Annotated in this window: 50 protein-coding genes and 1 pseudogene (2 of these 51 only partly in view); 30 read left to right on the forward strand and 21 right to left on the reverse strand. The window is 51.7% G+C overall.

Annotated elements, in window-relative coordinates; all coding sequences use genetic code 11:
* Positions 1 to 3515, reverse strand: partial view of a VPA1269 family protein gene (locus AC51G0_RS00530; RefSeq protein ID WP_496300239.1) — the 5' portion only. The gene continues 586 nt to the left of window position 1, outside the view; only the first 3515 of its 4101 coding nucleotides appear in the window; it begins with the start codon at positions 3513 to 3515; its stop codon lies beyond the left edge, outside the window.
* Positions 3512 to 4993, reverse strand: coding sequence for a gamma-mobile-trio recombinase GmtY (gene gmtY / locus AC51G0_RS00535; protein ID WP_496300240.1), 1482 nt, complete (start codon positions 4991 to 4993; stop codon positions 3512 to 3514). Before gmtY ends, AC51G0_RS00530 begins: the two co-directional genes overlap by 4 nt.
* Before the next feature lie 136 nt (positions 4994 to 5129).
* On the opposite strand from gmtY, the pseudogene AC51G0_RS00540 reads away from it, so the two are divergent.
* A pseudogene (locus AC51G0_RS00540) lies at positions 5130 to 5483 on the forward strand (MarC family protein); the annotation flags it as partial.
* Between the two features lie 123 nt (positions 5484 to 5606).
* Here AC51G0_RS00540 and AC51G0_RS00545 read toward each other — a convergent pair.
* Both AC51G0_RS00545 and rsmD read right to left on the reverse strand, forming a co-directional pair.
* Positions 5607 to 5873: a DUF1145 domain-containing protein gene (locus AC51G0_RS00545; protein ID WP_496300241.1), complete on the reverse strand. Its 267-nt coding sequence runs from the start codon at positions 5871 to 5873 to the stop codon at positions 5607 to 5609.
* Positions 5870 to 6475 (reverse strand): 16S rRNA (guanine(966)-N(2))-methyltransferase RsmD, encoded by a 606-nt coding sequence (rsmD, locus tag AC51G0_RS00550; RefSeq protein WP_496300242.1) that lies wholly within the window; start codon positions 6473 to 6475, stop codon positions 5870 to 5872. The genes AC51G0_RS00545 and rsmD overlap by 4 nt, the downstream gene beginning before the upstream one ends.
* Positions 6476 to 6559: 84 nt before the next feature.
* Between rsmD and ftsY the strand changes: the two genes are divergently transcribed.
* From ftsY to glpD, 9 genes are all read left to right on the forward strand, one after another.
* A complete protein-coding gene (ftsY, locus tag AC51G0_RS00555) occupies positions 6560 to 7930 on the forward strand; it encodes a signal recognition particle-docking protein FtsY (RefSeq protein WP_496300243.1) in 1371 nt (456 codons plus the stop codon).
* Between the two features lie 3 nt (positions 7931 to 7933).
* Positions 7934 to 8605 (forward strand): cell division ATP-binding protein FtsE, encoded by a 672-nt coding sequence (gene ftsE, locus AC51G0_RS00560; RefSeq protein WP_496300244.1) that lies wholly within the window; start codon positions 7934 to 7936, stop codon positions 8603 to 8605.
* Positions 8595 to 9521: a permease-like cell division protein FtsX gene (ftsX, locus tag AC51G0_RS00565; RefSeq protein WP_496300245.1), complete on the forward strand. Its 927-nt coding sequence runs from the start codon at positions 8595 to 8597 to the stop codon at positions 9519 to 9521. The genes ftsE and ftsX overlap by 11 nt, the downstream gene beginning before the upstream one ends.
* 122 nt (positions 9522 to 9643) lie before the next feature.
* Positions 9644 to 10504: an RNA polymerase sigma factor RpoH gene (gene rpoH / locus AC51G0_RS00570; protein WP_496300246.1), complete on the forward strand. Its 861-nt coding sequence runs from the start codon at positions 9644 to 9646 to the stop codon at positions 10502 to 10504.
* A 520-nt stretch (positions 10505 to 11024) separates the two neighbouring features.
* Positions 11025 to 11354, forward strand: coding sequence for a thiosulfate sulfurtransferase GlpE (gene glpE / locus AC51G0_RS00575; protein ID WP_496300247.1), 330 nt, complete (start codon positions 11025 to 11027; stop codon positions 11352 to 11354).
* 18 nt (positions 11355 to 11372) lie between these two features.
* Complete coding sequence (gene glpG / locus AC51G0_RS00580) at positions 11373 to 12203, forward strand: rhomboid family intramembrane serine protease GlpG (protein ID WP_496300248.1); 831 nt, start codon at positions 11373 to 11375, stop codon at positions 12201 to 12203.
* A 277-nt stretch (positions 12204 to 12480) separates the two neighbouring features.
* Positions 12481 to 13851, forward strand: coding sequence for a glycerol-3-phosphate transporter (gene glpT, locus AC51G0_RS00585; protein WP_496300249.1), 1371 nt, complete (start codon positions 12481 to 12483; stop codon positions 13849 to 13851).
* A gap of 97 nt (positions 13852 to 13948) precedes the next feature.
* Positions 13949 to 14710 carry a DeoR/GlpR family transcriptional regulator gene (locus AC51G0_RS00590; RefSeq protein WP_496300250.1) on the forward strand — a complete coding sequence of 254 codons (762 nt, stop codon included), beginning with the start codon at positions 13949 to 13951 and terminating at the stop codon, positions 14708 to 14710.
* 226 nt (positions 14711 to 14936) lie between these two features.
* Positions 14937 to 16457, forward strand: coding sequence for a glycerol-3-phosphate dehydrogenase (gene glpD / locus AC51G0_RS00595; RefSeq protein WP_496300251.1), 1521 nt, complete (start codon positions 14937 to 14939; stop codon positions 16455 to 16457).
* A 58-nt stretch (positions 16458 to 16515) separates the two neighbouring features.
* Here the strand turns inward: glpD and AC51G0_RS00600 are convergent, their stop codons facing one another.
* Entirely contained in the window at positions 16516 to 16929 is a 414-nt protein-coding gene (locus tag AC51G0_RS00600; protein WP_496300252.1) for a flagellar basal body-associated protein FliL, read from the reverse strand.
* Positions 16930 to 17098: 169 nt separating this feature from the next.
* Here AC51G0_RS00600 and AC51G0_RS00605 point away from each other — a divergent pair, with 169 nt between their 5' ends.
* Positions 17099 to 17647, forward strand: coding sequence for a chorismate--pyruvate lyase family protein (locus tag AC51G0_RS00605; protein WP_496300253.1), 549 nt, complete (start codon positions 17099 to 17101; stop codon positions 17645 to 17647).
* Positions 17638 to 18498, forward strand: coding sequence for a 4-hydroxybenzoate octaprenyltransferase (gene ubiA / locus AC51G0_RS00610; protein WP_496300254.1), 861 nt, complete (start codon positions 17638 to 17640; stop codon positions 18496 to 18498). Before AC51G0_RS00605 ends, ubiA begins: the two co-directional genes overlap by 10 nt.
* Before the next feature lie 428 nt (positions 18499 to 18926).
* Here the strand turns inward: ubiA and plsB are convergent, their stop codons facing one another.
* Entirely contained in the window at positions 18927 to 21377 is a 2451-nt protein-coding gene (plsB, locus tag AC51G0_RS00615) for a glycerol-3-phosphate 1-O-acyltransferase PlsB (RefSeq protein ID WP_496300255.1), read from the reverse strand.
* Positions 21378 to 21723: 346 nt separating this feature from the next.
* Between plsB and lexA the strand changes: the two genes are divergently transcribed.
* The 6 genes from lexA (at position 21724) to AC51G0_RS00645 (ending at position 27811) form a co-directional block, all read left to right on the forward strand.
* Positions 21724 to 22341 carry a transcriptional repressor LexA gene (lexA, locus tag AC51G0_RS00620; RefSeq protein WP_496300256.1) on the forward strand — a complete coding sequence of 206 codons (618 nt, stop codon included), beginning with the start codon at positions 21724 to 21726 and terminating at the stop codon, positions 22339 to 22341.
* Positions 22342 to 22480: 139 nt separating this feature from the next.
* Complete coding sequence (locus tag AC51G0_RS00625; RefSeq protein WP_496300257.1) at positions 22481 to 23278, forward strand: class I SAM-dependent methyltransferase; 798 nt, start codon at positions 22481 to 22483, stop codon at positions 23276 to 23278.
* A gap of 236 nt (positions 23279 to 23514) precedes the next feature.
* Positions 23515 to 24666, forward strand: coding sequence for a cytochrome c oxidase subunit II (gene coxB, locus AC51G0_RS00630; protein ID WP_496300258.1), 1152 nt, complete (start codon positions 23515 to 23517; stop codon positions 24664 to 24666).
* Between the two features lie 14 nt (positions 24667 to 24680).
* Positions 24681 to 26324: a cytochrome c oxidase subunit I gene (ctaD, locus tag AC51G0_RS00635; protein WP_496300259.1), complete on the forward strand. Its 1644-nt coding sequence runs from the start codon at positions 24681 to 24683 to the stop codon at positions 26322 to 26324.
* 11 nt (positions 26325 to 26335) lie between these two features.
* Positions 26336 to 26899: a cytochrome c oxidase assembly protein gene (locus AC51G0_RS00640; protein ID WP_496300260.1), complete on the forward strand. Its 564-nt coding sequence runs from the start codon at positions 26336 to 26338 to the stop codon at positions 26897 to 26899.
* A 9-nt stretch (positions 26900 to 26908) separates the two neighbouring features.
* On the forward strand, positions 26909 to 27811 hold the full coding sequence (locus tag AC51G0_RS00645; protein WP_496300261.1) for a cytochrome c oxidase subunit 3: 903 nt from the start codon (positions 26909 to 26911) through the stop codon (positions 27809 to 27811).
* 82 nt (positions 27812 to 27893) lie between these two features.
* On the opposite strand, the gene AC51G0_RS00650 is transcribed toward AC51G0_RS00645, so the two are convergent.
* The gene (locus AC51G0_RS00650; protein ID WP_496300262.1) at positions 27894 to 28100 is read right to left on the reverse strand and encodes a DUF2909 domain-containing protein; all 207 of its coding nucleotides are present in this window, start codon (positions 28098 to 28100) and stop codon (positions 27894 to 27896) included.
* Between the two features lie 27 nt (positions 28101 to 28127).
* On the opposite strand from AC51G0_RS00650, the gene AC51G0_RS00655 reads away from it, so the two are divergent.
* From AC51G0_RS00655 to AC51G0_RS00680, 6 genes are all read left to right on the forward strand, one after another.
* Positions 28128 to 28805, forward strand: a complete 678-nt coding sequence (locus AC51G0_RS00655) for an SURF1 family protein (RefSeq protein ID WP_496300263.1) — start codon at positions 28128 to 28130, stop codon at positions 28803 to 28805.
* Positions 28802 to 29350 carry a redox-active disulfide-containing membrane protein gene (locus AC51G0_RS00660; RefSeq protein ID WP_496300264.1) on the forward strand — a complete coding sequence of 183 codons (549 nt, stop codon included), beginning with the start codon at positions 28802 to 28804 and terminating at the stop codon, positions 29348 to 29350. The genes AC51G0_RS00655 and AC51G0_RS00660 overlap by 4 nt, the downstream gene beginning before the upstream one ends.
* Before the next feature lie 9 nt (positions 29351 to 29359).
* Positions 29360 to 30403: a COX15/CtaA family protein gene (locus AC51G0_RS00665; protein ID WP_496300265.1), complete on the forward strand. Its 1044-nt coding sequence runs from the start codon at positions 29360 to 29362 to the stop codon at positions 30401 to 30403.
* Positions 30404 to 30407: 4 nt separating this feature from the next.
* Positions 30408 to 31328 carry a heme o synthase gene (gene cyoE, locus AC51G0_RS00670; protein ID WP_496300266.1) on the forward strand — a complete coding sequence of 307 codons (921 nt, stop codon included), beginning with the start codon at positions 30408 to 30410 and terminating at the stop codon, positions 31326 to 31328.
* Between the two features lie 149 nt (positions 31329 to 31477).
* Positions 31478 to 32827: an MATE family efflux transporter DinF gene (gene dinF, locus AC51G0_RS00675; RefSeq protein ID WP_496300267.1), complete on the forward strand. Its 1350-nt coding sequence runs from the start codon at positions 31478 to 31480 to the stop codon at positions 32825 to 32827.
* Positions 32828 to 32967: 140 nt separating this feature from the next.
* Positions 32968 to 33324: a 3D domain-containing protein gene (locus AC51G0_RS00680; protein ID WP_496301827.1), complete on the forward strand. Its 357-nt coding sequence runs from the start codon at positions 32968 to 32970 to the stop codon at positions 33322 to 33324.
* A gap of 305 nt (positions 33325 to 33629) precedes the next feature.
* Here AC51G0_RS00680 and nfuA read toward each other — a convergent pair whose 3' ends face one another.
* Both nfuA and AC51G0_RS00690 read right to left on the reverse strand, forming a co-directional pair.
* Complete coding sequence (gene nfuA, locus AC51G0_RS00685) at positions 33630 to 34208, reverse strand: Fe-S biogenesis protein NfuA (protein WP_496301828.1); 579 nt, start codon at positions 34206 to 34208, stop codon at positions 33630 to 33632.
* A 134-nt stretch (positions 34209 to 34342) separates the two neighbouring features.
* On the reverse strand, positions 34343 to 35038 hold the full coding sequence (locus AC51G0_RS00690; RefSeq protein ID WP_496300268.1) for a ComF family protein: 696 nt from the start codon (positions 35036 to 35038) through the stop codon (positions 34343 to 34345).
* 60 nt (positions 35039 to 35098) lie between these two features.
* On the opposite strand from AC51G0_RS00690, the gene bioH reads away from it, so the two are divergent.
* From bioH to AC51G0_RS00705, 3 genes are all read left to right on the forward strand, one after another.
* The gene (gene bioH, locus AC51G0_RS00695) at positions 35099 to 35869 is read left to right on the forward strand and encodes a pimeloyl-ACP methyl ester esterase BioH (RefSeq protein ID WP_496300269.1); all 771 of its coding nucleotides are present in this window, start codon (positions 35099 to 35101) and stop codon (positions 35867 to 35869) included.
* A gap of 106 nt (positions 35870 to 35975) precedes the next feature.
* Entirely contained in the window at positions 35976 to 36344 is a 369-nt protein-coding gene (locus AC51G0_RS00700) for a hypothetical protein (RefSeq protein ID WP_496300270.1), read from the forward strand.
* A gap of 38 nt (positions 36345 to 36382) precedes the next feature.
* Positions 36383 to 36844 carry an ATP-dependent Lon protease gene (locus tag AC51G0_RS00705; protein WP_496300271.1) on the forward strand — a complete coding sequence of 154 codons (462 nt, stop codon included), beginning with the start codon at positions 36383 to 36385 and terminating at the stop codon, positions 36842 to 36844.
* A gap of 479 nt (positions 36845 to 37323) precedes the next feature.
* On the opposite strand, the gene AC51G0_RS00710 is transcribed toward AC51G0_RS00705, so the two are convergent.
* The 7 genes from AC51G0_RS00710 to AC51G0_RS00740 all read right to left on the reverse strand — a co-directional run bounded on the left by AC51G0_RS00710 (position 37324) and on the right by AC51G0_RS00740 (position 46986).
* Positions 37324 to 39660 (reverse strand): Tex family protein, encoded by a 2337-nt coding sequence (locus AC51G0_RS00710; protein WP_496300272.1) that lies wholly within the window; start codon positions 39658 to 39660, stop codon positions 37324 to 37326.
* Between the two features lie 217 nt (positions 39661 to 39877).
* On the reverse strand, positions 39878 to 40618 hold the full coding sequence (locus AC51G0_RS00715) for a DUF3726 domain-containing protein (protein ID WP_496300273.1): 741 nt from the start codon (positions 40616 to 40618) through the stop codon (positions 39878 to 39880).
* On the reverse strand, positions 40615 to 42324 hold the full coding sequence (locus AC51G0_RS00720) for a hypothetical protein (protein WP_496300274.1): 1710 nt from the start codon (positions 42322 to 42324) through the stop codon (positions 40615 to 40617). The genes AC51G0_RS00715 and AC51G0_RS00720 overlap by 4 nt, the downstream gene beginning before the upstream one ends.
* Before the next feature lie 98 nt (positions 42325 to 42422).
* Positions 42423 to 43985, reverse strand: a complete 1563-nt coding sequence (locus AC51G0_RS00725; protein WP_496300275.1) for a BCCT family transporter — start codon at positions 43983 to 43985, stop codon at positions 42423 to 42425.
* Between the two features lie 89 nt (positions 43986 to 44074).
* Positions 44075 to 45064 (reverse strand): membrane dipeptidase, encoded by a 990-nt coding sequence (locus AC51G0_RS00730; RefSeq protein WP_496300276.1) that lies wholly within the window; start codon positions 45062 to 45064, stop codon positions 44075 to 44077.
* Between the two features lie 9 nt (positions 45065 to 45073).
* Entirely contained in the window at positions 45074 to 46522 is a 1449-nt protein-coding gene (locus AC51G0_RS00735; RefSeq protein ID WP_496300277.1) for an aldehyde dehydrogenase family protein, read from the reverse strand.
* 62 nt (positions 46523 to 46584) lie between these two features.
* Complete coding sequence (locus AC51G0_RS00740; protein WP_496300278.1) at positions 46585 to 46986, reverse strand: RidA family protein; 402 nt, start codon at positions 46984 to 46986, stop codon at positions 46585 to 46587.
* A 158-nt stretch (positions 46987 to 47144) separates the two neighbouring features.
* Here AC51G0_RS00740 and AC51G0_RS00745 point away from each other — a divergent pair, with 158 nt between their 5' ends.
* Positions 47145 to 48029 carry a LysR family transcriptional regulator gene (locus tag AC51G0_RS00745; protein WP_496300279.1) on the forward strand — a complete coding sequence of 295 codons (885 nt, stop codon included), beginning with the start codon at positions 47145 to 47147 and terminating at the stop codon, positions 48027 to 48029.
* A 16-nt stretch (positions 48030 to 48045) separates the two neighbouring features.
* Here the strand turns inward: AC51G0_RS00745 and greB are convergent, their stop codons facing one another.
* Positions 48046 to 48516: a transcription elongation factor GreB gene (gene greB, locus AC51G0_RS00750; RefSeq protein WP_496300280.1), complete on the reverse strand. Its 471-nt coding sequence runs from the start codon at positions 48514 to 48516 to the stop codon at positions 48046 to 48048.
* Positions 48517 to 48828: 312 nt separating this feature from the next.
* Here greB and ompR point away from each other — a divergent pair, with 312 nt between their 5' ends.
* Positions 48829 to 49548, forward strand: a complete 720-nt coding sequence (gene ompR / locus AC51G0_RS00755; protein WP_265697554.1) for an osmolarity response regulator transcription factor OmpR — start codon at positions 48829 to 48831, stop codon at positions 49546 to 49548.
* A 14-nt stretch (positions 49549 to 49562) separates the two neighbouring features.
* Positions 49563 to 50897: a two-component system sensor histidine kinase EnvZ gene (gene envZ, locus AC51G0_RS00760; protein ID WP_496301829.1), complete on the forward strand. Its 1335-nt coding sequence runs from the start codon at positions 49563 to 49565 to the stop codon at positions 50895 to 50897.
* 194 nt (positions 50898 to 51091) lie between these two features.
* Here the strand turns inward: envZ and AC51G0_RS00765 are convergent, their stop codons facing one another.
* From AC51G0_RS00765 to spoT, 4 genes are all read right to left on the reverse strand, one after another.
* Complete coding sequence (locus AC51G0_RS00765; RefSeq protein ID WP_496300281.1) at positions 51092 to 52462, reverse strand: uracil-xanthine permease family protein; 1371 nt, start codon at positions 52460 to 52462, stop codon at positions 51092 to 51094.
* 408 nt (positions 52463 to 52870) lie between these two features.
* A complete protein-coding gene (gene recG, locus AC51G0_RS00770) occupies positions 52871 to 54952 on the reverse strand; it encodes an ATP-dependent DNA helicase RecG (RefSeq protein ID WP_496300282.1) in 2082 nt (693 codons plus the stop codon).
* 18 nt (positions 54953 to 54970) lie between these two features.
* Positions 54971 to 55681: a tRNA (guanosine(18)-2'-O)-methyltransferase TrmH gene (gene trmH / locus AC51G0_RS00775; RefSeq protein WP_496300283.1), complete on the reverse strand. Its 711-nt coding sequence runs from the start codon at positions 55679 to 55681 to the stop codon at positions 54971 to 54973.
* 100 nt (positions 55682 to 55781) lie between these two features.
* On the reverse strand, positions 55782 to 57671 hold the 3' portion of the coding sequence (spoT, locus tag AC51G0_RS00780; RefSeq protein WP_496300284.1) for a bifunctional GTP diphosphokinase/guanosine-3',5'-bis pyrophosphate 3'-pyrophosphohydrolase. The gene runs 213 nt beyond the window's last position; 1890 of the gene's 2103 nt are visible here — the last part of the coding sequence; its start codon lies beyond the right edge, outside the window; its stop codon occupies positions 55782 to 55784.

Below are 57671 nucleotides of genomic sequence, written 5' to 3' on the forward strand. Positions count from 1 at the left end.
ACCTCAAAGTCGTAGACCTGCTCATCCAGTCTTTCGATTTCATCGTTAATATCCAGTGTTTTGTTTAATACGTGCTGCCTTGCCTCAGCGATTTCGTTCCCCTTGGCTACCAAACCACCCATGTAAGTTGCACCTGTGACAAAGTGCCTGCATCGGAAGCAGTTTTGACGCCCCAAGTACCCAGCGGGAACAGGGTTAAAGCGAGTGAGGGTAGAGTGATTTTTTGTTTCTTCTCGCTCTTCGCCACCATCATGACAGCGAGTTCCTCCATATGGACATAGACCATAATCGAAGAACTGAATAGATGCTTTAGGCCAATCAGGGGCGTGTAGAGCTGAGTCTTCTGGGATTAGCAATTCGGCCTTGTGATTATGGATTTTGTCTTCCATAAGTAGGGCATTTTTACGGTCTTGTGACCGCTCCAAGGCCTTTTTCTCACCCGCGCCAACCTTATGAACAATGTCTGCGTGTGTGACTTTTGTGTAATGTATGGTCATGATGATTTGCGCATGACCAACTACCTTCATCAGAACGTGAAGAGGCACATCCCCATACAGCACTAGTGCAGTAATCAAGGTTACTCGCATACAGTGAGGGGTGTATTTAGAATGGTATTCTGCCCTTCTCTTCTCCGCCAGAGGGAAGGATTCATCCTGAATTTCGTATAGGATTTTCGCTAATGCATTAGCAAAAATTCCTTGATTATACGGTTGATAACTTGCTGTATTTATTGAACGGTTGCTGTTTGTTGGGTTACGGAACAGAAAACACTGAGTACCGCGCTTGGTTAACACCGCGTCGGATGGCCTTTGCTTCTTAGGGAAATGAATATCCACCCAACGTGTCGGCTCTTTTAAAGGATTGTATTGAGATTGCCAGTCTCTTAGGCGGATAAGCCATGGAATAATGCGGGTTGGAATGTAGGACGATACAAACGGTTTGCCCGTTTTGTTGGTGTTGGTGAACATACCAACTTCGTCACCCATCTTATGTAATACACCGAGGTTTGGCTTTTTTTGCATACCAGTAAGCGGATTATCGTTTTTGATCCACTCAAAATCAGGCACAAGCTGAACTTTTTCATCCAGATTGATAGATTTGAAACCTTTATTGATAAGCTTGAATTCATCGGCTTCACCAGAGTCGAGCCACAGAATTTGCTGGCCGCGAGTGGGTAGGTTAAGCAAGCAGTAAAGCGCCACAGCACGTACTGGTGACCATATTTCATAGACTGTTATCTTGCTGCGTCGCTTACCATCAATGCTTTTGGATTTTGTGCGTGTACGCCACACGCAGTTTTTGTCATCTTTGTCGATAAGGGACTCATCAACTTCATACCAGTCGGCGCTACTAAGCTCTTGAGCCACGCTCAGCTGACGAAAGTATTCACAATGGACTTGCTTGCCATTTTCCTCTACAAATTCAGGGATCAAATGCTCGCGAGCCTTAACGACGTATTCATAAGGCAAGTCCGGTTTGTTTGTTCCCGTTTTGTTATCGGTGTCAGTGTCGATATCCACGTTCATGTAAGGAATATGGTACAGACTAAAGCTCCCGACAGGGGTTCGTTCACCAGTACCTTCATCTTCGATATAGAATGACTTATCGAATACATATTTCAGAAAGCCAACAATCATATTTTTTTGGGCGTTGTTTTGCTGGCTCGCAGACAGTGAGTTTATGTAGCTCTCAATAGAGGGCACTTCATGCCTACGCTTAAAAAATGGCGCTACCATCTCATATGCATTGACTTTGTGAATAAATGGCAGGCAGTGTATTAGGAAGTGCTTAATCCGTCCTTGGGTTCCGCTAACATTGCACTTTAGCTTGCCGCAATACTCTTCAGCAAGTTCCGCCCATGTAGTTAGGCCAACATCTAAAAGAGACTGGAATGTTGCTGGCTTCCACAGGATGTCTTTCGAATTTTTATAACCATCGATCTGATCTGGATTAACCTTTAGCTTCGGGTGCTGTTTGGCATGCTCTTTGTATTGATCAAGTATTGTGATGCGATTTTCATGGCAATATTGTTTCACCTCTTCAAGTGACCAATAATTAATCTGAAGAAAATCCTTATATGATTCAAAACCATAGTAATCTGATGGGTTTGACGGCAAGCGTTTGTTACTATGGTAGTATTGGTTGTATTCTGTACGCGACCAAAGTTCTCGTTCACGACAGAACGCTCTGGCTTCCTCTAGAGTGTATTTTTCTTTAACTTCACGTCCAAAGAAGACATCCCAGCACGGGAAGTCTGGGTAATGTTTATCAGGATTAGAATGAAGCTCAGGGTCTAGTTTGTAGTACTTGCTATAGCCAGTTCTTGTTTGCTCCTGAACAGGTACAATTTTACGAGCGGCCTGAGATGCCTCCTGCCAAGTCTTGTAAAATCGCTTACATAAAAATGATGACCAATTAGGTAAGCCGTAGCATCTAACTGGATCTACTGGTAGTTTTTCATCCATTGAACGAATTGCAGCATACGCAATTTTTGTAGGTTCGGCGTTACCAATCAGCACCTTAAAACGAGTAAGTGCTTCTTTTTCTGTAGGGTAATAATTAATCTTACCCAAGAATTCAGGCCATGAGATGAAGCTGTCATAACATACGTTAGGGTTTACTGGGAGCCTCGGGTCTTCCTTGTAATGCTTGTTGTATAAGCTAATAGAAGGCTCTTTGATGCCGTGTTTATTAAACAGGGCAAACGCAGCTGTCGAGGCTTCTTCTAGTGTTTCGTATTTATCAACAGGTACTTCCTTACCCAAGAATTCAGGCCATGAGATGAAGCTGTCATAACATACGTTAGGGCTTACTGGGAGTCTCGGGTCTTCTTTGTAATACCTGTAGTATAAGCTAACAGAGGGCTCTTTAATGCCATGTTTCTTGAACAGGGCAAACGCAGCTGTCGAGGCTTCTTCCAGTGTTTCGTATTTTTTAACTGGCGCTTTTTTTCCTAAGAATTCAGGCCATGAGGTGAAGCTGTCATAAGATGCGTCAGGGGTTGATGGGAGCTTCGGGTCTTCCTTGTAATACTTCTTATATAAGCGTTTTGAAGGCTCTTTGATGCCATGTTTCTTGAACAGGGCAAACGCAGCTGCCGAGGCTTCTTCCAGTGTTTCATATTTATCAACAGGTGTTTCTTTACCCAAGAATTCAGGCCATGAGGTGAAGTTGTCATAAAATTTGGCAGGGTTTGCTGGGAGTCTTGGATCTTCCTTGTAATACTTCTTATATAAGCGCTGAGAAGGCTCTTTGATGCCATGTTCCTTGAGCAGGGCAAACGCAGCTGCCGAGGCTTCTTCCAGTGTTTCGTATTTATCAACAGGTGCTTCTTTACCCCAGAATTCAGGCCATGAGGTGAAGTTGTCATAAAATTTGGCAGGGTTTGCTGGGAGTCTTGGGTCTTCCTTGTAATACTTCCGATACAAGGCTGCTGTTGGCTTTTTACCCAGATCTTTGAACAGGGCTAACGTAGCAGCAGAGGCTTCTTCCAGTGTTTCGTATTTTTTGCTCATGCTGACTCCTTGATCGCCAGAAGCTGGGCATCTGGCGATAGTTCTTCGTGTTTTATTGCTTGTAACTTGGATCTTTCTGCTGTTGAGGCGCACGCTTTGCTTTCAGCCTCAATCATTGCTGTTCGAATATCTTCATGTGTTTTGTGACCGTAGGAGCCTTGGGACTTGATGCTCTTGTGGTGCATCATGCTCATGATGAATTGCTGACTTAGACCAAGGTCTTCCAGCTCGTCCTTAAACAGATGGCGGAGGCCGTGAGGTGTAGTGCCTTCACTCTTCCTACTGACTAACCCAACCTTTTCCACAGCTCGTTTAAGTCCGTCTTGCATTGCTTTGTAAGATAATGGTTTTCCATTCTTGAGATTGGAAAAAGCAAAGGGGTGAGATTGATTTCTAGGAGCTTGATATTTCAAATACAGCTGCCAGTAAATCATGAATATTTCAGCTGCTTGCGCATTATTGAAGTACGCAACCATGTAATATTGATCTTTGATTAAGACAGGGTTTTTCCAACCTGTGTATAGCGATTTTGGAGAGCTTGTGTCGTCTCGTGGCAGCATTGCGTACTCAGCTGCTAGGTACTGTGCTCTGGTCGCAGTTGGCTTGTTGTATTTTTTACGCCATTCGTCTGGAGCAAAGCCCTTCTCTGGGTGATGAACTTTAACTAAAGGTATTTTCTTATCTAGTTGTCTGTTGGTCAAAACAGGATCAACTGAGATATCACACACATATACATTAAGAGACTCGGAAATCCTGAGCCCACAGAAGCGCATGAGTATAAAAGCCAGTACTTTTGCCAAATCTAGGCGCTTGTGAACAGGATCGCCTGTTTTAGAGCCACGGATAGTGAAGCCCTCTTCAATTACTGCCCATGTTTTCTTTTTAGGGAATTTGTATGTCACTTCTGTAGTTTGAGGCTCCTTGTGCCTTCCGACAGACCGCACATACTCCGCTTGTTTGCTAGTTTTTGAGTTATCAAAGGTATGCTTTAGAAAGGAGTTGTTCTTTCGGTGGTGATAGGCTGCTAGGTTCAGCATTTTTTCATATGGCGTTGCCATACGGAGCGGGTTCAGCAATGCTGATTCCTCACCAGTTTCATGAAACAGCCAATCCGAGTATGCCGTAATGTATTTTATTAACTTGTTTGCTTGAGCAGCACTGCGTGGGTGCCAGCGCAGCCCTGTTGGGTCTGAGCCATCGGCTAATATCGTTCCATAGCAAACCGCATCTGAAAATGCTTCAAACATCAATCGAGGAGAGGCAAACTTTCCTTGTGTTATGTGCCAGTAGTTGAGAAGCAGAACCATGGCTTGAGCATTTTCTCTGTGCCACGTCTTCCCTTTGTGTCTCCTGCTGATCTGATAGTGCAGGAAAGTTTCCAGCAGCGCACCGTTCAAACTGATCACTCGCAATGTAATTGTTCGTAATCCATCTAGTGAGACTTTTCTATCTCTGCAAATAACGGTGAACCTGTCCATAACCATGTGTACCTAAAATATTAAATATTATATTTATGAGGGGTATCATATGTGCTCGGGTGCACAAAGTAAATACTCTAAAAAGCATTTTGAGAAGAAAAAGAGAGAAAAATGTTATACATTTTCAGGGGTATCTTTGATCGCAATTCGGATGATTTTTCCCCAGCCGGGTGGGGTAACTGGACTGGCTGCCGGGGAAGAACCGTTTATCGTGCCGATGGCGATCCCGATGATTGCCGGGCCATCCGTTCTGGCTTCTTTGCTGCTACTGTCAAACCAGGAACCGGGCCGAACCTGGGACTGGGTGCTGGCGGTATTGCTGGCATGGGGAGCATCCTTTGTGATCCTGATGTTTTACGAGGTGTTCAACCGCCTGCTGGGTGAGAAGGGCCTGAAGGCCGTCGAGCGCCTGATGGGCTTGCTGCTGATCATGATGTCGACCCAGATGTTCCTGGACGGGGTACACAACTTCTTCCAGATCGGCGCTTAAGTACCTAGATAGAATTATGCTCTTAAGTATTTGACCCGATGTTGTTGACATAAAAAAGCGAGATCAGAACCTGATCTCGCTTCTCGCTTCTCGCTTCTCGCTTCTCGCTTCTCGCTTCTCGCTTTACATCATATGTTTGCGGCGAATGTCGAGCAGGGCAAAGATACCGAAGATCAGTATCGACCATTTTTCCCAGCGGCTCATGGTGATCTTGTCACCGAAGGCACCGATGAAGATCAGCATTTGCAGGCCGTGCATCATGAGCAGGAATCCCGTCATAATATACAGTGCTATGGCAGCAACGCCTGGGAAGGGGTGGAAAATATTAACCAGCAGTACCAGCCAGACAAATCCGATAGCGGCTTTTGCCAATACAATTAGCGCTTTCATGCTTCCTCTCTTTCAAATAACCGGTAACAAACCTGACCGGCTGTTTTTTCCTTGTGTAAATGCCAGTGGGCCGGCGTCTCGGGATCACCAAGCTCTTTTTCGGCTTCAATATAGATGATTGCATGGGGAGCTAACCAGCCATTGGTTTCCAGTAGCGTGATCACATCCTGTAGCAAATTCTTACGAAATGGTGGGTCGATAAAGACGATATCGAACGGTGTTCCTGGTTTGCTGAGGAAAGCCAGGCTATCCGTATTATGGATATGTGCATTGTCGGCACCGACCGTTACCCGGTTTTTTTCCAATTGTTCGGCGGCTTTTTTGTCCAGTTCGAGCATTGTCACACTTTGTGCCCCGCGCGATAAAGCTTCAAAGCTCAGGCTGCCGCTGCCGGTAAACAGATCTAGACAGTTAGCCTCATAGAGATTTTGAGCTAACCAGTTGAAAACTGTCTCTTTTACACGATCTGTCGTGGGTCTGAGGCCTTCAACATCATGGACTGGAAGTTTACGCCCGCGCCAGCGACCACTGATGATTCTTACGAACCCTTCCCGGCGGTTATTTGGCATATTTCGCCCTGATTGTTGCCTGCGTCTCGTCATAGATTTCTTCGACCGTTTAGAAAATGATAGTATACACCTGTTTTTAGGCTGCAAATTGTACCAATCAAGCTCTAGGATTTGCCAATGGCAGAAAAAAAGAAACGCGGATTATTTTCGTGGCTGGGTTTTGGTTCTGAAGAACAAACCGAGCAAACTGAACAAAACAAAGACCACCAAGAGGTGGAAGCAGAAGCTGGCGCATCCCAAACTGAACCCACTCAAGGTGAAGTAGCAGAAGCAAAAGCGAAGGAAGAAGCCGAAGCCCTCGCGGCTGTGAAAGCAGCGGAAGAGGCCGAAGCCCTGGCGGCTGTGAAAGCAGCAGAAGAGGCCGAAGCCCTGGCGGCTGCGAAAGCGGCAGAAGAGGCCGAAGCCTTGGCGGCTGCGAAAGCGGCAGAAGAGGCCGAAGCCCTGGCGGCTGCGAAAGCAGCAGAAGAGGCCGAAGCCCTGGCGGCTGCGAAAGCGGCAGAAGAGGCTGAAGCCCAGACTGTAGCGGAAGCAGAAAGCGCAGTGCAGGAGCAGGAAAAACCGAAGAGTGAAGGCTTCTTTGCCCGCCTGATGCGTGGTCTTAAGAAGACGAAAACCAACTTCGGCTCCGGCTTCTTTGGCCTGTTTAGTGGTAAAAAAATTGACGATGATTTATTCGAGGAGCTGGAAGAACAGCTGCTGATTGCTGATGTCGGTATGGATACCACACTGAAGATCATTGAAAACCTGACCGAAAAGGCTGGTCGCAAGGATCTAAAAGATGGCGAAGCCCTGTATGGCCTGCTTAAAGATGAGCTGGGTGAAATGCTGGAGAAAGTAGAACAACCCCTTGTGGTTGATACCAGCAAGAAGCCGTATGTGATCCTGATGGTTGGTGTCAACGGGGTAGGTAAAACCACCACGATTGGCAAGTTGGCCAAGCAGTTCCAGAGTGAAGGCAAGTCAGTGATGCTGGCTGCCGGTGACACCTTCCGTGCTGCTGCGGTTGAGCAGCTGCAGGTATGGGGCGAGCGTAATAACGTTCCCGTCGTTGCCCAGCATACTGGCGCAGACAGCGCATCGGTTATTTTTGATGCGATTGAATCGGCTAAGGCGCGTAATGTCGATGTGGTGATTGCCGATACGGCAGGCCGCCTGCAGAACAAAGGCAACCTGATGGAAGAGCTGCGCAAGATTGTGCGAGTGATGAAGAAGGTTGATCCGCAGGCACCCCATGAAATTATGCTGACGGTGGATGCCGGTACGGGCCAGAATGCGATCAGCCAGGCTAAATTGTTCAGTGAAGTGGCGCCGGTATCGGGCATCACGATCACCAAGCTGGACGGAACGGCGAAAGGTGGGGTGATCTTTGCCGTGGCCGATCAGTTCAATATTCCAATCCGTTACATTGGTATCGGTGAAGGTATTGATGATTTACGTCCGTTTGCGGCCAATGAGTTTATTGAAGCGCTGTTTAGTGACGAGGAATAAATCGTGATTCGGTTTCAGCAGGTAAGTAAGGCTTACCGCGGCGGGCGCCAAGCCCTGCAAAAAGTGGATTTTCATCTGCAACAGGCAGATATGGCTTTTTTGACCGGCCATTCCGGTGCGGGTAAGAGTACCCTGCTGAAACTGATCTGTGCGATTGAACGGCCGAGTGATGGCCAGATTTTCTTTAATGGTCATGAAATTACCCGAATTGATAATAAGCAGATCCCTTTTCTGCGCCGTAATATCGGGATTATTTTTCAGGATCATAAATTGCTGATGGATCGCAGTGTTTATGACAATGTTGCGATGCCATTGCGGATAGAACTTGCTTCGGAAAATGAGATCAAGCGGCGAGTGTCTGCTGCCTTGGATAAAGTCGGCCTGCTCGATAAGGCGCGTTGCCTACCGATGCAGCTCTCTGGCGGAGAGCAGCAGCGGGTGGGGATTGCCCGGGCGGTAGTGAACAAGCCACGGTTGTTGTTGGCTGATGAGCCAACGGGAAACTTAGATGCCGCACTGTCACATCAGGTGATGAGTCTGTTTGAGGAATTCAATCGGGTGGGCGTCAGTGTCCTGATGGCCACCCATGATACGTCTTTGCTCACGACCCATGACTATCGGCGCTTCGATCTTCATCAAGGGCATTTGAGGGAGGTAGCACGACGTGGCGCGTAAGCAAACAGGTTTCTTTGCCGTGCATCAGCAGCAATGCAAGGGGGCACTGGTCGAATTGATGCGGCGTCCGCTTGGCAACTTTCTGACCTTGGCGGTACTGGCTTTTGCGCTGACGCTGCCGGCCAGTTTCTACTTGCTGGCGAAGAATGTCACGCTGGTGGCCCAGGCCTGGCAAAATCCGACGCAGCTGACACTGTACCTGGAGCATGGCACCCCTGTGGCGGCTGCCAGCCAGTTCAGTGAGCAGTTGCAATCCTGGCCTGAAATTGAGTCGGTTAATTATATCTCCCCCCAGCAGGGCCTGGCGGATTTTCGTGAGCATGCCGGTTTTGACCAGGCGCTGACCCTGCTGGATGAAAACCCGCTTCCGGCCGTGGTTGTGGTGCGTCCGGCCACTGATTGGCAGGGCAGTAACAGGGCAATACAGCTGGCTGCCAAGATCCGTACCGAGCCGAGCGTCAATGAAGTCCGGCTTGATAGTGATTGGCTGCAGCGTTTGGCGGCAATCAAAGATCTAGCGGTTACCTTGGCCTTGTTGATGTCGGGCCTGATGCTGTTTGCCGTGTTCCTTATTGTCGGTAATACCTTGCGGCTTCAGGTGCAAAATCAGAAAGATGAAATTCAGGTAATGAAGCTGGTGGGCGCGACGGATAGTTTCATACTCCGTCCTTATCTCTATACCGGTGCCTGGTATGGGTTGATTGGCGGGACTGTGGCTTGGGTATTAACGGCTATCGTCACTATACTGCTTGATGGTGCGGTCGCTAAATTGGCGTCTCTATATGACAGCGGTTTTCGCCTGGTAGGTTTACGCTGGGATGAAACACTGATTTTGCTGATGATTGCATCGTTTCTTGGCCTGCTTGCAGCACGTTTATCTGCTGGCCGCCATTTGAAAGAAATTGAACCTATCTGACGTTTTTGAATCTATAAATGATGTAAATTACGCGACTCGCTTGCAAAGGTGCCTGTTTTCTGGGCATCATTGCAGGTTCAAGCAATTTCCCATTGGTACAAAAAACACACGAGGTTTGTTGAATGGCACAAGAGATGACTTCAATGGCTCTAGTTTCCGCAGATAGCCTGGATAGTTATATCCAGAGCGTCAACAGCTACCCAATGCTGTCGGTCGAGCAGGAACGCGAGTTAGCTGAGCGTCTGCATTATGATGGTGATATTAATTCGGCAAAAGGCCTGGTTATGTCCCATTTGCGTTTTGTCGTGCATGTTGCACGTGGCTATTCAGGCTACGGCCTACCAATGGCGGATTTGGTTCAGGAAGGTAACATTGGCCTGATGAAAGCGGTGAAGCGCTTTAACCCTGAAGTAGGGGTACGTCTGGTTTCTTTTGCTGTGCACTGGATCAAGGCTGAAATTCATGAATACGTACTGCGTAACTGGCGTATCGTGAAAGTGGCGACCACCAAGGCCCAGCGTAAGCTTTTCTTTAACCTGCGTAAGTCGAAAAAACGTCTTGGCTGGTTCAATAATGCCGAAGTGGAGATGGTTGCCGAGCAGCTAGGCGTTGATCCCAGCGAGGTCCGCGAGATGGAATCGCGTCTGGCAGCGCAAGATCCGGCTTTTGAAATGCCTTCTGAAGATGACGATCGAGATAGCGGTTATACCGCACCGGTGTATTTCCTGGAAGACAAGTCGTCTGATGTTGCACTGAGCTATGAAGAGAATAACTGGGAAGCACATGCAAACAACCGGTTGTCCCTCGCTCTAGGTAGCCTGGATGAACGTAGCCAGCATATTGTGCGATCCCGTTGGTTGGATGAGCAGAAGGCGACGCTGCAGGAGCTTGCTGATCATTATGGTGTTTCTGCAGAAAGGATCCGCCAGTTGGAGAAAAATGCGATGAAGAAGCTGAAAGAAGCGGTCGGAGAGACCATTTAAAGATCCTCGCAAATTATCCACAATGAAGAATATTAGAAAACCGGCCTAGAGCCGGTTTTTTTATGCTTGTTTTCTGAGATATACCTCACGTTTGTGAGTATAGCTGTGAATTATATTCACTCTTATCCACAGCTTTTGATCGGATCCGATCTACATATAGTGGATCCAGATTTCATAAAACACATTATCAACGCTATTCACAGCTTTTTCCACAGCTGGTGGTATTTTGATCAGTGAGCGGTTTGGGGAAAGGGGAGTGTCCTTGTTATGCCTTGTCATACCTGATATTAGTGCGGATTATCCATGGTGGGCAAAGCCCTACTTTCTGTGCGAGGTTGTGAGTAACTTTGTGGGGTACAATGTGCACCAGCGAGAATTGGACTGACATCTTGTAGCGGGATCCAAAATCGGATGATCGTCACGTTTTTGTGGGCCAGCAAGATCAAGCCATTATCGCGACTTGAATAATATAGCAGGCTATCGCTGCGGGTAGCCTGATCAGATAGAGAACGAGGCAGTCATGGAACAGTTTGAGCATATTTCGGTAGAGCAGGCATACACATTATTACAACAACCTGATTCAGAAGCCGTGCTGGTAGATATCCGTGATCCGCAATCTTTTGCTTTGTCACATCCGGAGTCTGCCTTCCACTTGACCAATGATACAATGGTTGAGTTCATGGACAAGGTTGATTTCGAGCAACCTGTTGTCGTGATGTGCTATCACGGTATTAGTAGCCAGGGTGCGGCACAATACTTGATTAATCAAGGTTATGAAACCGTGTATAGTCTTGATGGTGGTTTTGAGGCCTGGCGTCGCCAGGCGTATCCTTGTATTCAACGGGCATAGGCCTTCACGGAGTAATAGATGCATCGGTTAGCCGGATTAAACAACCCCCGCCAGGCACAGGCGTTTATCGACTATATGGCTTCGCGCGGGATTGCCCTGACATTGGCTCCAGAGCCGGAAGGGATGTTTGCTATCTGGCTGAAGGACTCACAGTATTTGGTGGAAGCACAGGCAGAGCTCAATCTGTTTTTGGCCAACCCGCAAGACCGTAAGTACCAGGCGGCTTCGTGGGATGTTGCTGAGTCACGGACGGCGAAATTTTATTATAGTAGCCCGAATTTGCTGGCGATCATCAAATCACAGGCTGGACCCTTTAGCCTGTCGGTGATGGTTGTCGCTATTGCTGTCTATGGGCTCTGGCTGTTTGGATTTCAGCAGCCGGTATTCAATGTGTTCCATTTTCCGGTGATGGATGGCGATCAGTGGCAGCTATGGCGTTTCTTTTCACATGCGCTGATCCATTTCTCTACCCTGCATATTCTCTTCAACTGTCTGTGGTGGTGGATCTTGGGCGGGCAGCTTGAGCGCCATAGTGGTAGCAGTAAACTGGTACAGGTATTCCTGATCTCGGCATTGATCTCCGGCTTTGCCCAGTTCTGGCTCCATGGGCCGAATTTTGGCGGCCTGTCCGGTGTGGTCTATGCGCTGATGGGTTATATCTGGTGGATGGGCTGGCTGGCGCCACAGCGCGGTTTGTCGATCCCCAAACCTTACGTTATTTTCATGCTGGCCTGGCTGGTACTTGGCTTCGCCCAGCCGCTTGGCATGTCGATCGCCAATATGGCGCATTTGTTTGGTTTAGTCAGCGGTTGTGCCCTGGCATTACTGGATGCGAAGTTGCGTCGTTAGGTAAAGCTACTTCCTATATAAAGGTGAATTGTCGTTTATCGAAGTTCACCTAATCTGTTGATTAGCTGGCAGACTTCAAATATTTGCGTAAAAATTAGAGCAAAAGCACCATTGGTGGAAATTAAATCTTCGTTTTTGATTCTTTTCACATTTTATTATCTTCATTCGAGCAATAATTTGCATATCTTGAGCGGTATTGGTTATTTTCGCTCGCCCTATATTGCGTTTACGCAAACCATCGCTAAAACAACAACAACAACTTTTTAAGGAACATCTTATGTTTGGCATCTTTAAACCCGCCTTGCATACGGAGCGTCTGTCCGATGGCCAGATTGATCCCGTCTACAAGCGACTACGTTGGCAGCTCTTTGTTGGTATTTTCTTTGGCTATGCCGGTTACTACCTAGTACGTAAGAACTTCAGTTTGGCCATGCCTTTTCTAATTGAAGAGTATGGTTACAGCCGGGGTGATTTGGGTGTGGCTCTGGCGGCTGTGTCCATTGCTTACGGTTTGTCTAAGTTCTTGATGGGTAGCGTATCGGATCGATCGAATCCGCGGTATTTCTTGGCGGCCGGCCTGACGATGTCAGCCTTGGTGATGTTGTGCTTCGGTTTCATGCCATGGGCAACCAGTAGTATTACAGCAATGTTCATTCTGCTGTTCCTGAACGGATGGTTCCAGGGTATGGGCTGGCCGGCCTGTGGGCGGACGATGGTGCACTGGTGGTCACGCAAAGAGCGTGGTGAAATTGTATCGGTCTGGAATGTTGCCCACAACGTGGGTGGTGGCCTGATCGGTCCGATGTTCCTGCTTGGGCTTTGGGCGTTCAATGACGACTGGCGTACAGCATTTTATGTGCCAGCATTCTTCGCCTTGCTGGTAGCGGCTTTCACCCTGTTGGCAATGCGTGATACACCGCAGTCTTGTGGTCTGCCATCGATTGAAGAACATAAAGATGATTACCCTGATAACTATGATGAATCACATGAGAAGGAGATGACAGCGAAGGAAATCTTCTTCAAGTATGTCTTCAACAATAAGCTATTGTGGTTCATTGCGATTGCGAATGCCTTTGTTTACCTGATCCGTTATGGGGTATTGGACTGGGCACCGGTTTATCTGAGTGAAGTAAAAGACTTTACGGTAGATAAATCATCTTGGGCCTACTTCCTGTATGAGTGGGCGGGTATCCCTGGCACATTATTGTGTGGTTGGATGTCAGATAAGTTCTTTAAGGGGCGTCGTGCACCGGCAGGGATCTTGTTTATGGCATTGGTAACGATCGCTGTGTTGGTGTACTGGTTCAACCCGGCAGGCAACCCAATGATCGACATGATGGCACTGGTTGCGATTGGCTTCCTGATCTACGGTCCGGTTATGCTGATTGGTTTGTATGCATTGGAGTTGGCTCCTAAGAAAGCGGCAGGTACTGCTGCAGGTCTAACTGGCTTGTTCGGATACCTTGGTGGTGCAGTCGCGGCAAACGCCGTTCTGGGCTACACCGTTGACCACTTCGGCTGGGATGGCGGCTTCATGGTACTGACTTCAGCCTGTGGTTTGTCGATCTTCTTCCTGACCTTGGCGTTGATCGGTGAAAGTAAGCTGCACAAAGAAGCTATCAGTGGCAGTGTAGAGCAAAATGCGTGATTGAGATCGCCATCATTGGCATCTTGGTAACGCTCTAGGTAATATGACAAGGCTTCGCATTCGCGGAGCCTTGTTGCAACTAGGAGCAGCGTTAGTCGTGAAGCAAAGCAAACGTCACCAGGAAATCATCGATCTCGTTAAAACCCAGGGCTACGTCAGCACTGACGATCTGGTTGAGCGTTTTAATGTCAGCCCGCAAACTATTCGTCGCGATCTCAATGAGTTGGCCGCCGATAATAAAATTCGCCGTCATCACGGTGGTGCGACGATCCCGTCAAGTTCGGTGAATACCTCATACAGTACCCGTAAAGTTATGCAGCTAGCCGAAAAAGATGGTATTGCCCAGGCCATGGTGCAGCATATCCCGGATGGTGCCACACTGTTTATCGATATCGGTACCACCCCAGAAGCAGTTGCCCGTGCTTTGCTTGACCATAGCGATCTACGTGTTGTAACCAACAACCTGAATGTGGCGAGTATCTTGACTGGCAAGGATGACTTCCGGGTGATCCTGGCTGGGGGGGAAGTTCGTAATCGCGATGGCGGCATTGTCGGGGAGGCTACCCTTGATTTTATCTCCCAGTTCCGGCTGGATTTCGGCATCATGGGGATCAGTGGGATTGATCTCGATGGTTCTTTGCTGGACTTCGATTATCACGAAGTGCGGGTGAAGCAGGCTATTATCGAAAATAGCCGTTGCGTCATGCTGGGGGTCGACCATACTAAATTTGGCCGTAATGCGATGGTCAATTTGGGTGACATCAGCCAAATTGATATGTTGTTCACTGATCAGAAGCCACCTGAAGAGTTGTCTAAGCGGTTGATAGAAAACGAAATTCATACTGAAATCATTGGTTAGTCATGTGTCTGTCAAAGTGACGGACCACAGACAACCTCCTCATTCGATAGTGAAACGGGCTGCCAGAAATGGTAGCCCGTTTTTTATCATTCTTGTTACCTGCTTCATATTTATGTAACAAATCGAAAATATAAATGATGATCTTAATCAAAATCTCGACTATGATGCTCGATAACGAACATAAGTGAGCGTTTTTGAACTTTTTTGGTTTCGAATGAGGTGTGGTATGAGGGTAGCAACAACTGAAGTATTGGATCTGATTGTCGTTGGTGGCGGGATTAACGGCGCAGGTATTGCTGCTGATGCAGCAGGGCGCGGGTTGCGTGTTGGGTTGTTTGAGGCCAGTGATTTTGCCTCTGCGACCTCATCGGCCAGCTCTAAGTTGATCCACGGAGGCTTGCGCTACCTCGAACATTACGAGTTTCGTTTAGTGGGCGAGGCACTGGCCGAGCGTGAAGTGCTGTTGCGTAAAATTCCTCATATTGCCCGTCCGATGCGCTTTCGCTTGCCACATCGTCCCCATCTTCGTCCGGCCTGGATGATCCGTGCCGGTCTGTTTCTCTATGATCATTTAGGTAAGCGTACTACGCTTCCGTCTAGCCAGGGGTTGAAGTTCGGTCAGGACTCGGTGCTGATACCGGAAATCACCAAGGGATTTGAATATTCTGACTGCTGGGTCGACGATGCACGTTTGGTGGTGCTGAATGCGATGGAAGTGGCTGCCAGCGGTGGGGAAGTACGCAATCGGTGCAAGGTTGAAAAAGCAGTACAAGAGGGTGAGCTTTGGCAGGTCACCATTCGCGATATGCTGACTGGTGAAACCTTTGAGCGTAAAGCACATGCTTTGGTCAATGCCGCCGGCCCGTGGGTGAAGGCGTTTTATGATCAGAGCCTGGAAGCACCATCACCGCGCAATATTCGATTAATCAAAGGCTCGCACATAGTGGTGCCACGCGTTCATGATCAGCCTCAGGCTTACATTCTGCAAAATGAAGATAGCCGGATTGTCTTTGTGATCCCCTACCTGGATCGTTTTTCTATTATTGGTACCACAGATGTGGAATATAAGGGTGATCCGCGCGAGGTGGCGATTGATGATAATGAAATTAATTACCTGCTGGATGTTTATAACAACCACTTTGTCCAGAAGTTGCAACGTGAGGATGTGGTCTGGACCTACAGTGGCGTAAGGCCGCTCTGTGATGATGAGTCGGATTCTCCGCAGGCTATTACCCGTGACTATACGCTGGAGCTGGAGCAGGAAGGCAGCCATCCGCCGTTGCTGTCAATATTCGGTGGTAAGTTGACGACATACCGTAAGCTAGCAGAAGCGGCAATGACCAAGCTGTCACCTTTCTTCCCTCAGATGGGCAAAAGCTGGACGGCTGATTCCTACCTGCCTGGCGGGGAAGCGGATTTTGATGGCCCGCAGTTGGCAACGAGCCTGCAGCAGCAGTGTCCATGGCTGACACGATTTACTGCCGAGCGATTGGCGACCAACTATGGTACCTATGCACTAAAGCTGCTCGACGGGATCAGTGCTGAAGCAGGTATGGGGCAGCACTTTGGTGAAGGCCTCTATGCCCGCGAGCTGGACTATCTGATAGAGCATGAGTTTGTGCAGGCTGCCGAAGATGCCCTATGGCGTCGCAGCAAGCTGGGCCTGTACCTGAACCCTGATCAGCAGAAGGCGGTTGCGGACTATATCTTGGCAAAGCGTCCCGTGCAGTCTGTTGCTGCAGCCTAAACAGTCGATATCGATAAGAAAAAAGGCGCTCATTGAGCGCCTTTTTTGATCTGGGTTACTACTGATATAGGTACTTGGTAAATAGCAACTCAGTGAGAATTCTCTGGTTGGTCTCCATGATCAGCAGCTCATTGACCTTATGGAGGCAGGCCTGACGGATTTCTTCCCGGCCGGCCAGGGACTTGATCCTAGCTTCTGGCTGCTGGCCGATAATGTTAATAATCGCATCTCGGATCAGCGGGGCATGGTGCTCGACCTGTTTAATTAAATCCGGATCGGACACCATCAAGTCGACTTGTAGTCGCAGGTAACCGATTTTTTTCCCCTGGGTGATGTAGTTGGTCGTGATGTCAGGCTCAAGGGTGTAATAAGTGTACTGTGGTGCAGCCATAGCCGCATCTTCTGCTAAGGCGTAAAGCGGTGTCAGCAGGGCAGCAAAAAATAGGGTGAAGCCTAAGATTGTCGGTTTCATTATTACACTCATGGATTTACAGCCTTTTCAGACAATGAATTGCGTTCTTTCGATCGTAACGATATTCGTACCCGTTACAGCTTGCTACAATAGTGTTTCCTTATGGTAATAAATTAACCGTATTCTACCAAGCTTTTGATGACTGTTTGGTGGGGTTTATATTAGAAAGATGTCGAAATTCAAGCAGTTGTACAAACCCTTGCTGGACCGTGCCCAGTGGCAGGCACCGGAAGAGACAGCCGTTGAAGGGACAGAGTTTGGGCATTGGTTGCTTGAACCGGATTCATTGTCGCGGCGCTTTCAGCGCCATTGCGACCATTTCACGGTGTCACTGATAGAGCAGTCAAAAATTAACAAGGCGCAATTATTGGCCGATGAACGGGCATTAATTGGTGATGTCGATTGCCTGTTGCGGAAAGTGGTGCTGATGGGGGATGGGATCCCTTGGGTGTTTGCCCGTACATTGATCCCATTGTCGACGTTGACTGGTCAGGAAAGTGATCTGGAGCAACTTGGTGAGATGCCACTGGGCTTTCGGGTCTTCACTGATCGCAGTGCCCGGCGTGATGCATTGGTGGTGGCCAATGTTAGCACTGGCGAGGACCCATTGTGGGCTCGGCGCTCAAGGTTATGGATAAATGAAAAGCCTCTGCTGGTGGCGGAGCTGTTTTTGGAAGATGCCCCGGTATATGCAAAGGAGAGTCAGAGTTGGAATTGAGCAAAGCAAAAGCATATTGGCAACTCGCGCGATTTGACCGCCCAATCGGCAGCTTGCTACTGCTTTGGCCTACGCTATGGGCGTTGTTCCTTGCGGCCGATGGCTTTCCAAACCCACAGGTACTGGTGGTCTTTGTGCTCGGGGTGATCTTTATGCGTGCGGCGGGGTGCGTGATCAATGACTTTGCCGATCGTAATTTTGATGGTCATGTAAAGCGTACGGCCCAGCGTCCGATGCCGTCGGGGAAAGTTTCTGAGCGAGAAGCCCTTGGCTTGTTTGGCTTCTTGGTTCTGGTCTCGTTTTTACTGGTGCTGACCATGAATACGCTGACTATCATGCTATCGGTTGTTGGCCTGCTGCTTGCTGCCGCCTACCCGTTTATGAAGCGCTATACCCACCTGCCTCAGTTGGTACTGGGAATGGCATTTGGCTGGTCAATCCCGATGGCCTACGCGGCACAGGCCAATGAACTCCCTGCAGCGGCTTGGTTGTTGTTTGTTGCCAATATTTTGTGGACCATTGCTTATGATACCCAATATGCAATGGTTGACCGTGATGATGATTTGAACGTTGGGATCAAGTCGACGGCTATCCTGTTTGGCCGCTTTGATAAGATTATTGTCGGCTTACTTCAGCTGTCGGCCCTGGTTGTTTTGATTGCGGTAGGTGCCATGCAGGGGCTGTCTCAGATTTATTTCTGGTTCTTGCTGTTATCGGCGGCCTTGTTTGTTTACCAGCAGATGTTGATCCGCAGCCGTGAGCGCGAACCGTGCTTCAAGGCATTCCTCAACAATAACTATGTTGGGATGTTGGTATGTATCGGTATTGCTGCCAGTGTTTGCCTAGGCTGATCGTTTATTCATTGAGAAGCGCCGCAAGGCGCTTTTTTTATACCCGTTTTCCGGGATAAAAGAAGGAAAGGTTTACGGCTGGTGAGGTTTTTGACTTTCTACCACCCAAAAGCTGTACAAGCTGTTGGGCAGAATAAGAGCATTATAATGGATTGATTGTTTTTGTTATTTAACAATACCTTATGTTTTGCGGCTTGTATTGTGCAGCTTTGTGAGCAATTGAGTTACAGTAGTCAAAAAGCTGTACAAGCTGTACATGAAAGGCTTGCCTCGGAAGCGAGTTATGCTTCGCTCCGGGTGTGCTCCGCTTCGAGACGTGAGAATTCATGCTTACAATGATTTGATAAATAAAAAAGCGAGAGCCGGCTATCGACTCTCGCTTTTTCGATTTTACAATCTGCGACGCTTCACGCTTCACGCTTCACGCTTCACGCGCTTGGCTCGAGCTCTTCAACTTTATCTTCCCGGTTCATCACAGCCTGGATGGTCAGCTTGACTTCCGGTGAGACCAAAGCTGCCAGCAAGTCAGCCAGGTTTTCAACCGGGCGGGAGACTGCATGGCATTCATCGTTTAAGTAGCCTTCGTTTCGCAGGGTTTTAACCAGTGTCGCAAACACGCCCTTGTCGAAGAATTCCGGCGCATTGATACCGTGCAGGCGGCTCAGGCGCTGGGCCATCATTTGACTTTGTTGTTCCAGATCGCTCTTCATTAGCTGCGGCTCGGATCGTAGCAGTGTCAATGCGATTGTGTAGCGCTGCAGGGTTTCCGAAATAGTACGTGCCAGTAGTTGCAGCGGGCCAATGCGGGCACTATTTAGCGCAATAGATTCACCGTCACTCAGTACCAGGCGTTGGTGAACCAGCTCGGCGATCTGGGCATCGATCACTGTGCTGAGCTCTTCCTTCTCGTAGCGCAGGAATAGCTCGGCTTTGAGGAACGGGTACAGCAACTCGACTTGCTGGTGGATCGCTTCAATACTCAAGCGCTGGTGCTGGACCACAATATGGGCGATCAGCGATGGCAGGGCAAACAGGTGGATAATGTTGTTGCGATAGTAAGTCATTAAGATCGATTGCTGGCGGTCAAGGGAGACGATATCCCCCAGGCTGTCACGCTCGACAATGAATTTATCCATCTGCATCGCATGCTTAACCAAGGTGGCCGCATCTTCTTCAGGCATGGTGCACTGGCCTGAATAAGGTACGTTGCGCAGTAGTTGCAGGTAGCAGTCGATTTGTTGCTCCAGCTCTTCGCGGCTCAGAGCACGCTGACGAGCCGAGAGTAGGGCCAGAGCACATAGGGTCAGGGCGTTGGTGGCAGCAGCATCATTGATGTGGGTCATCATCTTGTTTGCCAGATCATTTACCACCGGGCTTAGCCACTGCGGGCGTTGCGGTTCAATCGGATCGATGTCCTTGTGCCACTCAGGGACAGTGTCGTTGAGGTAGTGATTTAGCGAAATTGGCTCACCAAAGTTCACATAGCCCTGACCGAGGTTGCGCAGTTTGCGCAGGGTACGCAGTACCTGGCCGACATTCTCTTTTTCTTTGCGTTTGCCGCGTAGCTCCTTGGCGTAGGTAGCGACTTCCATCACATGCTCGTAGCCGATATAGACCGGTACCAGGGTAACCGGGCGGTTCAGGCCGCGCAGCATCGCCTGAATGGTCATCGACAGCATCCCGGTTTTGGCTGGAAGCAAGCGACCGGTACGGGATCGGCCGCCTTCACTGAAGTATTCGACGGAATAGCCCTTGGCAAACAGCTCTGCCAGGTATTCGCGGAAAACCGTGGAATATAGGCGGTTGCCTTTAAAGCTACGGCGAATAAAGAAGGCACCGCCACGGCGGAAAAGAGGCCCTGCCGGGAAGAAGTTAAGGTTGATACCGGCTGCGATATGCGGGGGGACCAGGCCTTCACGATACAGAACGTAAGACAGCAGCAGGTAGTCCATGTGGCTACGGTGGCAAGGTACATAGACTATTTCGTGTCCATCCTGGGCCAGCTTACGTACGCGCTGGGCATTATGGATGTTCAGTCCCTGGTAGAGCTTATTCCATAGCCAGCCAAGAAAGCGCTCGCCGCGCTTGATCAGTGAATAGGAGAAGTCAGCCGCAATCTCTTCCATCATATCAATGGCTTCTTTGCGTACTTTCTCGATGGGAACATCTCGGCTCTGGGCTTCTTCCGCGACCACCTTTTCAATGGCCTTGGAGGCTAGCAGGCGCTTGAATAACGCCTGGCGCTCTGGCAGTTTAGGGCCGGAAGCCGCAAGCTGCTGGCGCGAGAAGTGGATTTTGGCCACGCGTGCCAGCTTGTGGGCGATAGAGTCATCGGTTCCGTGGTTATCGGCCATATAACGTAGCGAAACCGGGGTGCTCAGGCGCACCATGCAGTCTCGGCCCCGGGCTAAAATGGTGAAGAATTTTTCAGGACCATTGAGCGGACGAAGCACCGGTTTGTGGTTTTCTTCCTTGCCGGGCTTTCGGCCCCACAAAATGGCAGCTGGAATGACCTGGAGATCGAGTTCGGTATCGTGCTTATGTTGCTCGAGTAGAGCGGTGAACAGATCAAGAGACTCTTGCGGGAGCTCGCCATCTGAACCGAACACGCTTGGACCGTCGGATACATATACGTAGCGCACATATGGCTTGCCATCGATTTCCAATGGTGACAGCGGATCAGGCAGTCCCAGCTCTTGGGTACTGCTGCGCAATGTCATCAGATCGGTGTTAGAGCGAAACGGGAGAATATAGATAATCGGTCGTTCTAAATCTAGTTCCAGATCGGCGACCGGATCAGAGGGTATTGAATGGGTTTTAACCAGCAGAGAAAGCGGCAAATTCAATAGTTTTTGATAGATTTTCTGCCAACTTGACATATCTTTTACTAGCCTCGAATTCTTAATGCGAGGCAAGGATAGCAGAAAATGCGTGTGGTTTTGCAGCGAAATACCACATACTTGCGGTTAAATATCATTTTGAATGATATTTTGTACTAACTCATTGTTCTTGTGCTGCATATTAATTGTTCATCTAATATTTATGGGAATTTATGCTACCAATTGGTATTGGCTGGCACTTAACATCTCCAACTAATGGTATCGAACTGTGCATGCATTTGTTGCGGATGATAGGAAAATTGCTCTTTTCGTAAACAATTGTCTTTTCAACTTTGTTAACACTGGATATACTCACAGTGAACTGTATAAAAAGACAGGGTGAATCATGAAGCCGTTAACGCCGCGCCAACAAGAAGTCTTTGATTTGATCAAAGCAAAAATTGAAGATTCTGGAATGCCGCCAACACGTGCTGAAATAGCCCGTGAACTAGGATTCCGATCCGCCAATGCTGCCGAAGAGCACCTCAAAGCATTGGCACGTAAAGAAGTGATTGAGATTATTCCGGGAGCCTCCCGCGGGATCCGCCTGCTTATCAATGATGATGCAGGCGATCAAGGTTTGCCGTTGATTGGTCAGGTGGCTGCCGGTGAGCCGATCCTGGCTCAGGAGCATGTCGAGACTCACTATGAAGTGGATCCGGCACTGTTTAAGCCTCGTGCTGATTTCCTGCTCCGGGTCAATGGCATGAGTATGAAAGATATCGGTATCATGGATGGTGATTTACTGGCTGTCCATAAAACCCAGGATGTCCACAATGGCCAGGTGGTCGTTGCCCGTGTTGAGGATGATGTCACCGTGAAGCGCCTTGAGAAAAAAGGCTCTCAGGTGTTGCTGCATGCGGAAAATGAAGAGTTTGCCCCTATTGTGGTTGACTTGAACCATCAGCACTTATCGATTGAAGGTATTGCCGTCGGTGTGATCCGCAACGCCGACTGGATGTAATCTCTGGTTCGTCGGTGGCTAAGCCGATAGGCCCCCACCTTTGTAGCCTTGCAAAAGGTCTGTACATTTTTTGTGTGGAATGTTTTGCAAAAGTTAATGATAGTCATTATCATCTCATCATGATCAGATGGAGGTGATAATGACCAATTCTTCCCGCTACCACATACCTACAGCCTTGCTGCAGCCTTTATGGCTGCGTAGTCGCGAGAGCCTGGAGGATGATGGCCTGATCTATGATCCCGTTGCTGCCGCTGCATGCAGCCAGTGCTACCTCAAGCCTGACTGTTTGTCGGGCAATGTGACAGAGCGCCAGTTGCTCCATGCAACCTTGACCCTGCAGTGTGATCGCCAAGTCCAGCAATTTTTACGCCGCCACCCTAACGGTTGGATCATCAATGTCGGTGCCGGCCTCGATACCCGCTTTTATCGCCTCGATAATGGCCGCTGCCGCTGGTTCGAGCTTGATACCGATGAAAACCTACTGTGGCGAGAACGCCTGTTTCACCGTAGCGAGCGCTATACGATGCGATCTGGCTCGGTGACTGATCTATCCTGGCTCAAGTCGCTACCGGTGATGACCAATGCGCCGGTACTGCTGCTGTGTGATCAGGCTCTGCTGCAATGCAATAGCAGTGAGCTGGCCCATTTCATCCAGCGTATTGGTTGCCACTTTAGCCAGATTGAGGCGTGCCTGGTGATTGCTGGCGATCGCTGCGGCTCGGCGATCGCAACCAAAATGGGGGCAGGCGATTACCGTCACGGCTATAAAGATCCGGTACAGCAGGTGTTGAACTGGTTACCCTGGGCCGAGTTGGTTAGCAGCCACAGCCCATTAGATCATCACTGTACCCGTTGGCATACCTGGCAGCGTTGGATTGCCAAAATTCCCAGTTTAAAATATCGTCTAACGCCGGTGCTTGTGCATATCCGGCTGTAGTTTCCCTGCGCCCCTGTTTTTACTCCTTACCTTTATTAGTTCTCCAGCCTTAATGTTCCTTTAAGGTGTTTCTTTTTTTCTGGTCAATTTATTGCTCATTTTTTCGATCCTGTCCTAAGTTAAATGTAAATAAAGTGTTAATCGCGCTAGCACTAATTTGCTCATGATTAGAGGGAAAGGTGCTTATATTGACCTGCTCTTGAAGTAAATCAGGAAGACGGAAAGGAGGGATCCGGGTGAAGAATCGCCAATTGATCTGGGGAGTGCTGGTTGCGGCTTTGACGCTGCCTGTGGCTGCCGAAACGGAAACAATGCGCTTGAACATGACGGAGGGAGTCACTGACGTCAGCCAGCGTGTATTTGATCTTCATATGACCATTCTCTATATCTGCGTCGTGATCGGCATTGTGGTATTTGGGGTAATGTTTTGGGCCATTATTCATCATCGCAAATCCAAAGGGGCTGTGGCGGCCTCCTTCCATGAAAGTACCAAGGTCGAGATCCTCTGGACCATTATTCCCTTCGTTATTCTTATTCTGATGGCAATTCCGGCCACCAATACACTGCTGGCAATGGAAGATTCCTCAGAATCTGACATCACGATTCAGATCACCGGTTCGCAGTGGAAATGGCATTACAGCTATTTTGACGAAGATGTTGAGTTTTATTCACATTTGGCGACAACAACAGCTCAAATCGAAAACCGACGTGATAAACGTGACAATTATTTGCTGGAAGTAGACAGGCCCCTGGTATTACCGATCGGGCAGAAGGTGCGCTTTTTGATCACTTCGCAGGATGTGATCCATTCTTGGTGGGTGCCGGATTTTGCAGTCAAGAAAGATGCCAACCCGGGCTTTATCAATGAGGCCTGGACCCGGATAGACAAACCAGGCATTTACCGTGGACAGTGTGCTGAACTGTGCGGCAAGGATCATGGTTTTATGCCAATCGTGGTGATTGCCAAGCCACAGGCAGAGTACGACCAGTGGCTACAGGCGACCAAGGTTACCCAGCAGCAAGCCTACGAAGAAGAGCAACGCCTGCTGGCGATGCAGATGTCGATGGATGAGCTAATGGAGTTGGGCGAGCAGGTATACAACACGCGCTGTGCGATGTGTCATCAGGTGAATGGCCAGGGTATACCGGGAGCCTTTCCGGCATTGGCTGGGATAGGGGTATCGATTGAGCCGGCGAAGAAGCTCGAACATATCAGTGTCGTGGTGCATGGCCGGAATGGGACTGCTATGCAGGCGTTTGGTCCCCAGCTTAGCCTGAAACAGCTGGCGGCGGTGATTACTTATGAGCGCAATGCCTGGGGAAATAATACGGGTGAAACGGTTCAGGCGGCAGAAGTGCAGGCTGTTCTCGATGGTGAAGAGCTTTAAGGGAGATTGGGATAATGACGGATATGCTGCGTGAACAGGCTGAGATCGAAGAAACCCGGGCTAAAAAAAACCAGGCTAAAAAAATCCAGACTGAAGAAGTCCAGGTTCATCACGACGATCACCAGAGTGGGCTAAAACGCTGGCTGTTTACGACTAACCATAAAGACATCGGCTCGCTGTACCTGATGTTTAGCTTCGCCATGTTCTTGGTGGGTGGGGCGATGGCCATGGTGATCCGCGCCGAGTTGTTTCAACCGGGACTGCAGCTGGTCGATCCTAACTTTTTCAACCAGATGACGACTGTTCATGGCCTGATCATGGTTTTTGGTGCGGTTATGCCAGCCTTTACCGGTTTGGCTAACTGGATGATCCCGATGATGATTGGGGCGCCGGATATGGCACTGCCACGGATGAACAACTGGAGCTTCTGGATCCTGCCTTTTGCCTTTACCCTCCTGCTGGCCTCGCTGTTTATGGAAGGTGGCGGTCCTAATTTTGGTTGGACTTTTTATGCGCCGCTATCGACGACATTCAGCCCGGCAAGCACTGGCCTGTTCGTATTCTCGATCCATATCATGGGGATCAGCTCTATCATGGGGGCAATCAATGTGATTGTGACCATCGTTAACCTCCGTGCGCCGGGGATGACTTACATGAAGATGCCGCTATTTGCCTGGACCTGGCTGATCACTGCGTTTCTGCTGATCGCCGTGATGCCGGTACTGGCCGGGGCGGTGACCATGGTGCTGACCGACAAGTATTTCGGTACCAGTTTCTTTGATGCCGCAGGCGGCGGGGATCCGGTGATGTTCCAGCATATCTTCTGGTTTTTCGGTCACCCGGAAGTCTACATCATGATTTTGCCGAGTTTCGGTATTATTTCGGCGATTGTCCCTGCATTTTCCCGCAAGAAGCTGTTTGGTTATAGCTCAATGGTGTATGCCACGGCCTCGATTGCCGGTTTGAGCTTTTTGGTGTGGGCACACCATATGTTTACCACCGGCATGCCGGTCGCCGCTGAGCTGTTCTTTATGTACTGCACCATGCTGATCTCGGTACCGACCGGGGTCAAGGTGTTCAACTGGGTGGCGACCATGTGGCGCGGCTCGCTGACGTTTGAAGTGCCGATGTTGTTTGCCATTGCCTTTATTGTGCTGTTTACCATCGGCGGGTTTTCCGGCCTGATGCTGGCGATCACCCCGGCGGACTTCCAGTACCACGATACCTATTTTGTGGTGGCCCATTTCCACTATGTGCTGGTATCGGGCGCTATTTTCTCGATTATGGCGGCAGCGTATTACTGGCTGCCTAAATGGACCGGATATATGTTCGATGAAAAGCTGGCGAAATGGCATTTTTGGTGCTCGATTGTTTCGGTCAATATCCTGTTCTTCCCGATGCATTTCCTCGGCCTGGCTGGAATGCCGCGCCGGATCCCTGACTATGCCTTGCAGTTTGCGGACATTAATGCCGTGGTGAGTATCGGGGGTTTTTTGTTCGGCCTGTCTCAGTTGATCTTCTTGTGGGTGGTGATCAAATGTGTCCGCGGTGGCAAGAAGGCAGCGGCCAAGCCATGGGACGGGGCTGAAGGACTGGAGTGGACGGTGGCCTCGCCGGCACCCCATCATACTTTCTCTACCCCACCGAAGATTGATTAGGAGGCAGTCTTATGAGCAAGCCGTCTGAGCCGTTGCAGGCAAAACGCGACAAGCAACGTTCGCTTTGGTCCCTAGTCGGGCTGGCAGTGGCTATGTTTGGCTTTGCCTTTGCACTTGTCCCTCTCTATGACGTGTTCTGCGATATTACCGGCATTAACGGTAAGACTGCAGATACGCCAACGGTTAGCAGCCAGAACATCGATACCCAGCGTCAGGTGACGGTTGAGTTTGTTGCTTATATTAACCCGGGAATGAAGTGGACCTTTGAGCCGGAGGTACGGCGGGTTGTCGTGCATCCCGGCCAAACCCAGACCATCAACTATGCGGCGCGTAACCTGACTCGCAGTGCAAGCGTTGGCCAGGCTGTTCCTTCGGTCTCCCCGGGACTCGGTGCCCGCTACTTTAACAAAATTGAATGCTTTTGCTTTAACCGTCAGCCGCTGGAGGCAGGGGAGTCGGCACAGCTGCCCCTTGTGTTCTATGTGGATCCGGAACTGCCGGAAGATATTAACACCCTGACGTTGGCATACACCTTATATAACGCCCAGCCGCCTGCCACGGCACAAACGCAATGAGGTTGAAAGATGGCGAATCCATACACTGAACATGATCAATCGATAAAAGTGCCGCATGAGCATTATTATGTGCCGGAAGCTAGTATCTGGCCCATTGTCGGCGCCATTGCCCTGTTTCTGATCGCCCTTGGCGCAGGTGCCACGGTAGGCGAGCTATTTAACGGACAGGGACCATGGATTTTATTATCCGGTGTCGGCCTGCTGCTGCTGATGCTGATTGGCTGGTTCCGGGATGTCATTCAAGAATCGATGAGCGGGCTTTACAGCCGTCAGATGGACCGCTCATTCAAGCAAGGCATGAGCTGGTTTATTTTTTCGGAAGTGATGTTCTTTGCCGCTTTTTTCGGGGCCTTGTTTTACGCCCGTATGATTGCCATTCCCTGGCTCGGTGGGGCTGGAAACAATGCCATGACCCATGCGGTGCTGTGGCCGGAATTTATTGCCCAGTGGCCGTTGGTGATGACACCGGGCGGAACGGAAACCCAGGCCATGGGAGCATTGGGGCTGCCGCTATACAACACCATGATCCTGCTGATCTCTTCGGTAACGGTCCATATTGCCCATACGGCCCTAGAGCAGAACAACCGGCCACGGCTCACACTGTTTTTGTTACTGACCGTCTTGCTGGGTTCATTGTTTGTGTATCTTCAAGGGGTTGAGTACATCCACGCTTATCAGGATATGGGGCTGACACTGGATTCCGGTATTTACGGCAATACTTTTTACCTGCTTACCGGTTTTCACGGCCTGCATGTGACCTTGGGAACCTTGATTCTGTTTATTGTCTGGTTGCGGGTATTAAGAGGGCACTTCTCGCCTGAGAAGCATTTTGCCTTTCAGGCCGGAGCCTGGTATTGGCACTTTGTCGATGTTGTGTGGCTCGGGCTGTTTGTCTTCGTCTATATACTCTGAGAAGCGAGAAGCGAGAAGCGAGAAGCGAGAAGCAAGGGGAATAAGGCCGATGTTCTTTCTCCGTCTCCCCTCATCTTAGCGTTCAGTATGGCCTTGGATTCGGGGTGATGTAACCGCTGGCTACTGCGATCAGCAGTAGGACGAAGACGATAACGGAAATCAGGACTCGTCGGCCGAGGTAGCGGGTCATGGGTTGACTGCTCTGGCCTTTGAGCATCGCGGGCAGGGCACGGAACAGGTTCAAGATAATAAAGATCAGCAGGCAGACAATAAGGGCTTTTAGCAGCATAGGCACTCCAACAGATCACAGGTGAGCATGCGAAGGATCGGTTTCATACTTTTTACTGTGGCGGTACTGGTGACATTGGTCAAGCTTGGCCTGTGGCAAATGTCGCGAGCACAGGATAAAGAGATGCTGAATTCGGCGCTAAAGTACCGCAGCGAGCAGATGTATTACAGTTTGGCCAGCTTACCCAGTGATCCACGCTGGTACAGCCTAACCTTGCATGGTGAGTTTGATCATAGCAAGGCGGTGCTGCTGGATAACCAGCTCTACCGTGGTCGGCCGGGCTATCACGTGCTGTACCCGTTTTCGGCTGATAAGGGCTGGGTGCTGGTTAACCTCGGTTGGATCGCGGCGCCTGATTACCGGGACCAAACGCCCGTGTTGCCTGAACACCATGGGGAGTTGCGGATTTCAGGGGTGATAGCTCCTCCTTCATTACTGCTGGAGCTGAGTTCAGTGCCGCTGGGCTCTGATTGGCCGCTACGAGTACAGAACCTACATATCGACAAGTTGAGCGAGAAAATGGCACTGCCGCTTAGGCCATGGGTGTTGCAGATAAACCCTGAAAACCCGGTTGCCTTGCAACAAACATGGACACCGGTTGTTGTGGGACCCCAGAAACATTATGCCTATGCAGCGCAGTGGTTTTTGATGGCAGTCGCAATAAGTGGGCTAGCGGTTTGGTGGTTGAAACGGAGCAAGGTATGAAGATACACGGAACGTTGTTGTTGCTACTCAGTGCGTTTTTGTTGCCTGTGGTGCTGGCCAAGCTAGTACTGGATTTGAACTGGTATCAGGGAGGTGTGACCAACCGCGGCGAGTTGCTGTCCACCCCCTTGGCATCTGATTGGCTTAGTCAAAATGGTAAGTGGCAGCTGGTGTACCTGATGCCGGATGAGTGCGATGAGCTGTGTGTTGGTGCTCTGTTTAACCTTCGCCAGATCCCACAGGCTGTCGGTGCTGAGCAGGATAGAGTGGGCAGTGTACTGCTGGTCGCGGAGGCTGATTTTCCCCGTTTGTCGGCTGAGGCCGACAAGCAGGTACAGGGTGTGGAGCAGAGACTTGTGCCGGCGCATGTGGTGGAGCAGCTACGAACATTGGAATATGGCGCCAAGGCGATTTATATCGCCGATCCCCTAGGCAATGTCATGATGGCCTATCCTTTAGTCAAAGGACAAACCGCCATTCTCGCTCAGGGCAAGGATGTACTGCGTGATCTGAAGCGGCTGTTGAAAGTGTCTAAAATTGGCTAAGGAGGGCCTATGCGGTTGTTTAGCTTCAAATACCTTGTTTACCTAACCTTTCTGCTATCCCTCTGTGTGATTGCTCTCGGTGCCTATACCCGGCTGACGGAAGCTGGACTTGGCTGCCCGGACTGGCCCGGGTGTTATGGTTTTGCCACCGTACCGCAAACCAGTGAGCAACAGCTCCAGGCGCAGGCTATGTTTCCCGATAGCCCGGTTGAAGCAGACAAAGCGTGGAATGAAATGTTCCATCGCTATGCCGCTGGTACGTTGGGGGGGCTCATTGCCATCATCAACTTGGTTGCCTGGCGCCGCAGGAATACCCCGCGGGGCCTACCCGCTTTGCTGCTAGGGACGGTAGTTTTTCAGGCCGTGCTCGGAATGTGGACTGTCACCATGGCCCTGATGCCCGTGGTGGTGATGGGGCACTTGTTGGGGGGCTTTACCACCGCAGCCCTGTTGCTCCTGCTTGCGTTGAGGGTACGCCGCCGTGAAGCCCGTATTGTCAGTCAGATTTACCGGCCATCCTCTTCCCATTCATTGTCAGGTGCCTCATTGCTGGCCGCCGCTGCATTGGCTGTCACGGTAGGGCAGGTGGCGCTGGGTGGCTGGACAGCCGCAAACTACGCTGCTGCTGTTTGTACCCAGTTACCTATTTGCGAAGTGGACTGGCAGCAGCATTTTGAGTTGTCAGCATTTAATCCGATCCAGCCTGAGCATGATAGCTATCAATATGGGGTCCTGAATTTTCCTCAGCGGGTGTCTATCCATGTTGCCCACCGGCTGGGTGCGGCTATCACGACCTTGGTGCTGCTGGTACTGATATGGCGGCTATGGCAGTCCGCGGTACTGCGGCGTTTGGCGGTGGCGGTGGGTGGCGTACTCCTTATCCAGCTGTCGTTGGGGATCACCAATATTGTGGCCAGTTTGCCACTCATGGTGGCGGTTGGGCATAACCTGGTAGGCGCGGTGTTGCTACTAACATTGGTTGCCACAAACTATCACATCTACAGTTGCCGGACGCCGTTACGGAGTCAATGGAATAGTGCAAGGGAGGGCTGAAATCATGGCTAAATTACAGGTGGCTGGTAATGCCAGCATCAGAACAGCCAACTATCGCCAGCGGGTCTGGCAGGATTACCTGACCATGACCAAACCCAAGGTGGTGGCGATGTTACTGCTGACCGCCTTGGTCGGTATGTGCCTGGCCGTTCCGGGTATTCCGCCAGTAAAGGCGGTGGTGCTCGGGCTTGCCGGGATCGGGTTACAGTCAGCCGCCGCGGCCGCATTTAACCATGTGCTGGATCGCCGTTTTGATGCCCAAATGGCGCGAACCCATCATCGCCCGCTCGCCAAGGGACGGGTGGCAACCTACAAGGCCGTGATATTTGCATCAGCCCTGATGGTGGTCGGTTTTGTTTTGCTGTGGCAACTGAATGCACTGACAGCATGGCTGACCTTCGCTAGCTTGGTGGGGTATGCCGTGGTCTACACGGTGTGGCTGAAACATGCCACACCGCAGAATATCGTGATTGGCGGCCTGGCAGGGGCTGCGCCGCCGTTGCTCGGCTGGACAGCCGTTACCGGCCAGTTTGAACCGCATGCCCTGCTGCTGGTGATGCTGGTATTTACCTGGACACCACCGCATTTTTGGGCCTTGGCGATCCATCGCCGGGATGATTATGCCAAGGCTGGGATCCCGATGTTGCCTGTGACCCATGGGATAGAATTTACCAAAACCATGGTATTGCTCTATACCGTCATGTTGGCACTGGTTGGCCTGCTACCCTGGCTCACCGGAATGAGCGGCGGGCTATATCTGGTTGGAAGCGGCTTGCTGAACCTCGGCTTTATCGGTTATGCCGTCAAGTTGAAGTTTGCCGATGTTCCCGGCCATGCATGGGCCACGTTTAAATACTCAATTTGGCACTTGCTGGCCTTGTTCGTGGTATTGCTTGTCGATCACTGGCTGCTGGCTTGGTGGTGAGTAGACGTTCGGGCAACCTCTTTTAGCCAATTATCCAGTTAACGCTTTTGCTGGCTTTTGTCACCGCCAGCAAGTCGCTACACTGTGGACCTTTATTGATTGTTATTTCGGCCCCCGGATTTCGGAGGCCGATTTGGTTGAGGTCTATCGTGCTCGCAGCGTTAAGGGATGTTTCGTTACATCGCCAGGTTTTTGCCCTGGCGCTTCCAATGGTGTTATCCAATATTACGGTACCCTTGCTGGGGCTGGTGGATGCGGCGGTGATCGGCCATCTTGAGTATGCCTGGTATTTAGGCGGCGTTGCCGTGGGCGGCACTATGATCAACGTGACCTTCTGGCTGCTCGGCTTTTTGCGTATGGCGACCACTGGTTTGAGCGCGCAGGCCTATGGGGCCTGTGACAAAGATGCCCAGGCCGGGGTGTTTGTGCAGGGAATTGCACTTGCCTGGCTGCTGGCCCTGCTGCTGATTGTGTTTCACCAGCCGGTGGCCGAAATGATTTTCCATTTCAGCAGTGCCAGCGCTGAGGTGAAAACCTATGCCGAGCAGTATTTCTCGATCCGGATCTGGGGGGCGCCGGCTGCCTTGGCTAACCTGGTGATCATGGGATGGTTGCTCGGTACCCAAAATGCCAAATTGCCTATGTGGCTGCTGATCGTCACCAACCTGGTAAACATCGGTTTGGATATGCTTTTTGTTCTGGGCTTCGGCTGGAAGGTGCAAGGCGCCGCGGCGGCCTCGGTACTGGCCGAATACAGCGGCTTGGTACTGGGGCTATGGTTTGTTTCTCGCCAGTGGATCGCCCAGGCCTTGCCGGCGTTAAGGGATAAAATAGGCTCTGTGCGCCATGGGATGGGACGGCTGTTGAAGCTGAACCGCGATATATTCCTACGCAGCTTGTGCCTGCAGCTGGCCTTTGCCTTTATGACGTTCCAGGGGGCGACATTGGGTGATAATGTGGTGGCTGCCAATGCGGTGCTGATGAGCTTTCTGATGCTGGTGTCTTACGCAATGGATGGTTTTGCCTATGCGATGGAAGCCATGGTGGGCAAAGCCATTGGGGCTCGGAGCCGTGAAGAGCTGGGACGCTCTTTGGTCGGCACCACTTTCTGGAGCCTGGTGATATCGCTATTTATTACGCTGGCCTTTACCCTGTTTGGCCTTGATATTATTGGCCTGATCTCGAATATCCCCGAAGTACAGCAGGAGGCTGCACAGTATTTGCCGTGGCTGGCTGCCGTTCCTTTAGTCTCGATGTGGTGTTTTCTGCTGGATGGTATTTTCATTGGTGCCACTCGGGGCAGGGAAATGCGTAACAGTATGTTTGCGGCGATTTGCAGTTTCTTTGTGGTTTGGTGGCTGTTGGCGAGTTTTGGCAACCATGCGCTATGGGGAGCGATGCTCGGCTTTATGGCGATGCGGGGGATCGGGCTGGCGGTGATATTTGCCTACCAATGGCAAAAAAATATTTTTCTGGAACCTGCCAGTGCAAACAACTAGTTAGATTTTCTCAACGTGAGTTGGTTATTTTTGCATCAAAAAAAGGCTACACATCAACCATGCTATTTGTTTAAATGCGTTCAGTTATTGAACAGGTAGTACAAATGAAACAAGCAGTAATTGGCTTCATATTGGCCGTGATGACGCTGGGCTGGGGAACTTCCGCACTGGCAAGTATGCAAGGAAAATCGCTAAAGGTAACGGCAACGGCCTATAACTCGGTTCGGGCTCAGACCAACAACAACCCCAATATTGCGGCTTGGGGCGATCGCCTGAAGCCGGGTATGAAGGTGATTGCAGTTTCCCGAGATCTGCTGAAGATGGGGATCACCCATGGTACCAAGGTCAAAATCTCTGGCCTGCCCGGTGAATATGTAGTGCTGGATAAAATGAACAAGCGCTGGAGTCGCAAGATTGATATCTATATGGGTAAAGATATCCAGGCGGCCAAGAATTGGGGCCGCCGCGCGGTCACCATTACGGTTATCGACTCTTAAGTGCGAGCTTAAAATTAAAGAAAGCCAGCCTCAACCGGGCTGGCTTTTTTATGTCGCTTGGTTTTACTTGAAAGTGCAAGGGAATAATGATCCTAGGTTCTTGGAAGTGCAGGCCCTAGGTTTCTAGGAAGAACAAGAGCTTGACTCTTCCGCGAGGCTCTCGAATCCTGCAGGACCCAGGACCCAGGACCCAGGACCCAGGACCCAGGACCCAGGACCCAGGACCCAGGACCCAGGACCCAGGACCCAGAATACAAAAAGCGAGAGCCTTGGCTCTCGCTTTTTCGCTTTGCGATGTTTCACGCTTAGTAGTAAGAGTGCTCACCACGGGCGTGCTCGGTTACATCGCGTACCCCGGTCAGTTCACCGGTGAACTGGGCCAGCAGCTCTTTTTCGATCCCTTCTTTCAGGGTGACATCTACCATTGAACAGCCGTTACAACCACCGCCAAACTGGAGGATCGCGACACCGTCTTCAGTAATTTCAGCCAAAGAGACATGGCCGCCGTGGCCAGCCAGCTGTGGGTTAACCTGAGTTTGGATAACGTAGTCAACACGCTCCATTAGCGATGCATCGTCAGACACCTTGCGTACTTTGGCGTTCGGTGCTTTTAATGTTAGCTGAGAACCCATTTTGTCTGTTACAAAATCGATTTCTGCATCATCCAGGAAAGGAAGGCTTAGCTCATCAACAAACGCAGAAAATAGCTCAAGCTTAATTTCAGTATCGCTTGCTTCAACCGCTTCCGGCGGGCAGTAGGACACGCCGCACTCTGCGTTTTGAGTACCAGGGTTAACCACGAATACTCGGATGTTGGTGCCTTCCGGCTGTTGAGCAAGAAGTTTGCCGAAATGCTGTTGAGCATTTTCAGAAATAGTAATCATAGACACGACGTAATACCTGACTTATTTAGTAAGATTAATTCTATTCTACTCTTAGACGCACTTTGTATCACCCCCTAATCGCTGTGGCTATGATTTCATCACAGTTCTGCCACCGTTTTGCGCTTTTTCTGTGATCATTTCATCGCCGGGGTATAGCAGAGGCAGTAAATATCAACTTGCTTAACTCCTTGTTTTAGGAGGAGGTTGGTCAGTTCGGCCACGGTACTGCCTGTTGTCACGACATCATCGACGATGGCAACATGGTCGGGTAGCTGCTTTGCTTTAAGTATAAATGCCTGGTGAAGGTTTTTCTTGCGTTCTCCCTTGCTCAGCTGGCGCTGAGCTTGGGTGTGGCGGGTTCGCTGCAATGCTCTGGGCAGACACTGGCTACCCGTTTCTCTGGCAACCGCCTGGGCCAATAACGTGCTTTGGTTGAAACTACGAGTGAACTTGCGTATCGGATGCAGAGGAACAGGAAGGATACATGGTGCCGGGTGGGTAATTTGCTGGGCGAGAAGGCGCCCGAGCGGCTCGGCAAGCCAGAACTTACCGTTGAACTTGAGCTGGTGGACCAGTTGGCGCAAGGGAAAACCATATTCCCCGAGCCGGTAAAATTGCTGCCAGGGTGGGGGGGCTGATAGGCAACTGCCGCACTGGCTGGTTGGTGTGAGGGTTGTGGCCCCACAGCGTGAGCAATAAGGGGGCTGGGGAAAGCGGGCCATACAGTGCTGGCACCAGACTTTTTCATGGCGGCGCAGTGGCAAGTGACACAGCTGGCATTGCTGGTTGGTCCATTGAAAGATTGATCTTAGCGGTAAAGGGGATAACATCCTTACCATCCTGTCGGGCTGGTGATAGCCTGGTTCTGTGGTTTAAAGAAGGAAGTGTAAATGACAGCCAAGCTACACTGGCAAACTGAAGGCCAAGGTTCGGATCTGGTTCTCATTCATGGCTGGGGAATGAACGGGGCGGTCTGGCAGCAACTCCTGCCATTGTTGACACAGCATTACCGTGTTCATTTAGTGGATTTACCCGGCTATGGTCACAGTCGCGAGTTACCGGCTGAAAATATCGAAGAGATGGCACATCGATTGCTTAAATATTCACCAGAACCTGCAATTTGGTTGGGCTGGTCCTTGGGAGGGCTGGTGGCAACACAGGCTGCCCTACAGGCACCTGATCGGGTAAACAAGCTGGTGACGGTTGCCAGCTCCCCGCGCTTTGCAGCAGAAAACACATGGCGAGGTATTCAACCTCAGGTTCTGGATGATTTTCAGTGTCAACTGAGTGATAACTTTCAGCTGACGGTTGAGCGTTTTATGGCGCTCCAGGCTATGGGTAGCCCGACGGCACGCCAGGATATCAAGCTGTTGAAGCAGGCGGTGCTATCACGTCCCCAGCCAAACCCAGAGGCGCTGGCGGTTGGACTGAAGTTGCTGGCTGACGTCGATTTGCGGGATCAGCTGGCCCAGATCACCCAGCCCTGGTTGCGTTTGTATGGTCGTCTTGATGGTCTGGTGCCGGTGAAAGTTGCCGCCGCGCTGGATAAACTGGCTCCGCAGTCTGAGCGGCAGGTGTTTGCCGCGGCATCGCATGCTCCGTTCATCTCGCATCCAGAGGAGTTTGTGAAGGCATTGCGTGCTTTTATCGAGCAGCCTTAACGGAATACTGGTCATGTGTGGCGAATTGGTAACATTTTCTTAAACTTTTCGAAAATGGTGCCGATATCAATCAAATGGAGTTGCTCTGTGACAGAGAGAGGCCATAATGACAGTAGGAAGTGTTGCGAATACAACTGCTTATTCGCCAGCGACGCTAAAAGCGTCAGCTGCAGCTTCAGCCAAGGCTGATGAAGGGAATCAGACGGCTGATCAAACCCGTTCCGTGAAAACCGGCGAAAGCACCGTGTCGCTCTCCGAGGAGGCGAAACGTATGCAGGCGGCAGACGCGGGCAAACAGAAAACAGAGGCTGATGGTACGGCCCAATCGACGAAGCTCGCCGAGTCGTTTGCCTATGGCGCGTTAGGGATGGACCACCCTGATGAAGTGAAGCAAAATACCGATGATTTCTATACCGCAGGGCAAGTGTTGTCAGCCTTGGGGACGGTAGCGACGGTAGTGCTAGCAATTGCCTGATTGACCCCATCAGCTGATGTCCGGAGAAGTGCGTCAGCATGATAGTTTCCCCCGTACAGGCAGGAGCACCGACGGTAGCTCCTTCAGTGAACCCGCCAACCGAACAGGTCGCGCGGGATAATCGCGTACGTGAAAAAATTGTCCCTCCTACCCAAACCGCCGAATCTGCGCGGGAGAAACCGCTCAGTAGTGACGAGAAGCAGCTCAAGAAGCCGTCTTGGGATCCTAGCGAGCATCCTGACTATCATGATCTTCCTGTTGCCGAGAAACAGTATGGTTACCAAGAGGACTTTGAGCAGTTGGTCAAGGCGCTGTCGGCAGATAGCTATATGGCGGATGTCAGCGAGCTGGGTTATGCCATGCATATTCAGTTGCCGCGGGACTTGCTCGAGGAGCTGGAGAAAATCAGCCAGGTTGAGCGTACCAAGGGGGTCGTCGCCCACCGTTATGCGCAGGCAACGATTCCGAATCCGCCGACTGAGTATTTGGTCGTATTGTAAAAGAGGCGAGTGACGCTTCGCTCCGGGGGCGCTTCGCTTCGGGAAGCGAGGAAGAGCGGTTCTAAGGCCTTTGGAAAAGCAGGCCCAAGGACCCAAAAACAAAAAGCGAGAGTTCATGTTGACTCTCGCTTTTTAATTTTTACCATCTGCGACGCTTCACGCTTCACGCTTCACGCTTCACGCTTCACGCTTCACGCTTCACGCTTCACGCTTCACGCTTCACGCTTCACGCTTCACGCTTCACGCTTCACGCTTCACGCTTCACGCTTCACGCTTCACGCTTCACGCTTCACGCTTCACGCTTCACGCTTCACGCTTCACGCTTCACGCTTCACGCTTCACGCTTCACGCTTCACGCTTCACGCTTCACGCTTCACGCTTCACGCTTCACGCTTCACGCTTCACGCTTCACGCTTCACGCTTCACGCTTCACGCTTCACGCTTCACGCTTCACGCTTCACGCTTCACGCTTCACGCTTCTACTTCTTCTTGGCGTTGGCAAAGGCAGCGGCGAAGGCGCCGCCCATTGCACCGTTATTGCCCTGGCTGTTGTTGCCTCGGTTGCCATTGCTACGCGGCTGGCGCTGTTCCCGAGGTTGCTGACGCTGGCCTTGTGGTTTGCGGGCTGGCTTTTCTTGTCCCGGCTCGTCACTCAGGCGCATCGACATACCGATCCGCTTGCGCTGTAGGTCGACTTCCATCACCTTCACCTTGACGATATCACCGGCTTTCACCACCTCGCGCGGATCCGAGACGAACTTGTCGGACAGGGCGGAGATGTGGACCAGACCGTCTTGATGCACACCGACATCGACGAAGGCACCAAAGTTGGTGACGTTGGTGATCACCCCTTCCAGTACCATGCCCGGGATCAGGTCCTTGACCTCGTTTACCCCTTCGGCAAAGGTGGCGGTCTTGAACTCCGGACGCGGGTCGCGGCCAGGCTTGTCTAGCTCGCTAATGATGTCAGTAACGGTCGGCAGACCAAATTTTTCATCGGTATAGTCCGCTGCGTTTAGGCTGCGCAAGAAGTCTGTATTACCAATAATTGCATCCATCGGCTTGCTATTATTGGCAGCAATAGCTTTCACTACCGCATACGATTCAGGGTGAACGGCAGAGCTATCCAATGGATTTTTGCCGTTCATGATACGCAAGAAACCGGCGCACTGTTCAAAAGCCTTTGGCCCTAGACGAGCGACTTTTTTCAAGGTTGTACGGCTTTCGAAACGGCCATTCTCATCGCGGTAATCCACGACATTCTGCGCGATGGTTTTGGTTAAACCGGCGACGCGAGTCAGTAGAGCGGCTGATGCCGTATTTACATCGACACCGACGCCGTTTACACAGTCTTCCACAACCGCATCCAGACGCTTCGCCAGCATGCTTTGGCTAACATCGTGCTGGTATTGGCCAACACCGATGGCTTTAGGGTCGATTTTCACTAGCTCTGCCAGTGGATCTTGCAAGCGCCGGCCAATGGAAACCGCACCACGAATGGATACATCCAGATCAGGAAACTCGTTTGCAGCGAGTTCCGATGCCGAGTAAACGGATGCACCCGCTTCGCTCACCATCACGCTTTGAATTTTTAGATTGTTGTCTTTGAGTAACTTGGCAACAAAGGCATCTGTTTCACGTGAAGCAGTGCCGTTGCCGATCGCAATCAGATCTACTTGATGCTTCTTCAACAAAGCCAATACAGTGGATTCAGATTGAGCGACTTGCCGCTGCGGTTGGTGCGGATAAATCGTCGCGATATCAACCAGCTTACCGGTAGTATCAATCACGGCAACTTTACAGCCAGTACGTAAGCCCGGGTCAAGTGCCAGTGTCGTGCGTGGACCTGCCGGTGCGGCCATCAGCAGATCGCTAAGGTTATCGGCAAACACCTGCATGGCACCGTCTTCGGCTTTTTCACGCAGAGCGCTCATCAGCTCGGTTTCCATGTGCATCAGGATCTTGATACGCCATGCCCAGCTGATCACTTGTTTGCGCCAGGTATCTGCTGGCTGGGTGCCGAGAGTCACACCGTAGTGGTCGGCAATCATGACTTCGCAGTAAGAGCCGCGAACGCCTTCATCTTGCTGTGGGTCGGCATTGAGCGAGAGCTGCAGGAAGCCCTCGTTACGGCCACGGAACAGCGCCAGAGCACGGTGCGACGGAATATTTTTCAGTGGCTCGTTGTATTCAAAGTAGTCTTTGAATTTTGCGCCTTCCTGCTCTTTGCCATCGACAAGGCGGGATGTCAGCTCAGCGTTGTTTTGTAGCTGGCGGCGGATTTTGTCCAGCAGGGCTGCATCTTCGGCAAATCGTTCCATCAAAATGGCACGGGCGCCATCCAGTGCCGCTTTGGTATCTGCAATGCCTTTATCTGCGCTGATATATTGCGTCGCTATTGCTTCGGGATCGTTGGCTGGTTGCTGCCACAATGTATCGGCAAGGGGCTCCAGTCCAGCTTCAATGGCTATCTGGCCTTTAGTGCGACGCTTTTGTTTGTATGGCAGGTAGAGATCTTCTAAGCGCGTTTTGCTGTCGGCTGAATGAATTTCAGCTTCCAATTGAGGGGTAAGCTTTCCTTGTTCGGTGATTGCTTTGAGGATGACCTTACGGCGATCATCCAGTTCGCGCAGGTAGCCGAGGCGGGATTCCAGATTACGTAACTGGGTATCATCCAACCCGCCAGTGACTTCCTTACGGTAGCGGGCAATAAATGGCACCGTGTTACCGTCATCTAACAGAGTGACTGCTGCTGTGATTTGCTCGTTGCGAACACTCAGCTCGCTGGCAATCATCTGGTTAATAGCGTTGCTCATCCGTTGGTATCTCTTGGTTGTCGTTAACCCGCCCATTCTACGGAGGAATGGGGGAGTGGCAAGGTGTGATCTGTTAAGAGTGTGTCAGTGACCCCGTTAATCGTAGGCACTGAATGGGAAGAATGCGATGTGGTTATTGGCAGGATGGAAAAAGGGGCGTTTTATTCACGAGTTAGCGGTAATGGAGGCGCTAACCCGTGATACGGCGGGTGACTAATTACAAAGAAGGTTCTGACTCACCGGCGCCACGGCGGGAGGTATCACTCGACTCGACTAAGATTGCTCCGGCGGCTTGCTTGATCCGTTGCCAGTGTGCTTTATCGACGGCGATGCCCTGCTGCCAGGCTTGCGCCTGGGTTTCGGCCAGCCTCTGCGAAGAGATGTGGTGATCGAACTCCGTGGCAGCGGGCAATGCGATGACCTGGGTGCTGATTTCAATCTTCAAGCTATGCAGGTCTTCTGATTGCGGCGCTGGCTGGGCAGAGACAAATAACTCCGGATTGATACAGCCTTTGTTTAGCACATAGACGATGTGTTTAGGATCGTGGCCGTTGTGCCAGGTGGCTTTCACCGATAGCCCTTTGGCAGCCAGTTTAACCAGCTCGCCGAAGGCCAACCAACGGTTATGGCAGTGCTGAATATTGAGGGTGATGGCCTTTCTGTGAATCAGTTTTTCTAGTGTGTAATCAAGCAGCGTCGGCAGGTGGCATAGAATGCTACAGCCATGCAGATTGGCGGTGAGAAGGCTTGATGATGAGGCTTCGACATCAACCGGGCAATCGCGCTCTTGCTGCAGGAAATCCAGGGCCTTGACGAAATGTTCTATGCCGTTGAGACCGACCATCTCCAGATCGACCACCATGTTGGCAATCATATCGGCTTCACCGCAGCTGCGGCGCATACCAGCAAAGGCTTTACCTGTCAGTACCACCAGTTCATTGTGTGAGACTTGCATCATGCGTTGCCCTCCGGCTGTGATGTTGAGTTGGTGTCGGCAGCGGGCAATAGCGGGAATAGCCATTCACCGTCATGAATTTCATCTGTCAGGGGAGCACCCTGGAAAAAGGTGACCCGTACCCAGCGATCAGAACGCGGGTCAAATTTGGTGGCACCAAACATCGCCAGCTTGCAGCGCAGTAAATGCATCGGCAGGGCATGTTGGTTCAGCACATTCATTTGAATATCACCCATCGGGCAGTGGCCTAACGTCCAGACTCGGCGGGCGATTGAGCGAAATTGTGGCTGCTGCAGCAGAAATTCAGCCAATGTGTGATTGGCAGGTATGTCGGCCAGCGCTTGGTTTAGCTGATAAACCTGGCGGGCGATATCCAGTCCGAGCTCGCGATCTTCGCCTGGTTCTTGGCCCCTAATGCCCATCCGAGGTTCTTCTTTATCTTCCGACCGATACCAGAACCAATAGGTGTTTTCCGGCTGGGTAAAGTCGATGTCTAGTGCCCAGCGATAACGCGTGGCTAATACCCCCTGCACATCACGGATGGTAATACCGGGGGTGAGCGCTAAGTTCTCATCGGCATTCATGGTGCTCTCAAAGTGATCAACGTCATCGGGATAGAGCTCTAGCAAACAGGCAAGGGCTACTTCCTGGGTCTCGTAGCTGTAGTCTTGGTTATGTTCCAGCCATTGCCCCCAGTGCCAGTGTTGCTCCACGGCAGAGGGTAACGTGTTGATCACCGCTTCGAGTTCGCTGACAGCTTGGTGGTTCAATGCCTGTTGGTGCTCGTCAATGGTGACCACTTGCTGCAAGTGCAAACAAGCGCGCCGGAGCAGCGGGATGATCGCGTCACAACTAGCAGGGGTAAGCGGCTTCCCTGTTACAGCTGCAATCGCCTTTTCCCGCTCTGACAGCCATTGGTCAACGATGCGGGGGTGGTTGATAAGGTAAGGGGCCATGCCCAGGCCCGTTGCATTGCCCACCCCTAAATACCGCTGTAGGGGGCGTGCCAGCTGGATGGCCTGCTCGCCACCTTGCTGTTTGGCCAGGAAGTGGATCCAGTCGAGGCTGAACTGGCGCAGCATGTAGACGGCGCACATTTGCGCGCTGAAGGAGAGGTTGAAATCGTGGTTGTCCTGCAAGATCTCAAAATCGGCAATGCCAAACTTGCCGTTACCGTAAACGGCGGTGGTACGCAGGATGTAGCCGACATTGGCGAGCACCTGGCTGTCAGGTTGCTGGCCTTGGGATAGGGACTCGACCAGATGGTCAAAGACCCGGACACTCTTATTGGCACGCGCCAGCACCAGTACCTTGCTGGTGTTCCGGCCGGCTTCCTGGAGCGGCACATTGCTCTGTAGCTGGGCCAACAACGTGTCGTCAACATCACCCTGCACTAAGGCAAAGGTGACATCCCACTTTTCGGCGATAACGCGGTCATTACGTTCTTCATCGGCAATGGCATCGGAAAAGACCACCAGATGATAGTAGTGCTCTGGCGTTTGTAGACGGTAAATAGCGGTGCCAAAACCGAGTTCAGACAATGCCCAGCGATGCTGAGAAACTTGCCAGTCTTGGTTGGCCATCCGGCGGATCAGGCTTCTGACAAAGCTGATCCGCGTTTGGTGCATTGCGCCTAGCCGTTCCGGAGACATAACTGTATCCGGGTGACGTAATTGTGATTGGGTTCCAGTACAAAGATGTGCATCCATTTTGCTCACCATATTGAAGTTATTTGAGCCAGCAAGGACTCATTATTATTATGGAAGGCAGCCCGGTTGGCTGCCCGACCTTAGTAGTAAAACGTGGCTTATAAGCCTTGTTCCTTTGCCATCTTGTATGCCAGCCTCGGGGCATCCCACAATGACGGCAGCAAGATTAATGAAACGGGGACCGCGGTAATGACAATGAAGGACTGGAGCGCCGAAACGCCACCCGAGCCTAAGGAGATTAGGATTAGTGCAGTGAGTCCCATCATTACCCCCCAAAATGTACGAATGAAAGCATTAGGCTCTGTCTCGCCGCTGATCACGACACTGATGGTGTAGGTCATCGAGTCACCGGTGGTAACGATGAAGATTGTCGTCAGGATCAGAAACAGGATAGAAACAATTAACGGGAACGGCAGTTGTTGAGTAATAGCTAACAGGGCGCCCGGCAGGTTGAAGCCTTCGAAGGCTTTACTGACAGAGCCTGGGTCGGCAATTTCAAAGGCGATCCCGGAGCCGCCAACAATGGTGAACCAGAAACAAGTGATGAGCGGGGCAATAATGCTAAGGGTCATCACCAGCTGGCGAATGGTACGGCCGCGTGAAATACGGGAAATAAAGATGGCCATCATCGGACCGTAGCCCAGGAACCACCCCCAGAAGAATACTGTCCACCAGCTGAGCCAGCCTTCATCACCCCGGTAGGTGGCCATCGGGACAAAGTTGTCGAGCATTGCGCCGGCGCCTTGCAGGTAGCCGTTAATAATAAAGCCCGTCGGGCCAACCAGTAACAGGTAGGCCATTAACCCAACTGCCAGAATAATGTTCCAGCGGCTTAGGATCTGGATCCCGCGGTTTAGCCCGCTCAACGCCGACAGGGTGTAGATCGCGATGGCAAAAAGGATAATGATGAACTGGGTTGTGAAGCCATCGGGAATATCAAATAGCGAGTTCAGGGCGAAGCTGATTTGCAGACCAAGGAAACCAATGGGGCCGATTGTGCCAGCAGCAACGGCAATGATGCAGCAGGCATCGATGGTGTTGCCCACCGCCCCTTTCAGCGCGCGCTCACCCAGTAACGGATACAGTAGAGTGCGTGGTTGCAGTGGTAGCCCTTTGTCATAGTGCAGGTGCATCAAGACGATAGCTGTCAGGCTGCCGGTGATGGCCCAGGCCAGAAAACCCCAGTGCATGAACGATTGTGACAAGGCATTGATCGCAGTTTGCCACGGGCTATCAGGCACACCATACAACGGCGGCGGGCTGACATAGTGGGCAATCGGCTCGGCGGCGGCCCAGAATACCCCGCCACCTGCGAGCAGGGTACAGAGCAAAATAGCTAGCCACCGGAAACTATCCATTTCCGGATTGTCTAAATTGCCCAGCTTTACATGGCCGGTCTTGCCAGCCGCAAGGGCCAGGCCAATAAGAAAGGTCAGCAGCAACAGGATTTGCCAGTAAGGGCCGAAAAAGGTCACCGACCAGGAAAACCCGGTGTTGACGAAGGTTGAGAGCAGGGCGTTGTCATACAGGGCGAGGGCGACAAACAGGGCAATAAACCCACCGCTTAGCCATAGTACCGGGTTCTTCAGCCCCAGTTTGTCTGATGTGGTTTGCAGCCCGGTGATAGGCTGTGCTTTTGCTGTATTCATGATGTCGGACATACGATGTCTCCAGACGTTATCGGATTTGTATGGGCAAAAACATAAGGGTTAAGGCCTGCTTGAAATTATTGTTATAGGCAGTCGGTCAGTTATTGGGCTGGTACCAGGCCGTCTTGCAGGAAGCTGAACCAGTTTCCACCCATGATTTGGCTGGTTTCTGGTTCGCTGAACCCCTGTTTCAACAAGCCGTTATAGATATTTTCCATCCCTTTGGTGCCGCTAAACCAGGGCAGCGCATCAGGCCAGCCCGCATTGCTGGACGAGCCTTCGCCGTAGTCCATGGATTTTGACCAGCGCCCGTTGCGCATCCATTCCAGAACTGCCTGCGGCTGGTTCAGGCACAGGTCGCTGCCGATACCGAGGTGCTCCACCCCAATTAAGTCAGCCGTATCTGCAACCATCTGGCAGAAGCGCTCCAGTGAGCACTGGCTGCTGTCTGGCAGGTGAAACGGATAGAGGCTAAAGCCCAGCAGCCCGCCGCGGCTGGCCAATGACTTGATGACCTCGTTCGATTTGTTACGCAGGGCATCATGAGCAAAGGCCGGGTTGGCATGGCTGATACAGATTGGGCGGGCAGACAGGTCGATGGCTTCCAGGGTTGAACGCTCGGCGCTATGCGACATATCGATGATCATCCCGACCCGGTTCATCTCGGCAATGGCCTGCTTGCCAAAGCGGGTGACGCCGCTGTCTTCCTGTTCATAGCAACCCGTCGCCAACAGGCTCTGGTTGTTGTAGGTGAGCTGCATGATCAGCAGCCCCTGCTTGCGCATGACTTCGATCAGGCCGATTTCATCATCAATCGGTGAGCAGTTTTGTGCGCCAAGGAAAATCCCGACTCGCCCTGTTGCCTTGGCTTTCTCAACATCGTTCATGTCCATAATCGGCATAATGAGATCGCTGTTTTGTTCAAAGCGTAGGTTCCACTCAGCAAAGCGCGTTAATGTTTCCCGTGCTGTTTCGTGATAAACCACAGTCGCGTGAACTGCCGTAATGCCGCTTGCTTTCAATGTTTCGAAGTAAGTGCGATCCCAGTTGCAGTACTGCAAACCATCGATAATGATGCGTTCCTGATACATAGAAGCTCCTTAGTAAGGGCGCTGGTAAGTGGTTTTTACAATGGTGTAGAACTCTTTTGCGTACTGGCCTTGTTCGCGTGGACCAAAGCTAGACTGCTTGCGGCCGCCAAACGGAACATGGTAATCCGTGCCTGCTGTTGGCAAGTTCACCATCACGCAACCTGTTTGCGCTTGCTGCTTGAACAGGGCACTGGTGCGCAGGCTCTGGGTAATAATGCCGCCGGTTAGGCCGAAGCGGGTATCGTTAACCGTGGCGATGGCTTCATCCAGGTCGGCAACACGGATCACGCTCGCCATAGGGGCAAAGACCTCTTCCTGGTTAACATCCCATTGGTTCTGGGTGTCGAGAAACAGGGTCGGAGCCATGTAGTAGCCATCGTGTTCCAGGCTTAATTTTTCGCCACCAAAGGCTAATTCGGCACCGTGCTGGCGAGCTTTTTCAATCCAGTCCAAATTTGATTGAAGCTGGTTGCCATCGACCACCGGGCCCATAAAGACTCCGTCTTCAAGTGCATGACCGATTTTTAGCGTGTTCATGCGTTTGATTAACGCATCGACATAGGCATCGTGGATACTGTCGAGCACGACCAGTCGTGATGAGGCGGTACACTTCTGGCCTGCGCCTGAGAAGGATCCCATGATGGTTGCCTCAACCGCAGTTTGGATATCGGCATCATCGGCAATGACCAAGGCATTCTTGCTGCCCATCTCAAGTTGGCAGCGGACGAAGTTAGGAGCCGTTGCAGCTGCCACCTTGCGTCCGGTGTCGACAGATCCGGTGAAGCTGACGGCATTGATTTGATCAGAGTTGATTAAGGTGTTGCCGACTTCTGATCCGCTACCTAGAACGAGGTTGAAGGTGCCGGCTGGCAGGCCTTGGCGGTGGATGATTTCAGTCAGGGCAACGGCACTGGCAGGGGTAAGGTTGGCCGGCTTCCAGATCACGCTGTTGCCGAATGCCAGTGCCGGAGCGATTTTCCATGCGGCAGTGGCGGTCGGAAAATTCCAGGGTGAAATGATAGCCACCACACCGACCGCTTCCCGGCTGACTTCAACAGAGACTCCCGGACGTGTTGATTGGGCAATGTCACCCATCTGACGCAGCACTTCCGCGGCGTAGTACTGAAAGAACTGGCCGGCGCGGTAGATTTCTCCGCGGCCCTCGGCAAAGGGTTTGCCTTCTTCGCTTGAAAGCAAGGTGCCGAGTTCATCGCAGCGGGCGATCAGCTCGTCACCAATGGCTTGCAGTACTTTCTGTTTTTGCTCGAGGGGCGTTTTTTCCCACACTGGCTGCGCTGCTTTGGCGGCCTCAATGGCGTGTTGTACTTGCTGTTGGCTGGCCTGGGCAAACTCCCCTAGGTTCTGGGTAATATCCGAAGGGTTGATGTTGCTGATAGTTGTTGTGCCGGACTGCCATTCTCCGGCGATGTAGAGGGCTTTTTCTGCGTTAAATGTCATGGGACGATCCTTGAAATAATGCGTTATCTGATTCAGTTGCTCTGATAAATCGATGTTTCTGCTTATGCATCTTCGTCATTGACGGCAGCGTAAACGACAAGCTCGACGAGCATTTCTTCCCGAGCCAGGCCGGCAACAACGACGGCGGCACGGTTGGGGTATGGGGCGTTGAAATAGTCGGCGTATACATCATTGACGGTGGCCAGGTAGCTGCGATCGGTCACATAAATTAGTACCTGCAGGACAGCATCGGTTGAGACACCGGCACACTCCAGGGTGTGGACCAGGTTATCCATGGTCTGGCGGGTCTGGGCTTCGATCCCACCATCAACGACACTGCCGGATTGGTCTATTGGGATCTGGGCGGTGTACAGGGTTCCGTTGTTGACGACAGCCCACTCCAAAGGGGCTTTTGAGGCAAAAAGAGCGGTACGGACGGATTTTTTTGATGATGTGGCTGACATATCTCACCTGTAATGTAACGAGAATGTTTCAATGTGGTTAAATAGTGCACATAATAAGATGATAAATCGAATGGTTTATTTCTGACACTTGATAAGTTTTTTTTATCAAAAAGGAGCGGCGAATAGATCATGTTGTAGGTATCAAGGAGGCAAATAAGATGGATATGAAGCTACAGCAGTTGAAGCACTTTTCTTTGGTCGTTCAGGAAGGTGGCTTTCGGGCGGCTTCAACCAAGGCGAACCGCTCTCAGGCCGCGCTGTCGACGTCGGTAAAAGAGCTGGAGAAGATCCTTGGCCAGCCACTGTTTGAGTCTGGTCATAAAGCCAAGCTAACACCTTATGGCGAAGTTTGCCTGCCGAAGGTTGATCAGTTTCTCCGCCTCTACCAGGCTCTGGACAGTGACTTGCGCGCGGCTGCCATCGGTCAGCAGGGACAGGTCCGGATTGCCAGTGTGCCGTCGGTGGCCGCGAAGCTGATCCCCAAGGTGCTGGCGCTGTTCAGTGCCAGTTACCCGCAGGTGGAAGTATCTTTGGTCGATGATAATGCCGCCGGGGTGGAAGCCCGGCTGTTGGCCGGCGAGGTCGATCTGGCGCTGGGTAACTGCCTGCATGTCAATGATGAGCGAATTGACTTTACGCCATTACTGTCAGATCAGCTGGGGGTGGTGTGCTTGCATGATCACCCTATTGCCGAGTTAACTGATGGGGTCGGGTGGCGCCAGATCACGGCGTATCCGTTTATTAAAAATGGTACTTGCAAGCTGCTGGCCCCGACGCCTGCTCGGGTATTGACTGAAAGCGCGCTGTACACGGTGGAAAATATCACGTCCTTGTTCTCGGTACTGGCGCTGGGGATTGGTGTCACGACCTTGCCCAAATTGGCCTTTCCTGATGCTGACACACCGCTGGTCTGGCGGCCGTTGAACGATCCTAAAGTGGAACGGCAGATAGGTATTTTCCGCTTGCATGACCGTCATATCTCACCAGCGGCTAATGCGTTCTTTGCTCTGTGTTGCGAACAGTTGTTAGTCCGGGAGGATTAACGGCGGCTGTCGACGATCAGCGATAGCGGATGCTGTTGACGAACCACTCCTTCTTGCCTGCCGGGGTGCTGACCTCAAATTCATCGTCGACTTCTTTTTTCAGCAACGCCCGCGCCATGGGGGAGTCTATGGAGATATAGTCATTGCGACCATAGATCTCATCTGGGCCGACAATGCGAAAGCTTTTGGTTTCGCCGTCATCGTTTTCGATCTCGACCCAGGCACCGAAGAACACTTTGCCGTCTTGCTGGGGAGAGTAGTCAACCACCTGGACAATTTCGAGGCGCTTGCGCAGAAAGCGCACCCGGCGATCAATTTCTCGCAGGCGCTTTTTGTTGTACTGGTAGTCGGCATTTTCACTGCGATCGCCCAGGCTTGCAGCCCAGGTCACTTTTTTGGTGACTTCAGGGCGCTCTTCCTTCCAGAGAAAATCGAGCTCTTCTCTGAGCTTGGTGTACCCCTCGCGCGTGATTAAGTTGGTTTTCATTGCCTTGTCCTGAACCTGAATACAAACCAAATCATCTAATGCTTTGTTGATGGCGTCAATAAGTCAGATCAGGATATGGGGTGACGGTGAGCCGTTTTGGATAATTGATTGAATTTAAGGTAATTTAGTGAGTGATAAGCTTGAAGCTGGCAGATTTTTGATTTCGCTGCCGTACTATAATCAGGAATGGCCGGACATATTCGGTAACAATTTTGGCGACTTTTTAGCGGCAGAATTCAGCTTCAGGTTGGAGAGGGTCGAGTAAACTCCGTTCAGAGCTCGATAACACGATCGATGCAGGTAAGGTGAGATATGCAGGAAAATTACAAAATTCTGGTTGTTGATGATGACATGCGCCTGCGTGCGCTGTTGGAGCGCTATTTGTCGGAGCAGGGTTTCCAGGTGCGTAGCGTGGCGAACGGTGAGCAGATGGATCGCTTATTATCTCGTGAGACTTTCCACCTGATGGTGCTGGACTTGATGCTGCCGGGCGAAGATGGCCTGTCGATTTGCCGTCGGTTACGTAATGCCAACAATATGCTGCCAATCCTGATGCTGACCGCCAAAGGTGATGAAGTTGACCGTATTGTCGGCCTTGAAGTCGGTGCGGATGATTATCTGCCGAAGCCTTTCAACCCGCGTGAACTGCTGGCCCGGATCCGTGCTGTATTGCGTCGCCAGACGATTGAAGCCCCTGGTGCTCCGAGTGTTGACAGCAAAATCATTGAATTTGGTGATTTCCGCCTGAACCTAGGCACCCGTGAGATGTTCCGTGGCGAAGAGTCTATGCCGCTGACCTCCGGGGAGTTTGCCGTGCTAAAAGCCTTGGTTACCAATGCCCGTGAGCCGATGTCCCGTGATAAGCTGATGAATATGGCCCGTGGCCGGGAATACTCGGCGATGGAGCGTTCGATTGATGTGCAGATTTCCCGTCTGCGTAGAATGGTAGAAGAAGATCCGAGCCGCCCACGTTATATCCAGACGGTATGGGGGCTAGGCTACGTCTTTGTACCTGATGGCAGCGAGGCTTAAGTGAGGCAACAATGATGCGGATGTCGCCGCGCAGTACGTTCACCCGTACCTTAATTCTTCTGGCTGGCTTGCTGATCGCAAGCCAGATTTTTTCGTATCTGGCGGTACTCAATTACGCCTTGTTGCCCAGCCTACAGCAGTTCAACCGTATTCTGGCCTATGAAGTGCGGTTAATGCTCAAAGAAGATGTCGAGCTGGCTGACGGTAAAATGTTCCACCTTGATCCTCCGGTTCGCCGCCAGCTTCTGGAACAGCTGGGGGTGACGCTACACCTTGAAGGTAGCCCTGAGCTCAAGGAATACCAGCAAGCTACCCAAATAGAGTACCTCAGCGAGGAGATGAGCCGTGAGCTTGGTGCGCCAACCGAAGTGCGCCTGGTGTTGGGGGCTGACAGCTACGTGCTATGGATGAAGTGCGATGCCATGCCGGGGTACTTTATGCGGATCCCGTTGTCGGAGCTACAAGAAGAGGATTTCTCGCCGCTGTTTCACTACAGCCTGATCATTGCTTTTATGGTGATAGCCGGGGGCTGGCTGTTTATCCGGATCCAGAACCGGCCATTGGTGGCGCTAGAGCAGGCGGCATTGCAGGTGGCCCGCGGTGAGACGCCGCCGCATTTACCGGAAAGAGGTGCCTCGGAAATTCGTGCGGTTACCAAGTCGTTCAACCGGATGTCTGAAGGGATCAAGCAGCTGGAAGATGACCGGGCGCTATTGCTTGCCGGAGTGAGCCATGACTTGCGTACCCCGCTGACCCGGATCCGCCTGGCGACAGAAATGATGTCGCCGGAAGACGGTTACCTGGCAGAAAGCATGATTAAGGATACCGAGGAGTGCAACGAGATCATTAGCCAGTTCATGGACTACCTGAAATCGACCAAGAAGCAGGAAGAAGAAGATCTTGACCTGAATATTCTGTTGCAGGAAGTGGCCGAAGCCGAAGGGGGCTACGAGCGCGAGATTGAACTTGAGCTGGGTGATATTCCCGGTATCGTGCGCGCCAATGCAGTTGCAATCAAACGTTCGGTGGCTAACCTGGTGGTGAATGCGATCCGCTATGGTAACGGCTGGGTGAAGATATCCAGCGGCGTAACCGCTGATCGCAAAACGGTGTGGTATTGTATCGAAGATGACGGCCCGGGTATTGAACCTGATCAGGTTGCCAAGATGTTCCAGCCCCTGACCCGTGGTGATTCGGCCCGTGGCAGCGAAGCGGAAGGTACCGGCCTTGGCCTGGCGATTGTGAAGCGGATCATTGACCAGCATGAAGGCGGGATTATGGTGAGTAATCGTAGTGCCGGCGGCCTTAAGGTGCAGGTTAGCTTGCCGTTAGTGGTTAAGAAGCACTGACAGGTTTTGCCGATATATGCTTCGCATAGGAAGCGGGTTACGCTGCGCTCCGGGAAGCGGGAGAAAAGCGGTCCTATGGTCCTGAGGCCCTAAAACAAAAAGCGAGAGTTCATGTTGACTCTCGCTTTTTAGTTTTTACAATTTGCGACGCTTCACGCTTCACGCTTCACGCTTCACGCTTCACGCTTCACGCTTTATTTCTTCTCTTCCGGCAATACCATATTCAGGACAATCGCAGTGATACCTCCAGCCGCCATGCCTGAAGATAGGATGCTCTTGATCCATTCCGGCATGAACTGCAGGATTTCCGGTTTCTGGGCAATACCCAGGCCCATGGAGAACGACAGTGCCATGATCAGAATGGCACGACGGTCTAGCTCGCAGCGGGAAATAATACGTACGCCTGATGCGGCAATGGTACCGAACATCACGATGGTTGCCCCGCCCAGCACGGGTTCAGGGATCATCTGGACCAAGTTAGCAACTCCTGGGAACAGGCCTAGCAGCACTAGCATACCGGCAACGAAATAGCCGATATAGCGGCTGGCGACACCCGTTAGCTGGATGATGCCGTTGTTCTGGCTGAAGGTAGAGTTCGGGAAGCTGTTCAATACCGAGGCTAGCGCTGAGTTGATACCATCGGCCAGTACCCCACCTTTGATCCGCTTCATGTAAACCGGGCCAGCAACAGGTTGCTCGGAGGTTTCTGAGGTCGCCGTGATATCACCGATAGCTTCCAGTGAGGTAATGGCAAAGACGATGACCAGTGGGATCAGCAGTGACCAGTTAAAGCCCAGGCCGTATTGCATTGGCAGCGGGATTGCAATGAGATCGGTTTCTGCAGCACGTGAGGTATCGAGCATCCCGGTAAACCCGGCAAGGGCAGTACCGGCCGCCATGGCGATAACAATGGAAGAGACCCGCAGGTACGGGTTTTTCACCCGGTTGAGCAGCACGATAAGGCCAAGTACCGTACCGGCCAGCATCAGGTTGTCCAGGCTGCCGAAACTGCCGTTTTCAATGGCGGCATAGCCACCGCCCATGGATGTCAGACCGATTTGGATCAGGGTCAGGCCGATCAGGGTTACCACAATGCCGGAGACCAGCGGGGTGATAATACGCTGGGCATGCTGGAGGACACGGGAGATAAATACCTCGGTCAGCGAGGCGACCAAGATAGTGCCGAAAATCGCGGCCATCATGGTTGGGATATCAGCGCCACCTGCCTTTAGCGCCAGGCCTGCGCCAATGATAGGGCCGAGGAAGTTAAAGCTGGTTCCCTGAATGGAAAGCAGGCCGGAGCCGATCGGGCCAAAGGTACGGATCTGGATAAATGAAGCCAGGCCAGAAGCAAACAAGGACATACTGACAATAGTATTGGTATCGCTGGCGGGCAGGCCCAGTGCCTGGCAGATGATTAGCGACGGAGTGATCACAGCAACAAACATCGCCAATAAATGCTGGGTGGCAGCAAACAGGGTTTGCGGCAGTGGTGGCCTGTCTTCCAAACGATAGATCAGATCCGAATTTCGTGGTGTTTCAATGTCGCTATGCTGGCGGGTCATGGCCGTCTTTTCCTTGGGCTTACTTCTGGATCCCTTTTTAGTGCGCTGAATGGGCACTTAAGCGTGAAAGCTGGATATCTCTGTGATTGCTGTTACTCAGATCCAAGCCAACACCGGGAGAAGTGAAAGTGGGTGAAATTTGTGCGCTATTGTAATTATCTTTTTGTAAATAGCAAACGTTTGCGCTGTTTGCGTAGGATTATTTTCGCTTGAGCCAGAAATAACGGATGGGAGGGAGAAAACGTAAGGAATGTGCCAGAGGCTCGATTTTCCCTTGGCTGCCAAGATCACAGTGCGAAGTTATGTTGGCAGCCAAGCGATTGCTAACAGTCAAAAAGGTTGGATTTTTCTCCTTTCTGACTGGAATAGTGGTCAAGTGATGCCCATACGGACGGTACTGTGTCTGAATTAGGCGTTGGAGTAGTTTTCACGCTGTCCTAACCAGCGTTCAATGATGGCTTGGGCATTGTCCGGATAACGGTCGTGGACATAGCGGGCCAGCTTCTGTACTTGCGGTATTAAGTGCTGGTCACGAACCAGATCGGCGACTTTGAACTCGGCAATGCCGGTTTGCTTGGTGCCTAGCAGCTCGCCAGGCCCGCGGATTTCCAGATCGCGCTGTGCAATCACAAAGCCATCACTGCTTTCACGTAGCACGCCTAAACGCTTCTGGGCGGTTTTCGACAAGGGGGCGTGATAGAGCAGGACACAGTGGCTGGCGACACTGCCCCGGCCGACCCGGCCACGTAACTGGTGTAGCTGTGCCAGCCCCAAACGCTCGGGGTTTTCTATGATCATCAGGCTGGCATTGGGGACATCTACCCCGACCTCGATCACGGTAGTGGCAACCAGTAGATGCAGCTCACCGTCTTTGAAGCGTTTCATCACTTCTTGTTTTTCAGCAGGCTTCATCCGGCCATGGACCAGGCCGATATTGAGCTCGGGAAGCTGTGCAGTCAGTTCATCGGCGGTATCGGACGCGGCTTGTGCTTCGAGAACTTCGGACTCGTCGATCAGGGTACAGACCCAATATGCCTGGCGGCCTTCATTGAGGCAGGCACTGCGGATCCGTTCGATAATTTCTGCCCGGCGGGAGTCGGGTAGTGCCACGGTCTGGATAGGTGTTCGGCCCGGTGGCAGTTCGTCAATGACGGATGTTTCAAGATCGGCGTAAGCCGTCATTGCCAAGGTACGTGGGATTGGAGTGGCGGTCATGATCAGCTGGTGCGGGTAGCGGCCGTCGTTGGCCCCTTTTTCGCGCAGTTCCAGGCGCTGGTGGACACCAAATCGGTGTTGCTCATCGATGATGACCAAGGCCAGGTTGTTAAACACCACCTGCTCTTGGAACAGGGCATGGGTGCCGACCACCATTTTAGCTTCGCCACTTTCTATTCGTGCCAGTTCAGTGTTTCGGGCTTTGCCCTTGAGCTTGCCGGCCAGCCAGCCGACTTCGATACCCATCGGGTTGAGCCAATTGGCAAAGTTAATGGCGTGTTGCTCGGCCAGCAGCTCGGTCGGGGCCATCAGCGCTACCTGGTAGCCATGCTCAATTGCCCTCAGCGCCGCTAAGGCTGCCACTAGAGTTTTGCCTGATCCGACATCGCCCTGTACTAGCCGCATCATGGGGTGCGATTTGGCTAGATCGACCTCGATGTCTGCCACGACCCGCTGCTGGGCTCCGGTTGGGCTGAACGGCAGGCTGCCTAACAGGTTATTTTTTAATGTCTCGCAGGGAAGCAGCGGCCAGGCATCATGCTGCTGGCTTTTGCTGCGCACCGCAAGCATCGATAGGTTTTGTGCCAGTAACTCTTCGAGGATCAGCCGGTGCTGGGCCGGGTGTTTGCCCTCTTCTAGCTGGTCGAGCGATACATCTGGTGTTGGGCGGTGCATGATGTGCAGTGCCTGGGCTAGTGTCATCTGGCGGTCGTATAACCCTTCTGGCAGGAGCTCGCTAACGGCAGCTTTGTCGAGCAGGCGCAGGGCCTGGTCGGTCAGGTTGCGTAGGGTCAGCTGGCGCAGGCCGTCGGTGGTCGGATAGACCGGTGTCAGGGTTTCTTCGACACTGAGCTCGGTAGGCTCGGAAAAGACCTTGTAATCCGGATGAATGATTTCCAGCCCGAACTTGCCGCGTTTTAGCTCGCCATAGGCCTTGACCTGTTTGCCTTCACTGAGGCTGTTTTTCATTGCCGCATTGAAATTGAAAAATCGCAGGGTGGCCGAGCCGCTGTGATCGCTGATTTTCACACTCAGCATCCGGCGCTTGCCAAAACTGATACTGCTGCTCAGTACTTCACCTTGAATGGTCAGGTGCTGGCCGGGCATAGCATTGGCGATCGGCCAGATCCGGGTACGGTCTTCATAGCGGAGCGGCAGGTGAAAAAGCAGGTCCTGAACGTTGTTCAGGCCAATTTTTTCCAGCTTTTCTGCCATTTTGGCACCAACACCGGACAGTTCGGTCAGGGCTATGGTATCAAGTAGTTGTCCGCTCATCGCTATTCCTGATTGTGGCTATTTATTCGGTTTTTTCTTCGGCTCTGTGGCCTGCATGATGCTCCACCACTGATCATCAGCGGCGATTTGTCCCTGCTCATCCAGCGGCGGGTACGGTAGCCCTTTGCGGCGGGCAACTTTCGCCAGGACCGGGTGACCACGTTCGAATAGAATACGGTGAACCACTTCATCAGGCAGCTGGGTTTTCTCCAGCTCATACATGCCCGCATTCTGGCGCTGGCGCTGGGCCTCGTACAAGATCAGGGCGCTGGCGACAGAGACATTTAATGACTGTACCATACCTACCATAGGAATGATGATGTCCTGATCGGCCAGGGCGAGAGCTTCAGGGGTGATCCCATTTTTTTCGCCACCGAGGATAATCGCGGTAGGTTTGGTGTAATCCACCTCACGAAAATCAACCGCGGTGTCTGACAGGTTGGTCGCCAGTACCTGCATCCCTTGTGCTTTTAAGGTGCTGACAGCGTTGACCATGTTGTCATGGGTTTCCAGTTCAACCCAGTTACGGGCACCCGCTGAGGTATGGCTCAGTACGCGCATTCCGTCTTTGGGCCATACAGCATGGACCTTGTGTACACCTACCGCATCAGCGGTACGGATAATGGCGGAGACGTTATTGGGTTTATGCACTTCTTCCATGCATACCGTCAGATCTGGCTGGCGAGTAGCCAAGACAGACTGAATACGTTGAAAACGATCGGGAGTCATAGTGTTCTTTGTCGTTCTTTGATAAAGAAAACGCCCGAAAACGGGCGTTTATGTTCAGTACCGGAAAAGCTGGATTGGCAGGCCAGCCCTTCTCTGGTCATTAGTTCTTCTGGCGCGACACACGTACGACATTCGGCATGACCCGGATACGGCGCATGATGTTGGCCAGGTGGATACGTCCTTGGGTCGTCAGGCGCACCGTAATGGTATACAACCGACCATCTTTTTCTTCGGTTGCCAGCCCCTGGATGTTGGAGCCGGTAGACGCGATAGTATTGGTCAGATCGGCCAGTGCCCCCTGGTGGTTTTGCATATCAACCTTCAGGTTGGTCACGAATTCTTGCTCGAAGTCTTCGCTCCATTCGACCGGCATGTATTTATCCGGCTCTCTCTGATAACCGCGAATGTTGGCACATTCTTCACGGTGGATCACCAGGCCTTTACCCGGGCTGACATGGGCCATGATCGGATCACCATTGATTGGATGACAGCAGTTGGCAAAGGTCAGCAGGATACCGTCCGCACCCTGAATAGGTAGGCGGTGGGTGGTTTCCTTTACTGTTAACTCATCGACATTGCCCAATAGGCGGCGAGCCATTACTACGCTCATCAGTTCGCCGAGGCCAATGGCAGTCAGTAGATCATCAATGGTTTCGAGGCGTAAATCGGTCAGCACCTGGTGCAGGTTATCCGGATCGATTTGGTCGATGCTCAGCTCACCCAGTGCATGGTTGAGCAGGCGGCGGCCAAGGGTGATCGATTCCTCGCGGCGCATGGTTTTCAGCACCTGGCGGATTTTGGTCCGTGCGCGAGACGTCACCACATAGTTGAGCCAGGCGGCATTCGGGCGAGCACCTGGTGCACTGATAATATCAATGGTCTGGCCATTTTTCAGTGGCTTGCTCAGCGGGTAAGGCTGGCGTTCAACCCGTGCCCCGACGCAGGCATTGCCGACATCGGTATGTACGGCGTAGGCAAAATCGACCGCGGTCGCACCGACTGGTAGCTCGACAATCCGGCCTTTTGGCGTAAAGACGTAGATCTCGTCCGGGAATAGATCAGATTTCACATTTTCGATGAACTCGAATGAACTGCCCGCACTTTGCTGCAGCTCCAGCAGGCTTTGCATCCAGCGCTGGGCCTTGACCTGCGCGGTGGTGCCGCTGCTTTCCCCGTCTTTGTACGTCCAGTGTGCCGCCACCCCTTTATCAGCCATTTGATCCATATCTTCGGTACGGATCTGCACTTCAACCGGGACCCCATGCGGGCCGACCAGCGAGGTATGCAGTGACTGATAGCCGTTGGCTTTCGGGATCGCGATATAGTCTTTCATCCGGCTCGGGCGGGGCTTGTACAGGTTATGCACCTGGCCCAGGACGCGATAGCTGGTATCCAGATCTTTGACCAGTACGCGGAAGGCGTAGATGTCCATGATCGAGTGGAAACGCTGCTCCTTGTTCTTCATCTTGTTGTAGATGGAGTACAGGTTTTTTTCGCGGCCCAATACCTTGCCGTCGATCCCCGCATCGTCGAGACGTCCCTCGATTTCGGCGTGGATCTTGTTAATCATTTCTTTGCGATTGCCGCGTGCAGAGGCCACCACTTCTTTCAGTACCCGGTAGCGGTTTGGATACAGCGCCTCAAAACCTAACTCTTCCAGTTCGGTCTTGATGTTGTGGATACCGAGACGGTGGGCCAGCGGAGAGAAAATCTCCAAGGTCTCGCGGGCAATACGGCGGCGTTTGTCCGGACGCAAGGCGCCGAGGGTACGCATGTTGTGCGTGCGGTCAGCGAGCTTGATCAGAATAACGCGGATATCATGGGCCATGGCCATGATCATCTTGCGGAAGTTCTCGGCTTGCGCTTCTTTGCGGTCGCGGAACTTTAGCTTATCCAGCTTCGATACCCCGTCGACCAGCTCTGCTACCGTCGAGCCGAAACGGCTGGCGAGATCGTCTTTGGTGACCTCGGTATCTTCGATAACATCGTG

The organism is Photobacterium sp. HL06 (assembly GCF_059552575.1).

Bases quoted from the DNA above. Each gene is read 5' to 3' on its own strand.
- AC51G0_RS00700 (WP_496300270.1), top strand. From the start codon at position 35,976: ATGACAGTAGGAAGTGTTGCGAATACAACTGCTTATTCGCCAGCGACG.
- trmH (WP_496300283.1), bottom strand. From the start codon at position 55,681: ATGACTCCCGATCGTTTTCAACGTATTCAGTCTGTCTTGGCTACTCGC.
- AC51G0_RS00765 (WP_496300281.1), bottom strand. From the start codon at position 52,462: ATGACCCGCCAGCATAGCGACATTGAAACACCACGAAATTCGGATCTG.
- AC51G0_RS00665 (WP_496300265.1), top strand. From the start codon at position 29,360: ATGCGGTTGTTTAGCTTCAAATACCTTGTTTACCTAACCTTTCTGCTA.
- AC51G0_RS00655 (WP_496300263.1), top strand. From the start codon at position 28,128: ATGCGAAGGATCGGTTTCATACTTTTTACTGTGGCGGTACTGGTGACA.
- glpT (WP_496300249.1), top strand. From the start codon at position 12,481: ATGTTTGGCATCTTTAAACCCGCCTTGCATACGGAGCGTCTGTCCGAT.
- AC51G0_RS00625 (WP_496300257.1), top strand. From the start codon at position 22,481: ATGACCAATTCTTCCCGCTACCACATACCTACAGCCTTGCTGCAGCCT.
- lexA (WP_496300256.1), top strand. From the start codon at position 21,724: ATGAAGCCGTTAACGCCGCGCCAACAAGAAGTCTTTGATTTGATCAAA.
- AC51G0_RS00740 (WP_496300278.1), bottom strand. From the start codon at position 46,986: ATGTCAGCCACATCATCAAAAAAATCCGTCCGTACCGCTCTTTTTGCC.
- AC51G0_RS00640 (WP_496300260.1), top strand. From the start codon at position 26,336: ATGAGCAAGCCGTCTGAGCCGTTGCAGGCAAAACGCGACAAGCAACGT.
- greB (WP_496300280.1), bottom strand. From the start codon at position 48,516: ATGAAAACCAACTTAATCACGCGCGAGGGGTACACCAAGCTCAGAGAA.
- rsmD (WP_496300242.1), bottom strand. From the start codon at position 6,475: ATGACGAGACGCAGGCAACAATCAGGGCGAAATATGCCAAATAACCGC.
- glpD (WP_496300251.1), top strand. From the start codon at position 14,937: ATGAGGGTAGCAACAACTGAAGTATTGGATCTGATTGTCGTTGGTGGC.
- AC51G0_RS00650 (WP_496300262.1), bottom strand. From the start codon at position 28,100: ATGCTGCTAAAAGCCCTTATTGTCTGCCTGCTGATCTTTATTATCTTG.
- glpG (WP_496300248.1), top strand. From the start codon at position 11,373: ATGCATCGGTTAGCCGGATTAAACAACCCCCGCCAGGCACAGGCGTTT.
- AC51G0_RS00710 (WP_496300272.1), bottom strand. From the start codon at position 39,660: ATGAGCAACGCTATTAACCAGATGATTGCCAGCGAGCTGAGTGTTCGC.
- AC51G0_RS00715 (WP_496300273.1), bottom strand. From the start codon at position 40,618: ATGATGCAAGTCTCACACAATGAACTGGTGGTACTGACAGGTAAAGCC.
- cyoE (WP_496300266.1), top strand. From the start codon at position 30,408: ATGGCTAAATTACAGGTGGCTGGTAATGCCAGCATCAGAACAGCCAAC.
- AC51G0_RS00605 (WP_496300253.1), top strand. From the start codon at position 17,099: ATGTCGAAATTCAAGCAGTTGTACAAACCCTTGCTGGACCGTGCCCAG.
- AC51G0_RS00600 (WP_496300252.1), bottom strand. From the start codon at position 16,929: ATGAAACCGACAATCTTAGGCTTCACCCTATTTTTTGCTGCCCTGCTG.
- ctaD (WP_496300259.1), top strand. From the start codon at position 24,681: ATGACGGATATGCTGCGTGAACAGGCTGAGATCGAAGAAACCCGGGCT.
- AC51G0_RS00720 (WP_496300274.1), bottom strand. From the start codon at position 42,324: ATGGATGCACATCTTTGTACTGGAACCCAATCACAATTACGTCACCCG.
- AC51G0_RS00645 (WP_496300261.1), top strand. From the start codon at position 26,909: ATGGCGAATCCATACACTGAACATGATCAATCGATAAAAGTGCCGCAT.
- bioH (WP_496300269.1), top strand. From the start codon at position 35,099: ATGACAGCCAAGCTACACTGGCAAACTGAAGGCCAAGGTTCGGATCTG.
- AC51G0_RS00705 (WP_496300271.1), top strand. From the start codon at position 36,383: ATGATAGTTTCCCCCGTACAGGCAGGAGCACCGACGGTAGCTCCTTCA.
- rpoH (WP_496300246.1), top strand. From the start codon at position 9,644: ATGGCACAAGAGATGACTTCAATGGCTCTAGTTTCCGCAGATAGCCTG.
- ftsY (WP_496300243.1), top strand. From the start codon at position 6,560: ATGGCAGAAAAAAAGAAACGCGGATTATTTTCGTGGCTGGGTTTTGGT.
- envZ (WP_496301829.1), top strand. From the start codon at position 49,563: ATGCGGATGTCGCCGCGCAGTACGTTCACCCGTACCTTAATTCTTCTG.
- AC51G0_RS00735 (WP_496300277.1), bottom strand. From the start codon at position 46,522: ATGACATTTAACGCAGAAAAAGCCCTCTACATCGCCGGAGAATGGCAG.
- plsB (WP_496300255.1), bottom strand. From the start codon at position 21,377: ATGTCAAGTTGGCAGAAAATCTATCAAAAACTATTGAATTTGCCGCTT.
- AC51G0_RS00745 (WP_496300279.1), top strand. From the start codon at position 47,145: ATGGATATGAAGCTACAGCAGTTGAAGCACTTTTCTTTGGTCGTTCAG.
- AC51G0_RS00690 (WP_496300268.1), bottom strand. From the start codon at position 35,038: ATGTTATCCCCTTTACCGCTAAGATCAATCTTTCAATGGACCAACCAG.
- AC51G0_RS00545 (WP_496300241.1), bottom strand. From the start codon at position 5,873: ATGAAAGCGCTAATTGTATTGGCAAAAGCCGCTATCGGATTTGTCTGG.
- nfuA (WP_496301828.1), bottom strand. From the start codon at position 34,208: ATGATTACTATTTCTGAAAATGCTCAACAGCATTTCGGCAAACTTCTT.
- gmtY (WP_496300240.1), bottom strand. From the start codon at position 4,993: ATGGACAGGTTCACCGTTATTTGCAGAGATAGAAAAGTCTCACTAGAT.
- recG (WP_496300282.1), bottom strand. From the start codon at position 54,952: ATGAGCGGACAACTACTTGATACCATAGCCCTGACCGAACTGTCCGGT.
- AC51G0_RS00725 (WP_496300275.1), bottom strand. From the start codon at position 43,985: ATGTCCGACATCATGAATACAGCAAAAGCACAGCCTATCACCGGGCTG.
- ompR (WP_265697554.1), top strand. From the start codon at position 48,829: ATGCAGGAAAATTACAAAATTCTGGTTGTTGATGATGACATGCGCCTG.
- AC51G0_RS00660 (WP_496300264.1), top strand. From the start codon at position 28,802: ATGAAGATACACGGAACGTTGTTGTTGCTACTCAGTGCGTTTTTGTTG.
- AC51G0_RS00680 (WP_496301827.1), top strand. From the start codon at position 32,968: ATGACGCTGGGCTGGGGAACTTCCGCACTGGCAAGTATGCAAGGAAAA.
- AC51G0_RS00730 (WP_496300276.1), bottom strand. From the start codon at position 45,064: ATGTATCAGGAACGCATCATTATCGATGGTTTGCAGTACTGCAACTGG.
- glpE (WP_496300247.1), top strand. From the start codon at position 11,025: ATGGAACAGTTTGAGCATATTTCGGTAGAGCAGGCATACACATTATTA.